The organism is Mesorhizobium sp. B3-1-6 (assembly GCF_006439555.1).
Taxonomy (GTDB): domain Bacteria; phylum Pseudomonadota; class Alphaproteobacteria; order Rhizobiales; family Rhizobiaceae; genus Mesorhizobium.
Genome location: NZ_VFTM01000033.1, coordinates 1 through 57,305, shown reverse-complemented (window position 1 = coordinate 57,305; position 57,305 = coordinate 1). Strand labels below are relative to the sequence as shown.

Annotated in this window: 52 protein-coding genes (1 of these 52 running past the window's edge); 33 read left to right on the top strand and 19 right to left on the bottom strand. The window is 64.7% G+C overall.

What is annotated here, in order from left to right; genetic code table 11:
- The 6 genes from FJ414_RS25315 to FJ414_RS25290 all read left to right on the top strand — a co-directional run.
- Positions 1–346 carry the 3' portion of a bifunctional salicylyl-CoA 5-hydroxylase/oxidoreductase gene (locus FJ414_RS25315; protein WP_140647104.1) on the top strand. Its footprint begins 1,949 nt before the window's first position, so only the last 346 of its 2,295 coding nucleotides appear in the window; its start codon lies beyond the left edge, outside the window; the stop codon is at positions 344–346.
- Positions 343–1,116, top strand: coding sequence for an SDR family NAD(P)-dependent oxidoreductase (locus tag FJ414_RS25310; protein WP_140647103.1), 774 nt, complete (start codon positions 343–345; stop codon positions 1,114–1,116). The genes FJ414_RS25315 and FJ414_RS25310 overlap by 4 nt, the downstream gene beginning before the upstream one ends.
- A complete protein-coding gene (locus FJ414_RS25305; protein WP_140647102.1) occupies positions 1,110–1,574 on the top strand; it encodes a MarR family transcriptional regulator in 465 nt (154 codons plus the stop codon). Before FJ414_RS25310 ends, FJ414_RS25305 begins: the two co-directional genes overlap by 7 nt.
- Positions 1,571–2,383 (top strand): enoyl-CoA hydratase family protein, encoded by an 813-nt coding sequence (locus FJ414_RS25300; RefSeq protein ID WP_140647101.1) that lies wholly within the window; start codon positions 1,571–1,573, stop codon positions 2,381–2,383. The genes FJ414_RS25305 and FJ414_RS25300 overlap by 4 nt, the downstream gene beginning before the upstream one ends.
- Positions 2,384–2,620: 237 nt before the next feature.
- Positions 2,621–3,769: an acyl-CoA dehydrogenase family protein gene (locus tag FJ414_RS25295; protein ID WP_140647100.1), complete on the top strand. Its 1,149-nt coding sequence runs from the start codon at positions 2,621–2,623 to the stop codon at positions 3,767–3,769.
- A 43-nt stretch (positions 3,770–3,812) separates the two neighbouring features.
- Positions 3,813–4,208 (top strand): RidA family protein, encoded by a 396-nt coding sequence (locus FJ414_RS25290; RefSeq protein WP_140647099.1) that lies wholly within the window; start codon positions 3,813–3,815, stop codon positions 4,206–4,208.
- Here the strand turns inward: FJ414_RS25290 and FJ414_RS25285 are convergent, their stop codons facing one another.
- Positions 4,209–5,300, bottom strand: a complete 1,092-nt coding sequence (locus FJ414_RS25285; RefSeq protein ID WP_140647098.1) for an LLM class flavin-dependent oxidoreductase — start codon at positions 5,298–5,300, stop codon at positions 4,209–4,211. It lies immediately after the preceding gene.
- Positions 5,301–5,422: 122 nt separating this feature from the next.
- Between FJ414_RS25285 and FJ414_RS25280 the strand changes: the two genes are divergently transcribed.
- From FJ414_RS25280 to FJ414_RS25260, 5 genes are all read left to right on the top strand, one after another.
- Positions 5,423–6,184: an HpcH/HpaI aldolase/citrate lyase family protein gene (locus FJ414_RS25280; RefSeq protein ID WP_140647097.1), complete on the top strand. Its 762-nt coding sequence runs from the start codon at positions 5,423–5,425 to the stop codon at positions 6,182–6,184.
- Positions 6,185–6,405: 221 nt separating this feature from the next.
- Entirely contained in the window at positions 6,406–7,605 is a 1,200-nt protein-coding gene (locus FJ414_RS25275) for a pyridoxal phosphate-dependent aminotransferase (RefSeq protein ID WP_140647096.1), read from the top strand.
- Between the two features lie 88 nt (positions 7,606–7,693).
- Positions 7,694–8,491, top strand: a complete 798-nt coding sequence (locus FJ414_RS25270; protein ID WP_140647095.1) for an ABC transporter substrate-binding protein — start codon at positions 7,694–7,696, stop codon at positions 8,489–8,491.
- Between the two features lie 186 nt (positions 8,492–8,677).
- Entirely contained in the window at positions 8,678–9,352 is a 675-nt protein-coding gene (locus FJ414_RS25265) for an amino acid ABC transporter permease (RefSeq protein WP_140647094.1), read from the top strand.
- 42 nt (positions 9,353–9,394) lie between these two features.
- Positions 9,395–10,684: a cysteine desulfurase-like protein gene (locus FJ414_RS25260; RefSeq protein WP_140647093.1), complete on the top strand. Its 1,290-nt coding sequence runs from the start codon at positions 9,395–9,397 to the stop codon at positions 10,682–10,684.
- Between the two features lie 265 nt (positions 10,685–10,949).
- Here FJ414_RS25260 and FJ414_RS25255 read toward each other — a convergent pair whose 3' ends face one another.
- From FJ414_RS25255 to FJ414_RS25235, 5 genes are read right to left on the bottom strand one after another with little or no spacing between them, the layout of a single operon-like run.
- Positions 10,950–11,777: a dipeptide ABC transporter ATP-binding protein gene (locus FJ414_RS25255; protein WP_140647092.1), complete on the bottom strand. Its 828-nt coding sequence runs from the start codon at positions 11,775–11,777 to the stop codon at positions 10,950–10,952.
- Positions 11,778–11,790: 13 nt separating this feature from the next.
- Complete coding sequence (locus FJ414_RS25250; RefSeq protein ID WP_140647091.1) at positions 11,791–12,642, bottom strand: ABC transporter ATP-binding protein; 852 nt, start codon at positions 12,640–12,642, stop codon at positions 11,791–11,793.
- The gene (locus FJ414_RS25245; protein ID WP_140647090.1) at positions 12,642–13,550 is read right to left on the bottom strand and encodes an ABC transporter permease subunit; all 909 of its coding nucleotides are present in this window, start codon (positions 13,548–13,550) and stop codon (positions 12,642–12,644) included. Before FJ414_RS25245 ends, FJ414_RS25250 begins: the two co-directional genes overlap by 1 nt.
- Entirely contained in the window at positions 13,551–14,558 is a 1,008-nt protein-coding gene (locus FJ414_RS25240) for an ABC transporter permease subunit (protein WP_140647089.1), read from the bottom strand. It lies immediately after the preceding gene.
- Between the two features lie 50 nt (positions 14,559–14,608).
- The gene (locus FJ414_RS25235; RefSeq protein WP_140647088.1) at positions 14,609–16,207 is read right to left on the bottom strand and encodes an ABC transporter substrate-binding protein; all 1,599 of its coding nucleotides are present in this window, start codon (positions 16,205–16,207) and stop codon (positions 14,609–14,611) included.
- Positions 16,208–16,667: 460 nt separating this feature from the next.
- On the opposite strand from FJ414_RS25235, the gene FJ414_RS25230 reads away from it, so the two are divergent.
- Together FJ414_RS25230 and FJ414_RS25225 are read left to right on the top strand one after the other, a co-directional pair.
- A complete protein-coding gene (locus FJ414_RS25230; protein WP_140647087.1) occupies positions 16,668–18,644 on the top strand; it encodes a long-chain fatty acid--CoA ligase in 1,977 nt (658 codons plus the stop codon).
- 71 nt (positions 18,645–18,715) lie between these two features.
- Positions 18,716–19,351 (top strand): 50S ribosomal protein L11 methyltransferase, encoded by a 636-nt coding sequence (locus FJ414_RS25225; RefSeq protein ID WP_140647117.1) that lies wholly within the window; start codon positions 18,716–18,718, stop codon positions 19,349–19,351.
- Here the strand turns inward: FJ414_RS25225 and FJ414_RS25220 are convergent.
- Together FJ414_RS25220 and pgi are read right to left on the bottom strand one after the other, a co-directional pair.
- Complete coding sequence (locus FJ414_RS25220) at positions 19,348–20,073, bottom strand: HAD family hydrolase (RefSeq protein ID WP_140647086.1); 726 nt, start codon at positions 20,071–20,073, stop codon at positions 19,348–19,350. The genes FJ414_RS25225 and FJ414_RS25220 overlap by 4 nt on opposite strands.
- Before the next feature lie 5 nt (positions 20,074–20,078).
- Positions 20,079–21,722 carry a glucose-6-phosphate isomerase gene (pgi, locus tag FJ414_RS25215; RefSeq protein WP_140647085.1) on the bottom strand — a complete coding sequence of 548 codons (1,644 nt, stop codon included), beginning with the start codon at positions 21,720–21,722 and terminating at the stop codon, positions 20,079–20,081.
- Between the two features lie 411 nt (positions 21,723–22,133).
- Between pgi and FJ414_RS25210 the strand changes: the two genes are divergently transcribed.
- Both FJ414_RS25210 and FJ414_RS25205 read left to right on the top strand, forming a co-directional pair.
- Entirely contained in the window at positions 22,134–23,627 is a 1,494-nt protein-coding gene (locus FJ414_RS25210) for a PLP-dependent aminotransferase family protein (protein WP_140647084.1), read from the top strand.
- Between the two features lie 218 nt (positions 23,628–23,845).
- On the top strand, positions 23,846–25,435 hold the full coding sequence (locus FJ414_RS25205; protein ID WP_140647083.1) for a trimethylamine methyltransferase family protein: 1,590 nt from the start codon (positions 23,846–23,848) through the stop codon (positions 25,433–25,435).
- 217 nt (positions 25,436–25,652) lie between these two features.
- On the opposite strand, the gene FJ414_RS25200 is transcribed toward FJ414_RS25205, so the two are convergent.
- Together FJ414_RS25200 and FJ414_RS25195 are read right to left on the bottom strand one after the other, a co-directional pair.
- Complete coding sequence (locus FJ414_RS25200) at positions 25,653–26,051, bottom strand: hypothetical protein (RefSeq protein ID WP_140647082.1); 399 nt, start codon at positions 26,049–26,051, stop codon at positions 25,653–25,655.
- 127 nt (positions 26,052–26,178) lie between these two features.
- Positions 26,179–27,984: an IlvD/Edd family dehydratase gene (locus FJ414_RS25195; protein ID WP_140647081.1), complete on the bottom strand. Its 1,806-nt coding sequence runs from the start codon at positions 27,982–27,984 to the stop codon at positions 26,179–26,181.
- 150 nt (positions 27,985–28,134) lie between these two features.
- Between FJ414_RS25195 and FJ414_RS25190 the strand changes: the two genes are divergently transcribed.
- Positions 28,135–28,584 (top strand): carbon monoxide dehydrogenase subunit G, encoded by a 450-nt coding sequence (locus FJ414_RS25190; RefSeq protein WP_140647080.1) that lies wholly within the window; start codon positions 28,135–28,137, stop codon positions 28,582–28,584.
- A 23-nt stretch (positions 28,585–28,607) separates the two neighbouring features.
- Here FJ414_RS25190 and FJ414_RS25185 read toward each other — a convergent pair whose 3' ends face one another.
- Positions 28,608–29,783 carry an Mrp/NBP35 family ATP-binding protein gene (locus tag FJ414_RS25185; protein WP_140647079.1) on the bottom strand — a complete coding sequence of 392 codons (1,176 nt, stop codon included), beginning with the start codon at positions 29,781–29,783 and terminating at the stop codon, positions 28,608–28,610.
- Positions 29,784–29,990: 207 nt separating this feature from the next.
- Between FJ414_RS25185 and FJ414_RS25180 the strand changes: the two genes are divergently transcribed.
- The 12 genes from FJ414_RS25180 to FJ414_RS25120 all read left to right on the top strand — a co-directional run bounded on the left by FJ414_RS25180 (position 29,991) and on the right by FJ414_RS25120 (position 42,706).
- Positions 29,991–30,365, top strand: coding sequence for a VOC family protein (locus FJ414_RS25180; protein WP_140647078.1), 375 nt, complete (start codon positions 29,991–29,993; stop codon positions 30,363–30,365).
- A 90-nt stretch (positions 30,366–30,455) separates the two neighbouring features.
- Complete coding sequence (locus FJ414_RS25175) at positions 30,456–31,355, top strand: LysR family transcriptional regulator (protein WP_140647077.1); 900 nt, start codon at positions 30,456–30,458, stop codon at positions 31,353–31,355.
- Positions 31,356–31,549: 194 nt separating this feature from the next.
- Positions 31,550–32,029, top strand: coding sequence for a formate dehydrogenase subunit gamma (locus tag FJ414_RS25170; protein ID WP_140647076.1), 480 nt, complete (start codon positions 31,550–31,552; stop codon positions 32,027–32,029).
- Positions 32,026–33,582, top strand: a complete 1,557-nt coding sequence (locus FJ414_RS25165; RefSeq protein ID WP_140647075.1) for an NADH-quinone oxidoreductase subunit NuoF — start codon at positions 32,026–32,028, stop codon at positions 33,580–33,582. The genes FJ414_RS25170 and FJ414_RS25165 overlap by 4 nt, the downstream gene beginning before the upstream one ends.
- Before the next feature lie 13 nt (positions 33,583–33,595).
- Positions 33,596–36,508: a formate dehydrogenase subunit alpha gene (gene fdhF, locus FJ414_RS25160; RefSeq protein WP_140647074.1), complete on the top strand. Its 2,913-nt coding sequence runs from the start codon at positions 33,596–33,598 to the stop codon at positions 36,506–36,508.
- Between the two features lie 269 nt (positions 36,509–36,777).
- A complete protein-coding gene (fdhD, locus tag FJ414_RS25150) occupies positions 36,778–37,602 on the top strand; it encodes a formate dehydrogenase accessory sulfurtransferase FdhD (RefSeq protein ID WP_140647073.1) in 825 nt (274 codons plus the stop codon).
- Complete coding sequence (locus FJ414_RS25145; protein ID WP_140647072.1) at positions 37,592–37,903, top strand: formate dehydrogenase subunit delta; 312 nt, start codon at positions 37,592–37,594, stop codon at positions 37,901–37,903. Before fdhD ends, FJ414_RS25145 begins: the two co-directional genes overlap by 11 nt.
- 112 nt (positions 37,904–38,015) lie before the next feature.
- The gene (locus FJ414_RS25140) at positions 38,016–39,569 is read left to right on the top strand and encodes an alpha/beta fold hydrolase (RefSeq protein ID WP_140647071.1); all 1,554 of its coding nucleotides are present in this window, start codon (positions 38,016–38,018) and stop codon (positions 39,567–39,569) included.
- A 108-nt stretch (positions 39,570–39,677) separates the two neighbouring features.
- Positions 39,678–40,151: a carboxymuconolactone decarboxylase family protein gene (locus FJ414_RS25135; RefSeq protein WP_112128489.1), complete on the top strand. Its 474-nt coding sequence runs from the start codon at positions 39,678–39,680 to the stop codon at positions 40,149–40,151.
- A gap of 80 nt (positions 40,152–40,231) precedes the next feature.
- Positions 40,232–40,594 (top strand): nuclear transport factor 2 family protein, encoded by a 363-nt coding sequence (locus FJ414_RS25130; RefSeq protein ID WP_140647070.1) that lies wholly within the window; start codon positions 40,232–40,234, stop codon positions 40,592–40,594.
- Positions 40,595–40,649: 55 nt separating this feature from the next.
- Positions 40,650–40,964, top strand: coding sequence for a hypothetical protein (locus FJ414_RS25125; RefSeq protein WP_140647069.1), 315 nt, complete (start codon positions 40,650–40,652; stop codon positions 40,962–40,964).
- A 332-nt stretch (positions 40,965–41,296) separates the two neighbouring features.
- Positions 41,297–42,706, top strand: coding sequence for an FAD-binding oxidoreductase (locus tag FJ414_RS25120; protein ID WP_140647068.1), 1,410 nt, complete (start codon positions 41,297–41,299; stop codon positions 42,704–42,706).
- A gap of 117 nt (positions 42,707–42,823) precedes the next feature.
- Here FJ414_RS25120 and FJ414_RS25115 read toward each other — a convergent pair whose 3' ends face one another.
- The 6 genes from FJ414_RS25115 to FJ414_RS25085 form a co-directional block, all read right to left on the bottom strand.
- The gene (locus FJ414_RS25115) at positions 42,824–44,251 is read right to left on the bottom strand and encodes a gamma-aminobutyraldehyde dehydrogenase (RefSeq protein ID WP_140647067.1); all 1,428 of its coding nucleotides are present in this window, start codon (positions 44,249–44,251) and stop codon (positions 42,824–42,826) included.
- A 25-nt stretch (positions 44,252–44,276) separates the two neighbouring features.
- The gene (locus FJ414_RS25110) at positions 44,277–45,092 is read right to left on the bottom strand and encodes an ABC transporter permease (protein WP_140647066.1); all 816 of its coding nucleotides are present in this window, start codon (positions 45,090–45,092) and stop codon (positions 44,277–44,279) included.
- A complete protein-coding gene (locus tag FJ414_RS25105) occupies positions 45,082–46,047 on the bottom strand; it encodes an ABC transporter permease (protein WP_140647065.1) in 966 nt (321 codons plus the stop codon). Before FJ414_RS25105 ends, FJ414_RS25110 begins: the two co-directional genes overlap by 11 nt.
- A gap of 253 nt (positions 46,048–46,300) precedes the next feature.
- Positions 46,301–47,299, bottom strand: coding sequence for an ABC transporter ATP-binding protein (locus FJ414_RS25095; RefSeq protein WP_140647064.1), 999 nt, complete (start codon positions 47,297–47,299; stop codon positions 46,301–46,303).
- 159 nt (positions 47,300–47,458) lie between these two features.
- Complete coding sequence (locus tag FJ414_RS25090; RefSeq protein ID WP_140647063.1) at positions 47,459–48,613, bottom strand: ABC transporter substrate-binding protein; 1,155 nt, start codon at positions 48,611–48,613, stop codon at positions 47,459–47,461.
- A 130-nt stretch (positions 48,614–48,743) separates the two neighbouring features.
- Complete coding sequence (locus FJ414_RS25085; protein WP_140647062.1) at positions 48,744–49,655, bottom strand: LysR substrate-binding domain-containing protein; 912 nt, start codon at positions 49,653–49,655, stop codon at positions 48,744–48,746.
- Positions 49,656–49,744: 89 nt separating this feature from the next.
- Here FJ414_RS25085 and FJ414_RS25080 point away from each other — a divergent pair, with 89 nt between their 5' ends.
- Positions 49,745–50,194, top strand: coding sequence for an Rrf2 family transcriptional regulator (locus tag FJ414_RS25080; RefSeq protein ID WP_140647061.1), 450 nt, complete (start codon positions 49,745–49,747; stop codon positions 50,192–50,194).
- Positions 50,184–51,080, top strand: coding sequence for an NAD(P)/FAD-dependent oxidoreductase (locus tag FJ414_RS25075; protein WP_140647060.1), 897 nt, complete (start codon positions 50,184–50,186; stop codon positions 51,078–51,080). The genes FJ414_RS25080 and FJ414_RS25075 overlap by 11 nt, the downstream gene beginning before the upstream one ends.
- Before the next feature lie 19 nt (positions 51,081–51,099).
- Here the strand turns inward: FJ414_RS25075 and FJ414_RS25070 are convergent, their stop codons facing one another.
- Positions 51,100–51,864: a DeoR/GlpR family DNA-binding transcription regulator gene (locus FJ414_RS25070; protein WP_140647059.1), complete on the bottom strand. Its 765-nt coding sequence runs from the start codon at positions 51,862–51,864 to the stop codon at positions 51,100–51,102.
- 386 nt (positions 51,865–52,250) lie between these two features.
- Here FJ414_RS25070 and FJ414_RS25065 point away from each other — a divergent pair, with 386 nt between their 5' ends.
- Positions 52,251–53,135: a phosphotransferase family protein gene (locus FJ414_RS25065; protein WP_140647058.1), complete on the top strand. Its 885-nt coding sequence runs from the start codon at positions 52,251–52,253 to the stop codon at positions 53,133–53,135.
- The gene (locus FJ414_RS25060; protein WP_140647057.1) at positions 53,132–55,585 is read left to right on the top strand and encodes an FAD-dependent oxidoreductase; all 2,454 of its coding nucleotides are present in this window, start codon (positions 53,132–53,134) and stop codon (positions 55,583–55,585) included. The genes FJ414_RS25065 and FJ414_RS25060 overlap by 4 nt, the downstream gene beginning before the upstream one ends.
- 15 nt (positions 55,586–55,600) lie before the next feature.
- On the opposite strand, the gene FJ414_RS25055 is transcribed toward FJ414_RS25060, so the two are convergent.
- On the bottom strand, positions 55,601–56,233 hold the full coding sequence (locus tag FJ414_RS25055) for a class I SAM-dependent methyltransferase (protein ID WP_140647056.1): 633 nt from the start codon (positions 56,231–56,233) through the stop codon (positions 55,601–55,603).
- A gap of 96 nt (positions 56,234–56,329) precedes the next feature.
- Between FJ414_RS25055 and FJ414_RS25050 the strand changes: the two genes are divergently transcribed.
- Entirely contained in the window at positions 56,330–57,232 is a 903-nt protein-coding gene (locus tag FJ414_RS25050) for a phosphotransferase family protein (RefSeq protein ID WP_140647055.1), read from the top strand.
- The last annotated feature ends 73 nt before the right edge of the window (positions 57,233–57,305 follow it).

The following is a 57,305-nucleotide window of genomic DNA, read 5'->3' as shown; positions in this document are numbered from 1 at the left end:
CGATCTTTGCGACGTATCGGCCGGGCAGACCTCGATCGCCGCCAAACCGGTCTATGGCCGCATGTTCCAGACGCCGTTTTCCGACCGCATCCGCAACGAGGTCGGCATGGCGACGATGGCGGTCGGCAACATCTATGAGCCGGACCATGCCAACTCCATCCTGATGGCTGGTCGCGCCGACCTCGTGGCGCTGGCCAGGCCGCATCTTGCCGATCCCTATTGGACGCTGCACGCGGCGGTGACGCTCGGCGATCGCGGCGTCAAATGGCCCGATCCCTATCTGCCCGGACGCGACCAGATCTACCGGCTGGCCGAGCGCGAAGCGGCTGCGGGGCTCAAAGTATGAGCGCCGCGCGCGAAACCGTCGGCAGGCACGCGCTGGTCACCGGCGGCGGTTCCGGCGTCGGCAAGGCCATCGCGCTGGCACTGGCGGCAGAAGGTTTGGCCGTCACCATCTGCGGGCGGCGCGAAGCTGCCCTTGCCGAGGTCGCAAAGGAAAGCGACCGCATCTTTGCTGCCGCCGCCGATGTCACGAACGAAGCCGACATGGCGGCTCTCCACGAGAAGGCGGAAGCCACGCGCGGACCATTCGACATCGTCGTCGCCAATGCCGGCATGGCGGGCAGTGCGCCGCTGCACAAGACTTCGCTGACCGACTGGCAGCGCACGCTGGACACCAACCTCACCGGCGCCTTCCTGACTGTGAAGCCGACGCTCGCCGGAATGCTGGGGCGCAAACAGGGCAGGATTGTCTTCATCGCCTCGACCGCGGGCCTCAAAGGCTATGCCTATGTCGCGCCTTACGTCGCCGCCAAGCACGGCGTGGTCGGGCTGATGCGGGCTTTGGCCGCCGAGACAGCCAAATCCGGCGTCACCGTCAACGCCATCTGCCCGGGCTTCGTCGAAACCGACATGCTTGAGGAATCCGTCCAGCGCATCGTTAAGAAAACGGGACGTTCCACCGATGAGGCGCGCGCGAGCCTCGCGGCGACGAACCCGCAAGGGCGTTTCATCCAGCCGGAGGAAGTCGCGACGGCGGTGCTTTGGCTGTGCAGCGACGCCGCGCGGTCGATCACTGGGCAGGCAATCTCGGTCTCGGGAGGTGAGACATGGTAGCGGGACCTACGTCCGCCGGACCGGGCAAGGACAGGCTGCGGCTGTGGATACGCCTGCTGCGCGCCTCGCGCACCATCGAGGCCGAGCTGCGCGAGCGGCTGAAGAAGGAGTTCGACACGACGCTGCCGCGCTTCGACGTGATGGCGGCGCTCTACCGCGTGCCGGAAGGCATGCTGATGAGCGATCTGTCGCGCTTTCTGCTGGTGTCGAACGGCAATGTCACCGGCATTGTCGACCGGCTGGTTTCCGAAGGGCTGGTGACGCGGGCGCGGCGCAATGGCGACCGGCGCACCTCCATGGTGCGACTGACCGAGGAAGGCACGAGATCTTTCGCCGCGATCGCCGCCGCACATGAGAGCTGGGTCGGCGAGCTGCTCGGCAATGTCAGCGAGGACGAGGCGCGGCGGCTGGCCGGCATGCTGAAATCGTTCCGCAGCAATTGGGAGGGACGCGAATGAGTGCCATGGCCAAACTCAAGCCGAAGCATTTCCTCTGGGAGGTCGAAGGTAAGGTCGCGAAGGTTCGGCTCGACCGTCCGGAGCGCAAGAACCCGCTCACCTTCGACAGCTATGCCGAGTTGCGCGACACGTTTCGCGACCTGGTCTATGCCGACGATGTCGATGCCGTGGTGTTCCTGCCCAATGGCGGCAATTTCTGCTCAGGCGGCGATGTCCATGACATCATCGGACCGCTGGTCAAGATGGACATGAAGGAACTGCTCGCCTTCACGCGCATGACCGGCGACTTCGTCAAGGCGATGCTGAACTGCGGCAAGCCGATCATTTCCGCGGTCGACGGCGTGGCCGTCGGCGCCGGCGCAATCATCGCCATGGCCTCCGACATCCGCATCGCCACGCCGGAGGCAAAGACCGCCTTCCTGTTCACCCGCGTCGGCCTCGCCGGCTGCGACATGGGCGCCTGCGCGATCCTGCCGCGCATCATCGGCCAGGGCCGCGCGGCCGAGTTGCTCTATACCGGCCGCACCATGAGCGCCACCGAGGGCGAGCGCTGGGGGTTCTACAACCGGCTGGTCGATGCGGCGGCACTCGAAGCCGACGCGCTCGATTTGGCGGCGCGCATCGTCGCCGGCCCGACCTTCGCGCATGGCATCACCAAGACGCAGCTCAACCAGGAATGGTCGATGGGTCTCGACCAGGCGATCGAGGCGGAAGCGCAGGCGCAGGCGATCTGCATGCAGACCGGCGATTTCGAGCGGGCGTATCAGGCGTTCGTGGCGAAGCAGAAGCCGGTGTTCGAGGGGAATTGAGGATGTTGTGTCCGCTTAACAAGGACATGCTGGCGGGACAGCGCCCCCCTCTGTCCTGCCGGACATCTCCCCCACGAGGGGGGAGATCAGATGTCGCGTCCGCTTTCGCCAATCTCCACCCTCGCAAGAATAGCGGCGGCGCCCAAGCTGCTAATCTCCCCCCTTGTGGGGGAGATGTCCGGCAGGACAGAGGGGGGCGCCGTAGAGTGCAAACCTCGCAGAACTGCGGAGGCGAGAATGCCTGACCGCTCCTTCCTCGACTGGCCCTTCTTCGAGGACCGCCACCGCGAGCTCGCCGAGCGTCTCGAAGCCTGGTGCCAACGAAATCTCCCTGTCGACCATCACGACGTCGACGCCGCCTGTCGCGAGCTCGTCGCTAGACTCGGCCGCGACGGCTGGCTGAAGCCGACGGCGCTCGACCCCGCCAACCCCGGACCGCTCGACGTGCGCACGCTCTGCATCACGCGCGAGACGCTGGCGCGCCACGATGGGCTCGCCGATTTCGCCTTCGCCATGCAGGGGCTGGGCACTGGCGCGATCTCGCTGTTCGGGACGCCGGAGCAGCAGCGCTGGCTGGAAAAGACTCGGGCCGGAAATGCCATCTCGGCTTTCGCGCTGTCGGAGCCGCGCTCGGGATCGGACGTCGCCAACATGGAGATGACCGCTGTCCGCGACGGCGGCGACTATGTGCTTAGCGGCGAAAAGACCTGGATCTCCAATGGCGGCATCGCAGACCTCTATGTCGTGTTCGCCCGCACCGGTGAGGCGCCCGGCGCGAAAGGGATTTCCGCTTTCGTCGTGCCAGGCGATGCGAAGGGGCTCAGCGTCGCAGAGCGGCTCGAGGTCATCGCGCCACACCCGCTGGCGCGGCTCTCCTTTGACAATGCCCGCGTCCCGGCTTCCGCGCTTGTCGGCAAGCCCGGCGATGGTTTCCGCATCGCCATGTCGGTGCTCGACGTCTTCCGCTCGACGGTGGGCGCGGCGGCACTCGGCTTCGCACGACGCGCGCTGGACGAGAGCGTCAAGCGGGCGAGCGAGCGCAAGCTGTTCGGCGCGCCGATGGCGGAATTGCAGATGGTGCAGGGCCACCTCGCCGACATGGCGCTGGATGTGGATGCCGCCGCGCTGCTCGTTTACCGCGCCGCCTGGACCAAGGACATGGGCGCCGCGCGGGTGACGCGCGAAGCGGCGATGGCCAAGCTGTTCGCCACCGACAAGGCGCAGGAGGTGATCGACAAGGCGGTGCAGCTGCATGGCGGCGACGGCGTGCGCAAGGGCCACATCGTCGAGAGCCTCTATCGCGAGATCCGGGCGCTGCGCATCTATGAAGGCGCTTCGGACGTGCAGAAGGTGGTGATCGCCAGGCAGGTGATAGGCGGGGCGTGACGCGATGCCTTGCGAACCAAATTTGAAATAGGGGAGGCCAGACATGCATACGATCCTGCAGCCCGAAGGCTGGGCCAAGCCGATCGGCTACGCCAATGGCGTTGCCGCACAAGGACGACTGGTGTTCGTCGGCGGCCAGGTCGGCTGGAACGCCGAGTGCAAATTCGAGACCGACGACTTCGTCGGCCAGGTGCGCCAGACGCTCGCCAATGTCGTCGCCGTGCTCGCCGAAGCCGGCGGCGAGCCGCGGCACATCACCTCGATGACCTGGTACTTCACCGACAAGGCCGAGTATGTCGGCAACCTCAAAGGCATCGGCGAAGCCTACCGCGACGTGATCGGCCGGCATTTCCCGGCGATGGCCGCCATGCAGGTGGTGGCGCTTGTCGAGGACCGAGCCAAGGTGGAGATTCAAGCGACGGCGGTGATACCCGAGTAGCTACTGGCGAAGGCCCGCCTGCCTTAGCAACGGCAGCACGTGGTCGCAGAAATAGGGCAGTTCCTGGGTGTAGTTGACGAAGGACAGCGCGATGCCCTGGTAGCCATGGACGGCGATCGCCGCCATGTCGGCGGCGATCGTTTCCGGCGTGCCGATCAGCGGATATGTGCCGGCGCCGCCGGCGAAACGCTGGCGGTAGCGGTCATAGGCATGCGGATCATGCGATTGCGAGAATTCCTTCTTGCCGGCCATATGGGCATCGACCGCTTCGTGATCGGCCATCGTGACGGCGTAGCGCGTGTAATAGGCTTGCGCCTCCTCCATGGTCGGGCGGCAGACCACATGCGCCACGGTGTAGACGCCTACGTCGCGGCCCGCTTTGGCGGCTCGCTCGCCGATATCGGCGACATGCTTGCCGGCATCGCTCATCTCCGAGAAGGTCGTGAAAAGATAGTCGCATCTGGCGGCGGCGAAATCCCGGCCCGGTCCGCCGAAAGCGGCGTTCATCGTCACCGGCCGCGGCGCCTGCAGGCTGGCCGGCCGGCTCACCGCCTCCTTCAGCCGATAGTAAGCGCCCTCATAGTCGAGCGGCTCGCTTGAAGCATAAAGCCGTTCGAGTATCTCGATCCACTCGGCTGCCTGGTCATAACCCTTCTCGACCAGCGGCGTGCCGAACATGCCGAATTCCTTCGGGTTCCAGCCGCAGACGATGTTGAGCCCCGCCCTGCCCTGGCTGATATGGTCGACCGTCGCCAGCGCCTTGGCGGCATAAAGCGGATGCACCAGCGGCACATGCACAGTCATGAACAAGCCGATCTGTTCGGTCACGGCGGCAAGCGCCGCCGCCCAGGTGAAGGTCTCGAAGGAGAATTCGCGCACCTTGTTGCGGCCGCCGAAGCCGCGCCAGCGGGCGATCGGCAGCATGAATTCGAGGCCCGCGCGATCGGCGATCTGCGCCGCCGTCAGATTATCCTGCCAGCTTGCCGTCCAGCGTTCCGGCACATCGGTGATGGCCAGCCCGCCATCGGCGTTGGTGGAAAAGACGCCGAGCTTCAGTCTGTTCGGGCCGTGCAGGGGGTGCGCTTTGGTCATGTCCGGAACTCGTGGCGGAAGACCCACACGCTAGGCCCGGAGAAAAATATTTCAAGCCTGAAACAGCTTCGCCTCACCGCAGTTTGCGGATATGCATTGGGCAACGCGAAAAGGGGATAGGCATGAGCGAATTCCGCCAGAAATGCATCGGCAAGGCGAACCTCATCGGGTCCTTCGCCGCCATCCCCCATCCGGTCGCCATCGAAGTGATGGCGTCGTCCGGCCTCGATTTCCTCTGCATCGACTGGGAGCACGCGCAGATTTCGCGCGAGACGATCGAGACCATGCTGCGCGCGGCCGACGTGCACCGTGTGCCGACCATGGTGCGCGTTCCCGGCCATGCGCCAGAAGCGATCCAGGCGGCGCTGGACAGCGGCGCGCAAGGCGTGCTGATCCCGCGCGTCTCGACAGCGGCCCAGGCGGCGATGGCGGTCAAGGCCTCGCGCTATCCGCCGCACGGCGAGCGCGGTGTCGGCCCCGGTCGGGCCGCCGGCTACGGCTATCGCATTCCCGAATATCTTGCCGCCGCCAATGAGCGGATTGTCGTTGCCATTCAGGTCGAGACCGCCGAGGGGCTGGCCAATATCGAGGCGATCACAGCCGTCGACGGCATCGATGTTGTCTTCGTCGGCCCAGGCGACCTCTCGGTGTCGATCGATGCCGTCGGACCGGCGGGCGCGGACAAGCTCTCCCAGGCGATCAGGACAATCATCGGCGCGGCGGCGGCACATGGCAGGACCGCCGGCATATTTTGCACCAGCCCGCAGAATGTCGGCCGATGGACAGCCATCGGCGCGAGCTTCTTCGTGCTGGCCAGCGACACGATGTTTCTTGGCGCCGGCGCCGCGGCCAACTGCACCGCCGCGCGCGCCGAACTGGGCTAAGGCATGTTGATATTCAGGTGATGCCGGTCTGGCCTCAACACGCCTAATGCCGATCGCGGTCAAAAGCGTATCGGCGAAGCGACAGGCCAGCCAACTTTTTAAGCTTAAAACTTTTGCCTTGAAAAGCGCCGCGCTTTGGATAGCATCCGAAGCTGATGCGACTGCCGTGGCGGAGGGGCTTTTCCGGTCGGTCCATCGTTGGTGGAAGGGGGTTTCAGTCCTTGTCGTTTGTGTTGCCCCAGTCGTCGTCCAGCGCGCGCTATGCTTTCGATGGCGTGCGGGCGCAAATTCGCGACCTGCACACGGAAAACATCGCAAACCTAGCGGTTCGCGCGCGAGAGCTCGGCGATGTCATCGCACTCTGGTACGGCGAGGGCGACATGGTGACGCCCGCCTTCATCCGCGACGCGGCGAAGGCCGCTTTCGACGAGGGCCTGACCTTCTATGTTCCCAACATGCGCGGGTACGGCCCGCTGAACGAGGCGCTGTCGGAGTACCAGACGCGCATCCATGGCCGCTCGATCCCGATCGCGCGGACCACGGTGATGCCGGGCGGCATGCAGGCGCTGTACCTTGCGCTCGAGCTGCTGGTCGATACCGGCACCAACGTCGTCTATGTCGCGCCGCAATGGCCGAACATCCACAACGCCATCCACCTGATCGGCGGCGAGCCGCGGCCGTTCTCGCTCGACTTCAAGGATGACTGGCGGCTCGACCTCGACCGGCTGTTCGCCACCTGCGACGCGCGCACCCGCGCCATCTTCCTGTCGACGCCCTCCAACCCGACCGGCTGGACGGCGACGCGCGAAGAGATGCAGGCGCTGCTCGACTTCAGCCGGCGCACCGGTATCTGGATCATCTCCGACGAGGTCTATGGCCGGCTCTATTTCGACGGCGACGTCGCGCCCTCGATCCTGCAGATCGCCGAGGACGGCGACCGGGTGCTGTCGGTCAACAGCTTCTCGAAAGCCTGGGCGATGACCGGCTGGCGCATCGGCTGGCTGACCCATCCTTCAGGCGTTGCCGACCAGCTCGGCGCGATGACGCAATATATCAACAGCGGCACCGCGGCCCCGATCCAGGCCGGCGCCGTGGCGGCGATCCGGCAGGGCGAGCCGCTGGTCGAGGAAATCAGACAGCGGATCAGGACCGGTCTCGACCTTGCCTATGACAGGCTGGCGCAAATCCCAGGCATCATCCTGCCGACCAAACCGCGCGGCGGCATGTATGCCTTCTTTGCGCTTGAGGGTGAGAGCGACGCCCGGCAAGCCTGCGCCAGGATCCTGGAGACGGCCCACGTCGGGCTGGCCCCCGGCCATCTCTTCGGAAGCTCGGCAACGGCATTCCTCAGAATGTGCGTCTGCCGCGACCGCGACCAGATAGCGACCGCGCTCACCCGCATGGTCGCCGCCATGAATTGACGCCCCGCTGGGAGGCGGGACGGCAAGAAACCGTGCGGGGTCAGCCCGCCCGATCAACAACCAGAGGGAAGACCCAGAGGGAAACCAAATGAGCTTTACGCGTCGCAACCTGCTTGTTCTGGCCGCCGCCATCGGCATCGCCGCCGGCCCCGCCACCGCTTATGCCGCCGATGTGCTCAATGTCGGCGCCTATCCGACCAATCCGCCCTTCGAATACAAGAACGAGAGCGGCACTTTCGAGGGTTTCGAGGTCGACATCGTCAACGAGGCGGCCAAACGCATCGGCATGACCACCGACATCGCCGATCTCGGCTTCCAGGCGCTGTTCGCGGCCACCACCTCAAAGCGCATCGACGTCGCCATCTCCTCGATCACCATCACGGCCGAGCGGCTGAAGTCGCAGTCCTTCACGCAGCCCTATTATGATTCCGACATGGGCATCGCCACCAAGACCGACAGCGCGATCAACGCCGAGGCAGATCTCAAGGGCAAGGTCGTCGGCGTGCTGTCCGGCTCGACCGGCGAGACCTGGGTCAAGGACCACCAGGCAGCCGACGGCTTCAGCGACGTGAAGGGCTACGACACGCAGCAGAACCTTCTGCTCGACCTCAGCGCCGGCCGCGTCGACGCCGCCGTCAGCGACGTCCCCGGCATGCAGTACTCCTTCCAGAAGATGAAGGACCTCGTCGTCAAGCAGCGCATCAAGACCGGCGAACAGTACGGGCTGATGATGACCAAGGACCATCCGCTGCTCGGCAAGCTGAACGACGCGCTGACGGCGATGAAGAAGGACGGCACGCTGGCCGCCATCCACAAGAAGTGGTTCGGCACCGACGCGCCGGCGGACTCCTCGACGGTCAAGGAAATGCCGCTGCCCAAGGCCTGAGCGGACTGACGAAAAACGAGCCGTGTCGGCTTTCGAGGCCCGCACGGCTCGTTTCCTTTCTCCCGGAACCGCAGGGCAGAGCTGATCTGATGTTTTGGGCCTCTACCCTCGTTTTTACGCACCTCCGGACGGAAAACCGTTTCACACTTTTCCTGGAATTGCTCTGACACGGTTCGGGAACACCCCATGTCGCTAATCGACACCTTCTTCAATCCCGACGTTATCGCGTCGAGCCTGCCGGCGCTGCTGCGCGGCTTCCTCAACACGCTGCTGCTCGGAATTATGAGCATCGTCATCGGCATCGTCATGGGGCTGGCGATCAGCCTTGTGCGGCTCTACGCGCCGAAACCGTTGCGCTGGCTCGCCATCGGCTACACCGACATCTTCCGCGCCTTGCCGGTGCTGGTCGTGCTGATCTTGATCTATTACGCGCTGCCTTTCCTCGGCATCCGCCTGTCGTCCTGGGCGTCCGCCGTGACGGCATTCGCCATCATCATGTCGGCTTATTCGGCCGAAGTGTTCCGCTCCGGCATCGAGAGCATTCCGAAGGGCCAGTTCGAGGCGGCGCAGGCGCTCGGCCTGCCGTTCATGCTCACTCTGCGCAAAGTGGTGCTGCCGCAAGCCATCCGCGTGGTCATCCCGCCAATGACCAGCAATTGCGTCTCGATGTTCAAGGACACTTCGCTCGCCTCGACCGTGGCGCTGCCGGAACTCTTGAAGGAAGCGACCAATGCACAGTCGCTCTACGCGAACCCGTCACCGCTGATCGGCGCGGCGCTGGTCTATCTGATCTTCCTCTGGCCGATGGTTCGCCTGGTCAGCCTGCTCGAGCGCCGCTTCCAGACAGAGAAGACGCGCTGACGCCAACCAGTCCCCATCCAAGTCCTTCGCAGGAGCTTACCCGTGAACAAGCATCAGACAGACAATGCGAACGCCGCCGCGTTCCCCGTCGAAAAGATTCGGGCGATGTTCCCGGCGCTGCAGCGTGCCGGCGACTTCATCTTCATGGACAATGCCGCCGGCGCGCAGATTCCGCAAAGCGTGCTCGACGCGGTGACCAACCATCTGGTGTCGCACAATGTGCAGCGCGGCGGCCGCTATGGCCGCAGCGTCACCGTCGACCAGTCGGTGGCCGAGGCGCGGACAAGCGTCGCGCTGCTGATCAATGCCTACAGCCCGTCCGAAATCTGCTTCGGCATGAACGCCACATCGTTCATCCGCCTGGTCAGCCTCGGCATCGGCCAGATGCTTTCCAATGACGCGGTTGGGGGACGCGACGAGATCGTCGTCACCGACATGGACCATGACGCCAACATCGCCACCTGGCTGGCACTGGAATCCGCCGGCGCCAAGTTCAAATGGTGGCGCATGCGCGAGGACGGCAATCTGCATGTCGACGATCTCAAGCCGCTGGTGTCGGAGCGCACGCGCCTCGTCGCCTGCACGGTGACGGCGCATTCGATCGGCTCGATCGTCGATGTCGCCTCGGTGGCCAGGATCGCGCATGCGGCCGGCGCCGAAGTGTTTCTGGATTGCGTGCATTACGGGCCGCACGGGCTGATGGACGTGCAGGCCTGGGGCTGCGACTATCTCGTCTGCTCCGGCTACAAGAATTTCTCGCCGCATATGGGCTTCCTGTGGGGCCGCTTCGAAACGCTGAAGCGGCTGCCGACCTTCCGCGAGGATTTCATCCCCGACGAGCCGCCCTACAAGGTCGAGGCCGGCACCTTCATCTACGAGAACGTGTCCGGCATGGACGCGGCGGTGCGCTATCTGGAATCGATCGGCCGCAATTTCCTGCCCGAAAACAACCGCTCGCGCCGCGACAACATCGTCGCCGGCATGAACGCCATTCGCGACTACGAGCTGATGCTGGCGCGCGAGATGATGGCTGTGTTGAAAAGCTGCAACGCCACCATCTACGGGGTTGCCGACGAAACCCGCCTCAATGAACGGGTGCCGACCTTCTGCTTCAACATCGGCACGCTGTCGCCGCAGCGGATCGTCGAGGAGATGGCGGCCATGCAGATCGGCATCCGCGACGGCCACATGTACGCGCCGCGGCTGATGAAGCGCCTCAACCTGTCGATGGACAGCGGCGCCATCCGCGCCTCGCTGGTGCACTACAACACGGTGGAGGAAGTGCACAAATTCGGCGAGGCGCTGCGGGCGATTATTGCGAAGTTGTCGTGATCTGATTTCGTGGCGAAATGTCGGCGGGACAGCACCCCCCTCTGTCCTGCCGGACATCTCCCCCGCAAGGGGGGAGATTGGCAGCTTCGTCGGCGGCGCTCTTCATCCGACGTAGGCGATTGGCGAAAAGCATAGTGACATCCGATCTCCCCCCTTGCGGGGGAGATGTCCGGCAGGACAGAGAGGGGTGTGAAGGAACGCGGCGCCACAGGCACCTTCTCAATCGTCCTATCCCAGAAGCTCCCGCGCCAGGACGAAGCAGAGGTCACGCCGCTTTCTTCTTTGCCAACCTCGCCTTGATGCTCGCGATGTCGGCGCGCGGCGTCGCGGCGAACAGCGTCTTGGTGTAGGCGTGCTTGGGGTCGGAAAAGACCTCGTCGCGCGGGCCGTATTCGACCGCTTCGCCGAAATACATCACCATCACGTCGTCGGCGATGTAGCGCACCACCGAGAGGTCGTGGCTGATGAAGACATAGGTGAGCTGGAACTCGTCCTGCAGATCGGCGAGCAGGTTGAGCACCTGCGCCTGCACGGAGAGGTCGAGCGCCGAGACCGGCTCGTCCAGCACCAGCAAGCTCGGATTCAGCATCAGCGCGCGGGCAATGGCGATGCGCTGGCGCTGGCCGCCCGAGAACATGTGCGGGTAGCGGTTGTAATGCTCCGGTCCGAGGCCGACCTTCTTCAGCATCTTCATCGCCAGGTCGCGGCGCTCTTCGGCCGGCTTGTCGGTGTTGATCAAGAGCGGCTCGCCGAGCACGTCGCCGATCTTCTGGCGCGGGTTGAGCGAACCATAAGGATTCTGGAAGACGATCTGCACCTTGCGGCGCATTTCCTTCGACAAGCCATCCCTGGCGATGTCGACCTTGTTGCCGTCGATGAAGAGTTCTCCGGAGGTGGCCGGATCGATCAGCGTGATGATGCGGGCAAGCGTGGACTTGCCGCAGCCGCTCTCGCCGACGATGGCCAGCGTCTTGCCCTTCTCGACGCTAAAGGACACGCCCTTCACCGCGTGCACGGTGCGCGCGCCGCGGAACAGGCCGCCGCCGACATGGTAGTCGCGCTTGATGTCCTTGCCTTCGACGACCTTGGTCATGCGCCGGCTCCGGTCATGTACCAGCTCCCTGGGGAGCCGGCTCGAACAGCATGTCGGAGACGGTCGGCAGCCGGTCGCCGACGGCGTTCTCCGGCAGCGCCGAGAGCAGCGCGCGGGTGTAGTTGCTCTTAGGCGATTCAAAGAGCGACAGCACGTCGGCCTCTTCCATCTTGCGGCCCTTGTACTGGACGATGACGCGGTCGGCGGTCTCGGCCACCACGCCCATATTGTGGGTGATCATGATCAGGCCCATGCCGTATTTGGCCTGCAGCGAGACCAACAGATCGAGGATCTGCTTCTGGATGGTGACGTCGAGCGCGGTGGTCGGCTCGTCGGCGATCAAAAGCTTCGGGTTGCAGGCGATCGCCATGGCGATCATGACGCGCTGGCACTGGCCGCCCGACATCTGGTGCGGGAAGGAATTGAGCCGCTCCTCCGGTTCCGGAATGCCGACCTGCTTGAAAAGCTCGATGGCGCGCGCCCGGCGCTGGGCCTTGTCCATGCCCATGTGGAAGCGCAGCACTTCCTCGATCTGGAAGCCGACGGTGAAGCAGGGATTGAGGCTGGCGATCGGCTCCTGGAAAATCATGGCAATATCCTTGCCGATGATCTTGCGGCGATCGGTCGGGCTCATCTTCAACATATCGCGGCCGTTGAAGGTCATACGGTCGGCGGTGACGGTGGCGGTCCAAGGCAACAGGCCCATGACGGCCAGCATCGACACCGACTTGCCGGAACCGGACTCGCCGACGATGGCGAGCACCTCGCGCTCGTCGACATGGAGCGAGACGCCGTCGACGGCGCGGAACGGGCCGGACGCGGTCTGGAATTCGACGACGAGGTTCTGGATGTCGAGCAGCGCCATCATGACCTCCTGAGCTTGGGATCGAGCGCATCGCGCAGGCCGTCGCCGACCAGGTTGATGGCAAGCACGGTGATGAGGATCGCGAGACCGGGGAAGGTCACCACCCACCAGGCGCGCAGGATGAATTCACGCGCCGAGGCAAGCATGGTTCCCCATTCCGGCGTCGGCGGCTGGGCGCCGAGGCCGAGGAAGCCGAGCGCTGCGGCTTCCAGGATGGCGTTGGAGAAGGACAGCGTGCCCTGGACGATCAACGGCGCCAGGCAGTTGGGCAGGATGGTGGCAAGCATCAGCCTGATATGTCCGGCGCCGGCGACCTTGGCCGCAACAACATATTCGCGGCTCTTCTCGGCCATCACGGCGGCGCGCACCAGGCGGGCGAAATGCGGCTGCAGGACGAGCGCGATCGCCAGCATGGCGTTGAACAGGCCGGGGCCGAGGATGGTGACCAGCACCAGCGCCAAGAGCAGCGACGGGAAGGCCAGGATCAGGTCCATGACGCGCATGATCGCGACGTCGACCCAGCCGCGGAAATAGCCCGCCAGCAGACCGAGCGTGATGCCGCCCGTGAGAGCCAGCGTGACCACCACCGCGCCGATCAGCAGCGAGAAGCGCGCGCCGTAAAGCAGGCGCGAGAGGATGTCGCGGCCGACCGGGTCGGTGCCGAGCAGATATTGCGTCGAGCCGCCATCCTGCCAGGCCGGAGGCCGCAGGAACGCGGTCTTGTCCTGCACGTCGGGCGCATAGGGCGCGAGCAGCGGCGCGAAGAGGGCAGCCAGCACCAACAGGATGAAGACGAACAGGCCGATGACGGCGCCGCGGTTGACCGAGAAATAGTGCCAGAAGGTCTTGAGGCCGGTGAGGCGATCCGGGCTGCCGGCGGCCATCGGGGCGATTTCGGTCTGGCTCATCTATGCCGCCCTGATGCGTGGGTTTATGACGGCGTAGAGCACATCGACGATGAGGTTCACCGCCATGACGATGAGGGCGATCAACAGCAGACCCGATTGCACGACGACATAGTCGCGCTTGAAGATGGAATCGACCATCCACTTGCCGATGCCCGGCCAGGCGAAGATGGTTTCGGTGAGGATGGCGCCGGCGAGCAGCGTGCCGACCTGCAGGCCGATGGTGGTGACGACCGGGATGAGCGCGTTGCGCAGCGCATGCACGCCGATGACGCGGCCCGCCGAAAGGCCCTTGGCGCGCGCGGTGCGGACATAGTCTTCGCCCAGCACTTCCAGCATGGCCGAGCGCGTCTGGCGCGCGATCACCGCCAGCGGAATGGTGCCGAGCACGATCGCCGGCAGGACGAGATGGCTGAGCGCCGAGCGGAAGGCGTCCCATTTGCCGTAGAGCAAGGTGTCGATCGTCATGAAGCCGGTGATCGGCTTGAAGAAGAACTGCAGGCCGATGCGGCCCGAGACCGGCGTCCAGCCGAGATAGCCGGAAAAGAAGATGATGAGCAGTAGGCCCCACCAGAAGATCGGCATGGAATAGCCGACAAGCGCCGTGCCCATCAGCGACTGGTCGAACCAGGAGCCGCGTTTGACGGCGGCAAAGATGCCGGCCGGGATGCCGAGGATCATGGCGAAGATCATGGCGAAGAAGGACAGCTCCAGCGTCGCCGGGAAGAGTGTCTTGAACTCCTCGAGCACCGGACGCTTGGACGAAATGGAGACGCCGAAATCGCCGGTGGCAACCTCACCGACATAGCGTGCGTATTGCTCCCAAATCGGCAGATTGTAGCCGAACTGTTGCTTCAGCTCTTCATAGCGGGCGGGCGCGACGCCATGCTCGCCGGCCATGGCAAGAATCGGGTCGCCGGGCAGCAGTCGCACGAACGCGAAGGCGCAGATGGTGATGCCGACAAGGGTCGGGATCAGGAGGGCGATTTTGTTGAGAAGATATCGGAGCATCTTGAATGGAATGGGGCGGCGCTAAAGTTTACGCCGCCCCGTTCGCAATCTTATTCGGCTTTGTCAACGCCGTCGAAGCGGTGAATGCCGAGCGGGTCCATCTTGTAGCCGGTGACGTTGTTGCGAACGACCGAATAGACCTGGCTGTGGGCCAGCAGGAAGGCGGGCGCTTCCTTGGCGAAGATCACCTGCGCCTGCTCATAGAGCTTGGTGCGCTCGGCCTGGTCGCTGGTCTTCTTGGCCTTCTGGATCAGGTCCTCGAAGTCCTTGTCGCACCAGCTGGAGTAGTTCGACACGCCGATGGCGGAGCAGGCGAAGAGAGTGGCGAAGAAGTTGTCCGGATCGCCATTGTCGCCGGTCCAGCCGATCTGGAAGGCGCCGGGACGGTCCTTCTTCTTGCCTTCCTCGCGATACTTCGTCCACTCGTAGTTGACGATGTTCGCCTTGACGCCGACCTTGGCCCAGTCGGCCTGAATCAGCTCAGCCGCGCGCTGGAAGTTCGGGTTGTAGGGACGAACGCGATCGGCAGCCCAGAGCTGGATTTCCTTCAGCCCGGCAGCCTCAAGCACCTTCTTGGCCTCATCCGGATTGTAGGCGTCGGTCTTCACGTCCTTGTCCCACGACCACATGGTCGGCGGGATGAGGTTCTCGGCCGGGATGGCGCCGGCGTCCTGGAACAGCGACTTGATCAGGGCTTCCCGATCGATCGCCTGGTTGAGCGCATGACGCACTTCCGGTTTGTCGAGCGGCGGGATCGTGGTGTTGTAGCTCATGTAGCCGATGTTCAGGCCGGCCTGATCCATCAGGGTCACGTCCTTGTTGGCCTTGATGGTGGCGATGTCGGCCGGGTTCGGATAGGGCGCGATGTCGCATTCGCCAGCCAGCACCTTCTGGATGCGGGCGGTCGCGTCAGGCGTGATGGCGAAGACGAGATCGTCGATCTTTTCCTTGCCCTTGAAGTAGTCGGGATTGGCCGCATAGCGGATGACCGAATCCAGCTGGTAGTCGACGAACTGGAACGGACCGGTGCCGATCGGCTTGGTCGAGAAGTCGGCCATCTTGCCGTCCTTCTGCAGCTGGTCGGCATATTCCTTCGACACGATCGAGGCGAAGTCCATGCCGAGATTGGCCAGCATCGGCGCGTTCGGCTCGGTCAGCGTCAGCTTGACGGTGAGGTCGTCGACCTTCTCCCACTTGGCGACGTATTTCGGCATGTCCATGCCGGTGTAATAGTCCCAGGTGAGGTTCGGCAGATACTTGTCGCCGTTCCACGGATTCTCCTTGTTGAACTGGCGATCGAAGGAGAAGACGACGTCGTCGGCGTTGAGGTCGCGCGTCGGCTTGAAATAGTCGGTTGTCTGGAACTTCACACCCGGATGCAGATGGAAAGTATAGACCAGGCCATCGTCGGAAATTTCCCACTTGTCGGCCAGACCGGGCTCGATCTCGGTGCCACCATGCTTGAATTCGACCAGTCGCGAATAGACGGTGCGCGAAGACGCGTCGAAGTCGTTACCGCCGGTCGTCGTACCCGGATCGAAATTGGCCGGCGACGCTTCCGAGCAATAAACGAGCGTCTTAGCACTGGCCATGCCGCTGAGGACGCTTGCAGCCAGCAACGCGGCTGCAAAAGTCATTGTCTTTTTCATTGAGCACTCCCTGATGTTCTCTCAAGCCCCTCTATCAGGCTCGCGAAGGGCGCATATAAGCACCGTTTCTTCGCCTTTGGAACACCTCGTTTGCGTACCCCATGGGAAGCGGGAAAAGAATCTAGCTTTTGCTCCAAATGCAGAAAAAGTTAGCAGTTTTTTCTGCTCACGACATTATTAACGATGGCGATTTTTTATTGATCGGCCGCCTTTCGAAATGGCGGCGTCAGGCATGGCTGCCCGGAATCGCCCTCCGTCCAAGCACGATGCGGAAGGCGATCGAAGCACAGCGTTTCGACGGCAAATCTTTCCCCGCATTGCCGCTGGGGCAAGGCTTGCACGGTCGCCGATAGAGGCAATACATAGACGATGGGCGGGATTTCCGGAAAATCCGCAACCGGCGAGGAGGACGCTTCGTTTGGAGGCGGGCGCCCGGATAGAAGGCGACAGGGAGAGACAGGTGGCAAGAGCAGCCAAGACGACAGCCGCGGCGAAAGCAAGGGCCAAGGCCGCCGCCGGAAGCGATGCGCCCAAGGCTATGAAGGCCGCAGCCACGCCGAAGACAAAGGCGGCAGCAAAGCCTGCGCCCGCCAAGTCCGCCGCGAAACCAGCCACCGCCAAACCCGCAGCGGCAAAGTCCAAGCCGGCAACCGCGAAAGTGGACAAGCCGGCAACCGCAAAAGCGGAGGCCGCCAAGCCGACCACCGCCAGACCTGCCTCGAAAGGCCTGCCGAAAGCGATCACCGAGCTCACTGTCGGCCTGCCGGAAAAGCCATGGCTGAAAAGCTATCCGAAGAACATGCCGGCCGAGATCGGCGCCCTGCCCTACAAGTCCATCGGCGACTTCCTGGTCGGCGCCTGCAAGCAATTCGGTGGGCAGCCGGCCTTCGTGTGCATGGGCAAGTCGATGACCTATGCCGAGCTCGAGCGGCTGTCGGCCGCGTTCGGCGCCTACCTGCAGGCGAGAGGCCTGGAGAAGGGCGCGCGCGTGGCGCTGATGATGCCGAACGTGCTGCAATATCCGGTGGCGATGATGGCCGTCCTGCGCGCCGGCTACACGGTGGTGAACGTCAATCCGCTCTACACGCCGCGCGAGTTGGAGCATCAGTTGAAGGATTCCGGCGCGCAGGCGATCGTCATCCTCGAAAACTTCGCCGGTACGCTGCAGGCGGTGATCGCCAGGACGCCGGTCAAGCATGTCATCGTCGCGGCGATGGGCGACATGCTGGGCGGCCTCAAGGGCGCCATCGTCAACCTCGTCGTGCGGCGGGTAAAGAAGATGGTTCCGGCATGGTCGCTGCCCGGCCATGTCAAATTCAACGCCGTGCTCAAGACCGGCGCGACCATCGCCTTCAAGCCGCCCACGGTCTCCGGCGACGACATCGCCTTCCTGCAATATACGGGCGGCACCACCGGCGTCTCGAAGGGCGCTGTGCTGCTGCATCGCAACGTGCTTTCGAACGTCGCGCAGAATTCGCTTTGGGTGGAGGACGCCTATACGGTGAAGCCCAAGCCGGCGCATCTCAACTTCATCTGCGCGCTGCCGCTCTATCACATCTTCGCGCTGACGGTGAACGCGCTGATGGGCATGCAGCAGGGCGCGCAAAACGTGCTGATCCCCAACCCGCGCGACATTCCGGGCTTCGTCAAGGAACTGGCGAAATACCCGATGCACATCTTTCCCGGCCTCAACACGCTGTTCAACGCGCTGCTCAACAATGAGGAGTTCCGCAAGCTCGACTTCAAGCCGCTGATCCTGACGCTGGGCGGCGGCATGGCGGTGCAGAAGGGCGTCGCCGAACGCTGGAAGGCGCTGACCGGCTGCCCGGTGAGCGAAGGCTACGGTCTGTCCGAAACCTCGCCGGTGGCGACCGCCAACAAGTTCAGCTCCAGCGACTTCACCGGCACGATCGGCCTGCCGCTGCCTTCGACGGAAATCGCCATCCGCGACGACGATGGCAACAACGTGCCGCTCGGCGAAGTGGGCGAGATCTGCATCCGCGGCCCGCAGGTAATGGCCAGCTACTGGAACCGGCCCGACGAGACCGCCAAGGTGATGACCAAGGACGGCTTCTTCAAATCCGGCGACATGGGCTTCATGGACGAGCGCGGCTACACCAAGATCGTCGACCGCAAGAAGGACATGATCCTGGTCTCCGGCTTCAACGTCTATCCCAACGAACTGGAAGAGGTGGTGGCGCATCACCCAGGCGTGCTCGAAGTGGCGGCGATCGGCGTGCCGGACGAGCATTCCGGCGAAGTGCCTAAATTGTTCGTGGTGAAGAAGGACCCGGCGCTCACCGTCGAGGCGCTAATGGCCTATTGCCGCGAGAACCTGACCGGCTACAAGCGGCCGAAATTCATCGAGTTCCGCACCGAGCTGCCGAAGACGCCAGTCGGCAAGATCCTGCGGCGGGCGTTGCGGGACCAGGCTTGAGCGATCACTCCGCCGGCAAGACACGTGAGCGAGGCGAGCGGCTCGATCCGGCGGAATTCATCAAGGCGAACATGCGGCTGGCGCCGGTGCCGTCAGTGCCGGAGATCCAGCTCCATCAGGCGCATCCCGGCAGCGGACTGCGGCGGCTGCTCGAACCGGACGACGACAGCGACGGAAACGCGACCGAGCCACAGCCACCCTATTGGGCCTATGCCTGGGCCGGTGGCGCGGTGCTGGCCCGCTATATCCTCGACCGTCCGTCGATCGTCGCCGGCAAACGGGTGCTCGACCTCGGCGCCGGCTCGGGGCTGGTCGGCATCGCGGCGGCAAAGGCCGGAGCGCGCGCGGTGATCGCGGCAGAGATAGACCGCAACGGCGCTGTGGCGCTCGGCCTCAACGCGCAAGCAAATGGCGTCGCCATCGAGATCGTCGGCAAGGACATTACCACCGGTCCGCCGCCGGCGGTCGAGCTGGTGCTGGCGGGCGACGTCTTCTACGCGCAGGACGTGGGGCAGCGGATGATGCCGTTCCTCGACCGCTGCCTCGCCGCCGGCATCGACGTGCTGGTCGGCGACCCCGGCCGCGCCTGGCTGCCCAGGCCACGGCTTTGCCTGCTCGGCGAATACCAGGTGCCGGATGTCGGCGGAAACGGCGGCAGCGAGCCCAGGCCCAGCGCCGTGTTCGCTTTCGTGGCGGAACGTGGTTAGCCCGCCGGAACGTTCACCCGCGCGGCCAGGAAATCAGGCAGGTCGGCAACCGAATCCAGAACGACGTCCGCCATCGGCGCCAGCGAGTCGCGCGTGCCGGTGCCGGAGAGAACGCCCACCGCCAGGCCGCAGCCGCCGGCGCGCGCCATTTCGAGGTCATGGCGGTTGTCGCCGACCATGGCGATCTCGCCCGGTTTTAGCCCGGTCAGGTCGCAGAAAGCGACGACCGTGTCGGGCGCCGGCTTGGAATTGGCAACGGCGTCGTAGCCGAAGGCAGCATCGAAGAGCTGCGCGATGCCCAGCGTAGCGAGCGTCCTTTCGGCGCCGCTGGTCGAATCGTTGGTGGCAACGCCCATCCGATAGGATCGTTTGTGCAGTGTCCGCAGCGAGTCGATGACGCCCGGCAGCGCGACCGCCATGGCCGACCCCTGCACCGAAGTGATCTCGTTGAAGCGGGAAACGGCGTGCATCTGGTCCTCCTCGGACAGACGCGGGAACCAGAGCTCGACGACGTCCATGTTCGAACCGGAAGCGAAGATCGAATCGGGCTTGAAGCGTTTCGTGACGAAGTCGAAGCCGGCGGCGGCAAGCAACCTATCCGCTTTCCAGCGGTCGCCCTCGGCGGCATCCATCGCCATGAAGTCGGCGACGCCGAGCCAGGTTGTGTTGAAGTCGACAAGCGTGCCGTCCTTGTCGAACAATATTCCCTTGATATCCGCCAATCCTTTTACTCCGCGCCACGCAATTGGTGGATATGTCCCACCAGTCCGGCAGTCGAGGCGTCGCGCTTTGCGGCAGTCTCCTTACCCTCCACGACAGGCAGCAGGCCGGTCGCCAATTCCTTGCCCAACTCAACACCCCATTGGTCGAAGGAATTGATGTTGAACAGCGTGCCCTCGACGAAGACGCGATGCTCGTAAAGCGCGATGACCCGACCCAGCGTGCGCGGATCGAGCTTTCTATAGAGAATGGTCAGCGAGGGGCGATTGCCCGAGAAGACGCGGTGCGGCGCAATGCGATCGACGTCGGCCGGCTTCATGCCCTTGGACAGCATCTGCGCGCGCGCCTCTTCCAGCGTTCGCCCCTTCATGAAGGCTTCCGACTGCGCCAGGCAGTTGGCGAGCAGCAGATCGTGCTGGTGCTTCAGTTCAGGCTCGTGACCGATGGCGGCGGCGAGGAACTCGACCGGGATGAAGTCGGTGCCCTGATGCAGGAGTTGGAAGAAGGCATGCTGGCCGTTGGTGCCGGGCTCGCCCCAGACAAGCGGACCGGTCGGCGTGGCGACCGCGGTGCCGTCCAGCGTGACGCTCTTGCCGTTCGATTCCATGTCGAGCTGCTGCAGATAGGCCGGCAGGCGCGACAGGCGCTGGTCGTAAGGAATGACGGCACGGGCCGGATATTTGCAGACGACGCGATGCCACCAGCCGATGAGCCCCAAAAGCACCGGCAGGTTCTTTTGCATCGGCGCGGTGCGGAAATGCTCGTCCATCTCATGCGCGCCATCGAGGAAAGCGCGGAAATTGCGCGGGCCGACGGAAATCATCACCGGCAGGCCGATGGCGCTCCAGACCGAGTAGCGGCCGCCGACCCAGTCCCAGAAGCCGAAGACGCGGTCTTGTTCGATGCCGAACTTCGCCACGAGGTCGAGGGCGGTCGAGACGGCGGCGAAATGCTTGCCGACCGCTTCCTTGCCAAGCGCCTTCTGCACCCAATCGCGCGCCGTCTGCGCATTCGTCATCGTCTCGACCGTGGTGAAGGTCTTGGAGGCGATGATGAACAAAGTCGTTTCGGGAGACAGGCCCTTCAGCGTGTCATGGATATGGGCGCCGTCGACATTGGAGACGTAATGCGCGCGCGGCCCATCATGGTAGGGCGCTAGCGCCAGCGTCACCATCGCCGGGCCGAGGTCCGAGCCGCCGATGCCAATGTTGACGATGTCGGTGATCTTCTTGCCGGTGGCGCCAGGCGCCTTGCCGGAGCGGATGGCGTCGGCAAAGGCGCCCATGGCGTCGAGCACGGCAATCACGTCGGCCTTGGTGTCCTGACCGTCGACGATCACGCTCTTGCCGGTCAGGTTGCGCAGCGCGGTGTGCAGCACGGCACGATTCTCGGTGATGTTGATCTTCTTGCCTTCGAACATCGCGGCGCGGCGTCCCGCGAGATCGGCCGCGCCCGCGAGCTTTTCCAGCATCGCCATCGTGCTTGCGTCGACGGCGCATTTCGACCAATCGAGCAGAAGATCGCCATCGGTGGCGGAGAATGTCTCGAAGCGTTTGGGATCGGCGGCGAAGGCCTCGCGCATGGTGCCCCTGGCCGCCGCGCGCTGCTCACGCAGAGCGGCGACCTGCTTGTCGAAGCTTGACTGATCCACTGGCGGGCTCCTGGCGGGTTTTTAAACCATTTTAACAGGCCGGATGTTTCCGGCGCGTGTCGGCGCGTCATTCTATCGAGCCGATTTCCATTTCGTTCAAGCGGTGGCGATGACGCACCTCGTCACGCTTTGATGAGAGGTGATATTGGACGGTGAGGAGGCGGGAATTTCGCCGCGACGATCCTGCGCATCGCGAGGCGACGATGCTGCGCATCGCGCTTGGGGTGATGCCACGACGACGCTGCGCGTCGCGCCTTAACGTGTGGCGACGATGCTCCGCGTCGCGCTTGATAGATCACTGGCATAAATCCCAGCGATCAGAAAAATTGATTGGCGCAACCCCTTATGCCACCCATACACTCCACTGGTCCAGCCAAGTGAAAACAGCTGGCCATCCGAGGAAGATTTCCCATGCCACAGCGCAATGACACGGCCATATGGTCCGGCCTGTTCCGGATTTCGGCTGAATCCGGCCAAACCCTTCAGGCGCAGATCCGCCAAGCGATCGTCGCGGCCATTCTCGACCGACAGATCGCCGCCTCGATGCCGCTGCCGTCCTGCCGCATTCTCGCGGAAAAACTTGGGGTTGCCCGCGGCACGGTGGTGCTCGCCTTCCAGCAGCTGGTCGACCAGGGCTTCCTGGTCGCGCGCGAACGGCGCGGCCATTTCGTCAATCCGGACGTGCTGGCCACTCCCGCCAAGCCGCACCAGAAGGCGCCGGACCAGCAGAACGAGATCGACTGGAAGGCGCGCCGGCAGATCGCCGCAAGCGACATGCCGCCGCCGGCCAAGCACGACAACTGGATCAAGTCCTCCTATCCGTTCGTCTACGGCCAGTTCGATCCGGCGCTGTTTCCGACCGCCGAATGGCGCGAGTGCAACCGCATGGCGCTGGCGGTGCTCGAGATCCGCAACTGGGCGTCCGACATGGTGGACCGCGACGATCCGCTGCTGATCGAGCAGATCCAGGCCAGGCTTTTGCCGCGGCGCGGCATCTTCGCCAATCCGGACGAGATCATCGTGACGCTGGGGGCGCAGAACGCGCTCTATATGTTGGCCACGCTCTTGATGACCAAGGGCTCGAAAGTGGCGATGGAAGACCCCGGCTACCCCGATGCCCGCTCGATCTTCCGGCTGGCCGGCGCCGATATCCAGCCGGTCCCGGTCGACCAGTCGGGCATTGTGACCTCGTCGATCCCCAGCGATTCCGGCTTCGTCTTCGTCACGCCCAGCCACCACTGCCCGACCATGGTGCCATTGTCGGCGGAGCGGCGGCAGGATCTTCTGGCGCGTGCCAACCGCAACAACCAGATCATCATCGAGGACGGCTATGACAGCCAACTGCTCGACGAGGCGCCGCAGCAGGCGCTGAAGAGCCTCGATCGCTCCGGCCGCGTCATCTATGTCGGCTCGATGTCGAAGACGCTGGCTCCGGGTCTCAGGCTTGGCTACATCGTGGCCTCGGCCGGGCTGATCGCCGAGCTTCGCGCGCTGCGCCGCTTCATGCTCAGACACCCGCCGGCGAACAACCAGCGCGCCGTTGCGCTGTTCCTGTCGCTCGGCCATCACGAGGCGCTGGTGCGCAGGCTTTCCACCGCCTTCGACGAACGGCGCAAGCGTCTGGTCCATGCGATTTCCGCTTTCCTGCCAGAATGGCGCTCGACCGACTCGGCGGGCGGCACATCGCTCTGGCTGGAAGGGCCGCGCGGTACCGATTCACGTGGCCTTGCCGAAGCCGCCGCTTCGCGCAGCGTCATCATCGAACCCGGCGACCGGTTCTTCGACCGCAGCGAAAAGCCCTCTCGTTTCATGCGCTTGGGCATCTCCTCGATCTCGCTGCAGCATATCGAGCCGGGCATCCGCGAACTCGCCACCGCCGCCGGCCGCAGGCCTGCGGCCGCCTGACCGCCACAGACTTCCAAAAAGGGCCGGCGCTGCGCCGGCCCTTTTTGTTTGGGCGCCCTTATCACTTTAGAAATCTGGCATATTCGACGGGATTGGCTGGCTCATAGGCTGCACCAATGCCGACGGCATAGTCGGGGCCAGAAGGGGACGAGGCAGGCCGATGGTGGACCAACCGCCGCGCCAGCTTCGCAGACAAAGACAAAAGGTGGAGTGCTTCCATGTCAGTGGCTTTCGAGAAGCAGGAAGCGTCGTCGGACCAGCGTTCGCGGCGTTCCGGCGGGCGCGAAGCGCGTCGTGCAATGCGGGCAGCGCCTTTAGCCGACGACATCCGGCCGGTCCGGGCAGGCCTCGAGGGCGGCAGCTACGGACCATTGAGCCAGAACGATCGCGAGCGCATCCACGAAGCGGTGCTGACGCTTCTGGAGACGGTCGGGTTCGCCAACGCCATCCCGTCCTGCATCGAGGCGCTGACCCGGGTCGGCGGCACCTATGGCGACGACGGCCGCATCCGGCTGCCGCGCGCGCTGGTGCTGGACACGATCAAGAAGGCCGCGCGCAACTTCACCCTCCACGGCCAGGATCCGAAGCACGACATGCTGATCCAGGGCAAACGCGTGCATTACGGCACGGCGGGCGCGGCGGTGCATCTGGTCGACGTCGAGAAGCGCGAATACCGCGAATCGCTGCTGCAGGATCTCTACGACGCGGCCCGTCTCGTCGACGGGCTCGACAACATCCATTTCTTCCAGCGCACCATGGTGCCGCGCGACATTCCCGATCCGCTCGATATGGATTTCAACACGCTCTATGCCTGCGTGATGGGGACATCCAAGCATGTCGGCACCTCGTTCACCGTGCGCGAGAACGTCAAGCCGGCGCTGGAAATGCTCTATGCGATCGCCGGCGGCGAGGAGAATTTCCGGGCGCGGCCGTTCGTGTCGAACTCGAACTGCTTCGTCGTGCCGCCGATGAAGTTCGCCGAGGACGCCTGCGGCGTGCTCGAGGCCTGCGTCGAAGGCGGCATTCCGATCCTGCTTCTGTCGGCCGGACAAGCCGGCGCCACCGCGCCGGCGGCGATTGCCGGAGCCGTCGTGCAGGCGGTGGCGGAAGTGCTGATGGGCCTGGTCTATGTCAATGCCATCAAGCCTGGACATCCGGCGATCTTCGGCACCTGGCCGTTCGTTTCCGACCTCCGCACCGGCGCCATGTCCGGCGGCTCGGCCGAACAGGCGGTGCTGACCGCGGCCTGCGCGCAGATGGCGCAATATTACGACCTGCCGGGTGGTTCGGCCGCCGGCATGACGGATTCGAAACTGCCCGACATCCAGTCTGGTTATGAAAAGGGCATCACCGACGTGATGGCCGGTCTTGCCGGCCTCAATCTCGTCTATGAGTCAGCTGGCATGCATGCCTCGCTGCTCGGCTTCTGCCTGGAAAGCCTGATCATCGACAACGACATGCTCGGTCATTGCCTGCGCTGCGTGCGCGGCATCGAGGTGACCGACGAGGCGCTGTCGATCGACACCATCGCCGATGTCTGCATGAAGGGTCCCGGGCACTATCTCGGCAATGATCAGACGTTGAAGCTGATGCAGACCGAGTATTTCTATCCCGCCGTCGGCGACCGTTTCTCGCCCAAGGAATGGAACGAAAAGGGCCGGCCCGACATCCTGTCGCGGGCGATCGCGGAGAAGAAGCGCGTGCTTGCCGAGCGCTTCCCGCGCCACGTCTCGCGACTGCTCGACGACAAATTGCGCGCCCGCTTCGGCGAGATGATCAAGTTGCCGCGCAACAAGATGGGCGGCTAGGACGCATTGATATTCCGGTGAGGCCGGCCTGCAAATGGCGGCTTCCTGTGCTTCCGGCCTTCGCCGGCCGAAGCACTCATGGGCGGCGGCGCGGAAGTTAAAGCTACGGCTGGCGTAGGCCGGTGCTCAGGTACGTAAGTACGCTCCGCTCCGGTTCTCGAAAAACACCTTTTTCGACTCGGCCTGACCTGAATCCAGACGCATCCCACCCAGCGGTTCACTCCACACTGAGCCCATAGCGCTCGACCACCTCGGCGTTGATCAGCTTGGCGTGCAGCGTCATGAGCACGATCTGCGCATCGAAACTGTCGCCGGCCTCCAGCGCCGCCTCGATGCGGCGCTCGACCGCCACTGTCGGCTCGCGGCCGTTGGCCTGCTCGAACACCTGCGGCCCGGCGACGCAATAGCCGCAGAGCTGTGCCACGGATTGATAGGCGCCTGCCGGCGGCTCATCGGGCCAGCGGTCGTTCATCAGATTGACGATGGTAAGCTTGACGCCTTCCGGCACCAAAGCCGGATGCAGGTCGGCCGCGCGCAACGCGTCGTCGAGCTGGCGCAAGTCGCCGGAGCGGCCGAACATGCCGAGAAAGCCGAGGGAAGAGCGCCGCCTGGCCATGATGATCCTGTGTCCTCAACCAGCTTGTACGACGCCTATCTGGATGCACCGGGCGGCTGAAACAAGGGCACAAGAAAGGGGCGGCTGCGCTTCGCAAGCCGCCCCTTGATTTCTCCAAGCCGGAAATTCAGTGATTGTCGCGCGGCACGCCGCTGGTATGGGCGACGTCCTGGTACTTCACCGCCGGCTTCAGCACCATGCCGGCCGAGAACTGGTCGACCATGCCGCGCTGGATCTCCTGCCAGGGCGTCTGGTGCTTGGGATAGTGATAGCCGCCGTTGGCCTGCAGCGCGGCGCGCCGCTTGGCGATCTCGTCGTCGCTGACGAGGATATTGGCCGTGCCCTTCTTCAGGTCGATGCGGACGCGGTCGCCGCTCTTGAGAAGCGCCAGCCCGCCGCCGATCGCGGCTTCAGGCGAGGCGTTGAGGATCGACGGAGAGCCCGACGTGCCGGACTGCCGGCCGTCACCGATGCAGGCAAGGGCGTGGATGCCCTTCTTGATGAGGTAGGCCGGCGGCTGCATGTTGACCACCTCGGCGCCGCCCGGATAGCCGACCGGACCGGCGCCGCGCATGAACAGGATCGTGTGCTCGTCGATGCCTTGCGCCGGATCGTCGATGCGGGCGTGATAGTCCTCCGGCCCGTCGAAGACCATGGCGTTGCCCTCGAAGGCTTCAGGGTCGTTCGGGTTGGACAGATAGCGCTCGCGGAATTCCGGCGAGATGCCGCTCATCTTCATGATCGCCGAATCGAACAGATTGCCCTTGAAGTTGATGAAGCCGGCATTGGCCTTCAACGGCTTGTCGACGCTGCGGATAACGTCGGAATTCTCGTTGACGGCGCTGCTGCAATTGTCGCCGATGGTCTTGCCGTTGGCGGTCATGGCATCGGGATGCGGCAGGCGCCCGGCCTTCATCAGCTCGGCCACCACCGCCGGCACGCCGCCGGCATGGTGATAGTCCTCGCCGAGATACTCGCCCGTCGGCTGCAGGTTGACCAGGAGCGGGATGTCGAGGCCGATCTTCTGCCAGTCGTCATTGTCGAGCGGCACGCCGAGATGGCGTGCGATGGCGTTGAGGTGGATCGGCGCGTTGGTAGAGCCGCCGATGGCCGAGTTGACGACGATGGCGTTCTCGAAGGCCTCGCGCGTCATGATTTCGGAGGGCTTCAGGTCCTCATGCACCATGTCGACGATGCGCTTGCCGGTCTCGTAGGCGATCTGGCCGCGCTCGCGATAGGGCGCGGGAATGGCAGCGGAGCCCGGCAGTTGCATGCCGAGCGCCTCGGCCAGCGAATTCATGGTGGTGGCGGTGCCCATGGTGTTGCAATAGCCGGTCGAGGGCGCCGAGGAGGCGACGATGTCCATGAACTCGTCATAGTCGATCTCGCCGGCTGATAGCCTTTGGCGCGATTCCCAGACGATGGTGCCGGAGCCGGTGCGCTTGCCCTTGTGCCAGCCGTTGAGCATCGGGCCGACCGACAGCGCGATCGCCGGAATATTGACGGTCGCAGCAGCCATCAGCAGCGCAGGCGTGGTCTTGTCGCAGCCGATGGTGAGCACGACGCCATCAAGCGGATAGCCGTAGAGCACCTCGACGAGGCTGAGATAGGCGAGGTTGCGGTCGAGCGCGGCGGTGGGGCGCTTGCCGGTCTCCTGGATTGGATGGCACGGGAACTCGAACGGGATGCCGCCCATCGAGACGATGCCTTCGCGCACGCGCTTGGCAAGCTCGATGTGATGCCGGTTGCAGGGCGAAAGGTCGGAACCGGTCTGCGCGATGCCGATCAGCGGCTTGCCCGACATCAGCTCGGCGCGCGTCAGGCCGTAATTGAGGTAACGCTCGAGATAGAGCGCCGTCATGCCTGGATTGTCGGGATTGTCGAACCACTCCTGCGAGCGAAATTTCTTCTTCCTGGTGGGGGCGCCTGCCATGGTGGTCTCCGTATTTGTATGACAAATCGATAGGACAATGCGTCCATGCAGGCAAGAGGCAGGCGCTGCCGGGACCCGGACTTTGGTGCGATAGACTTGTTTCGGGCCGCGCGCTACGACCGACCAGCATCAGCAATCCGGGAGGTCTTGATGGCTTTGGTGATCGAAGGCGAGGAGCGGATCGCCGCACCCATCGGGAAAGTGTGGGAAGCCCTCAACGACCCGGAAATCCTGAAGGAGGCGATTCCCGGCTGCCAGAGCCTGGAAAAGACCTCGAACACCGAGATGGCGGCGACCGTGGTGCTGAAGATCGGCCCGATCAAGGCGACCTTCAACGGCGAAGTCACGCTGAAGAACCTCAAGCCGCCGCATTCCTATACCATCCAGGGCGAAGGCAAGGGCGGCATTGCCGGCTTCGCCAAGGGCGGCGCCGACGTGACGCTGACCGCCGACGGGGCGGACTCGACAGTGCTCAAATACGCAGCCAAGGCCGAGGTCGGGGGCAAGATCGCGCAACTCGGCAGCCGGCTGATCGAGTCGACATCGAAGAAACTTGCGGGACAGTTCTTCTCGACGTTCGGCGGGAAGGTCGGCGCCTGACCCTTCCCTCAAGGGAAAGGGGGTTATTCGAACACGATGTTCGGCACGGCGGCTTCGGCAGCGCCGCGCTCTTCCTGGACCCTTTTCCAGACCTTTAATGCGATATCGCGATAGATCTTCGCCTCTGCGCCGTCCGGCTTGGAGGCGACGACCGGGGTGCCGGCGTCCGAGCTTTCGCGAATGCCCATTTCCAGCGGCACCTCGCCGAGGAAAGTGACGCCGAGGCGCTCAGCCTCGCGGCGCGCGCCGCCATGGCCGAAAATGTCGTAGCGCTTGCCCGTGTCCGGAGCGAGGAAGTAGCTCATGTTCTCGACGATGCCGAGCAGCGGCACGTCGACCTTCTTGAACATGTTGAGGCCCTTGCGGGCGTCGATCAGGGCGAGGTCCTGCGGCGTCGAGACGATGACGGCGCCGGCGAGCGGCACCTGCTGGGCCATGGTGAGTTGGGCGTCGCCGGTGCCGGGCGGCATGTCGACCACCAGCACGTCGAGCGGACCCCACTCGACCTCGCGCAGCATTTGCGTCAGCGCCGACATCACCATCGGGCCGCGCCAGATCATCGGCGTCTCCTCATCGACGAGGAAGCCCATCGACATCACCTTAAGGCCGTAATTCTGCATCGGCTTCAGCACCTTGCCGTCGACGGTCTGAGGCCGGCCGTGGATGTTGAGCAACCTGGGCATCGACGGGCCGTAGATGTCGGCATCGAGCACGCCGACCTTCAGCCCGTTGGCGGCAAGGCCGAGCGCCAGATTGACCGCGGTGGTCGATTTGCCGACGCCGCCCTTGCCGGAGGCGACCGCGATGATGGCGTCGATGCCGGGCACGCCGCGCTTGCCGTGGCTCTGCGATGCGGGCGCGTGCGGCGCGGGTCGCTGCGGCGCAGGCGGCGGGGTGGCTGGCCGAGGGGCGGCCGGGCGTGCCGGAACCGGCGCTTCCATGCCGCCGCCCTTCTTCTCCGCCGTCAGCGCGACGACGGCGCTGGCGACGCCGGGGATGGCCTTCACCGCGCGTTCGGCGGCGGCGCGCAGCGGCTCGAGCTCCTGGGCGCGGGCGGCGGGAACGGTGATCGAGAAGAAGACCTTGGAATCGGCGATGAAGATCTCCGAGACCATGCCGAGATCGACGATGTTGCCGGTGAAGTCCGGCCCGTTCACCGTCTTCAGGCGCTCGACGACGGATTCCTTGGTAACGGTCATGATCTTTCCTCGGGGCTTTGGCGTTCCAGATAGTGCAGTTTCCCGGCAGAACCAAGCCGTGGCGCAATGGCTCGCCCGGCGTGCCCGGAAAGCGACGGATGGTGTCGGATTTGCCAACCGGGGTCGAGGTCCGGGCCTCGGCCATGGTCAAACGACCTATCCGCGCTATCTCGATTGCCATCACGATAATCTGTGAAGGAGACCGTCATGCTCCAAAACAGCAATGCGACAGCCAATCTCGCAGTGAAGGACCTGGAAAGGGCCAAGGCTTTCTATGAAGGAACGCTAGGCCTCAGCCAAGTGGACGACATGGGCGGCGAACTGATCGTCTACAAAAGCGGCGACACGCTCATCAACGTCTATCATTCGCAGTTCGCCGGCACCAACAAGGCGACAGCGGTGACATGGACGGTCGGCGACCAGATCGAACCGATCGTCAAGTCGCTGAAATCGAAAGGCGTCAGCTTCGAGCACTATGAGATGCCGGGCCTGACGCTTGAAGGCGACATCCATGTCGGCGATGGCATGAAGGTCGCCTGGTTCAAGGACCCCGACGGCAATATCCTCAACCTGGTTGGATAAAAGCGCCGGGGTTGTCGGCCGACGTCAAGATTGTGCCCGATCGCAACAGCCTATCTGGCGCAGGCTTTCGGCGCTCGATAGTTTGCGTCGATGATCGACAAACTGGAATTCTTCATCGCTTTGGCCAAGGAGGAGCATTTCGGCCGGGCCGCGGAGGTGTGCGGCGTCACGCAGCCGACGCTATCGGCCGGCATCAAGCAGCTCGAGGGGCAACTCGGCGTCATGCTGGTGCTGCGCGGCTCCCGCTTCCAGGGCCTGACGCCGGAAGGCAAGCAGGTGCTGGGCTGGGCGCGCCGCATCGTCGGCGACTCGCGCACCATGCGCGAGGAGATGCGGGCGGCGCGCCACGGTCTGTCCGGGCGCATCCGGATCGCGGCGATCCCGACGGCGCTGGCCATGGTGGCGCGGCTGACGACACCATTCCGCGAAAAGCATCCGGGCGTCACCTTTTCGGTGCTGTCGCGCACATCCATCGAAGTGCTGTCGCTGCTCGGCAATTTCGATGTCGATGCCGGCATCACCTATCTCGACAACGAGCCGCTGGGGCGCGTCACCAGCGTGCCGCTCTATGACGAGCGCTACCAGCTGATCACGGCGGTCGGGAACCCTTATTCCGACCGCGACAAAGTGTCGTGGGCCGAGATCAGCCAGTTGCCGCTCTGCCTGCTGACGCCGGACATGCAGAACCGGCGCATCATCGACCAGCACCTGGCGGAAGCCGGCGTGCAGGTGCGGCCGACGCTGGAATCGAATTCGATGATCGTGCTCTTCTCGCATATCCGTACAGGCAAATGGTCATCGATCATGCCGCTCAACCTTGCGGAAACGTTCGGCTTTTCCGAGCCCATCCGAGCCATCCCCATCGTCGAACCGGATGCCAGCCACACGGTCGGGCTGGTGGCGGCGCCGCGCGAGCCGCACACGCCGCTGGTGCAGGCGCTGCTGGACGAGGCGATGGCGCTGGCGGACGATTTCCGCCGCCACCGCTAGGCTAGACAATGCGAGCTGCCCCGATCTTGATAGAAAATTTCTATCAAGCGACGGGAGCGCTTTATTGATTTCGGAGGTTTCCTCTGATTTCGTAAGGACTTAGCGATATTGCGCCCTATGCATGTCGTTGCCCCGAAACCGCTCTATATCATGGGGTGACATACATTGGCCGCCACGACCAGGGAGGGCGCTGCGTGACCATGCAGGCCGCAAGTACCGAGATCGCGTCGCGCACGGCGGCGATCATTGACGAGATGAAGGGCCTCGAAGGCCCGCTGCTGCCGATCCTGCACAGCATACAGGAAGAGTTCGGGCACGTTCCGAAGGACGCGCTGCCGGTGATCGCCGACGGGCTGAACCTCTCCCGGGCCGAGGTGCACGGCGTGGTCAGCTTCTATCACGATTTCCGCGCCAAGCCTGCCGGACGGCACGTGCTGAAGCTTTGCCAGGCGGAAGCCTGCCAGTCGATGGGCTCCGATGCCGTCGCGGCCAAGGTCAAGCAGTTGCTCGGCATCGATTTCCACGAGACCACGCGCGACGGATCGGTTACACTGGAGCCGGTCTACTGCCTCGGGCTTTGCGCCTGCTCGCCGTCGGCGATGCTCGACGGCGAAGTCATCGGCCGGCTCGATGACGAGAAGATCGAAGAGATCGTCGCGGAGGCACGTTCATGATCCCGCGCATCTATGTTCCGGCAGATTCCGGCGCGCTGGCGCTCGGCGCCGAAAAGGTCGCCAAAGCGATCGAGAAGGAACTCAAGGAGCGCGGCATCGAGGCCAAGATCGTGCGCAACGGCTCGCGCGGCGCCTATTTCCTGGAGCCGATGGTCGAGGTGGCCACGGCCGAGGGCCGCGTCGCCTACGGGCCGGTCAAGCCGTCCGACGTCAAGAGCCTGTTCGACAGCGGCTTCCTCAAGGGCGGCCACCACAAGCGCTGGCTGGGCTCGCCCGACAAGATCCCCTTCTTCGCCAAGCAGACGCGGCTGACCTTCGCACGCTGCGGCATCAACGACCCGCTGTCGCTTGACGCCTACAAGTCGCTGGGCGGCTTGCGCGGGCTGCAGAACGCGGTCGCCATGGCGCCGGCCGACGTCGTCAAGCAGGTTACCGAGTCCGGCCTGCGCGGCCGCGGCGGCGCGGGCTTCCCCACCGGCATCAAGTGGAAGACGGTGCTGGATACGGCGGGCGCGCAGAAATACATCGTCTGCAACGCCGACGAAGGCGACAGCGCCACTTTCGCCGACCGCATGATCATGGAAGGCGATCCCTTCGTGCTGATCGAAGGCATGGCGATCGCCGGCATCGCCACCGGCGCGACCAAGGGTTTCGTCTATATCCGCTCGGAGTATCCGCATGCGGTGGCGACGATGAACAAGGCCGTGGCGATCGCCCGCAAGGCCGGCGTGCTGGGCGTCAATGTGCTGGGTTCGCCCAACGCCTTCGACATGGAGATCCGCGTCGGCGCCGGCGCCTATGTCTGCGGCGAGGAAACCTCGCTCTTGAACAGCCTCGAGGGCAAGCGCGGCGTGGTGCGCGCCAAGCCGCCGCTGCCGGCGATCCAGGGCCTGTTCGGCAAGCCGACCGTGATCAACAATGTGATCAGCCTGGCCTCTGTGCCTGTCATCATGGACAAGGGCGCCGCCTACTACAAGGATTTCGGCATGGGCCGCTCGCGCGGCACGATCCCGATCCAGATCGCCGGCAACGTCAAGAATGGCGGCCTGTTCGAGACGGCCTTCGGCCTGACGCTGGGCGAGATCGTCGACGACATCGGCGGCGGCACGGCTTCGGGGCGTCCGGTCAAGGCGGTGCAGGTCGGCGGCCCGCTCGGCGCATATTTCCCGCGCGCCTTGTTCGACACGCCCTTCGACTACGAGGAATTCGCCAAGCGCGACGGGCTGATCGGCCATGCCGGCATCACCGTGTTCGACGACAGCGCCGACATGCTGAAGCAGGCGCGCTTCGCCATGGAATTCTGCGCCATCGAAAGCTGCGGCAAGTGCACGCCCTGCCGCATCGGCTCGACGCGCGGCGTGGAGGTTCTCGACAAGGTCGCCGCCGGCATCGAGGCGGAAAAGAACCTCGCTCTGGTCACCGACCTCTGCAACACGATGAAGTTCGGATCGCTCTGCGCGCTGGGCGGCTTCACGCCCTACCCGGTGATGAGCTCGATCACGCATTTCCCCGAGGATTTCAAACCCGCGCCTGCGCGCGTGGCGGCTGAATAGGAGCTGGCAGAAGATGAACATCAAGGCCGACTTCCCGACACTCATCGAAGAGATCGACTACGGAACGCCGGAGTCGAAAGCGACGAAGCAGATCACGCTGACCGTCGACGGGCAAAGCATCACCGTGCCGGAAGGCACGTCGATCATGCGCGCGGCGATGGAGGGCGGGGTCGAGATCCCGAAGCTCTGCGCCACCGACATGCTGGACTCCTTCGGCTCGTGCCGCGTCTGCCTGGTCGAGATCGAAGGACGCGGCGGCACGCCGGCCTCCTGCACGACGCCGGTCGGTGAAGGCATGGTGGTGCGCACGCAGTCGGACCGGCTCGACGCTATCCGCCGCGGCATCATGGAGCTCTATGTCTCCGACCATCCGACCGGCTGGAACGAGAAGGCCGGTACCGGCGCCAGCGAATTCGACGCGGTGGCGAAGTCGGTTGGGCTCTCCGAGAACCGCTACGGCGTCGAAGGCCGCAACCACGTCAAGGAAGAGAACGGCGTTGCGCCTGGCCATGGCTCGCTGGCGGTCGACTACATCGCCCGCGACGAATCCAATCCTTATTTCACCTATGATCCGGCGCAGTGCATCGTCTGCTCGCGCTGCGTGCGCGCCTGCGAAGAGGTGCAGGGCACCTTCGCGCTGACCATCGAGGGCCGCGGCTTCGAGTCGCGCATGGTCGCCGGCATGCATGAGGACTTCATCGCTTCCGAATGCGTCTCCTGCGGCGCCTGCGTGCAGGCCTGCCCGACGGACGCGCTGCGCGAGAAGACCGTGCTCGAAAAGGGCATGCCGGAGCGCTCGGCCGTCACCACCTGCGCCTATTGCGGCGTCGGCTGCTCGTTCAAGGCCGAGGTCAAGGATGACGAGGTCATCCGCATGATGCCTTACAAGGACGGCAAGGCCAACCACGGCCATTCCTGCGTCAAGGGCCGCTTCGCCTATGGCTACGCCACCCACAAGGACCGCATCCTGTCGCCGATGATCCGCGAGAAGATCTCCGATCCGTGGCGCGAAGTGAGCTGGGAAGAGGCGATCGCGCATACGGCGAAGGAATTCCGCCGCATCCAGTATCAGTACGGACGCACCGCGATCGGCGGCATCACCTCGTCGCGCTGCACCAACGAGGAGACCTATCTCGTCCAGAAGCTGGTGCGGCAGGGCTTCCGCAACAACAATGTCGACACCTGCGCCCGCGTCTGCCATTCGCCGACCGGCTACGGGCTCGGCCAGACATACGGCACCTCCGCCGGCACGCAGGATTTCGATTCGGTCGAATTCACCGACGTCGCCGTCATCATCGGCGCCAATCCGGCCTCCGCCCATCCCGTCTTTGCCTCGCGGCTGAAGAAGCGGCTGCGCCAGGGCGCCAAGCTGATCGTGCTCGATCCGCGCCGCACCGAGATGGTCAAGTCGGCGCATATCGAGGCCGACTACCACCTGCCTTTGAAGCCCGGCACCAACGTGGCGGTGCTGACGGCGCTGGCGCATGTCGTCGTCACCGAAGGCCTGTTCGACGAGGCCTTCATCCGCGAGCGCTGCGACTGGGCCGAGTTCCAGGACTGGGCATCCTTCGTCGCCCTGCCGGAGAACAGCCCCGAAACCGTCGGCAAGCTATCGGGCGTGGATCCGGAACTGATCCGCGGTGCCGCGCGCATGTATGCCAAGGGCGGCAATGGCGCGATCTATTACGGCCTCGGCGTGACGGAGCACAGCCAGGGCTCCACCACGGTGATCGCCATCGCCAACCTCGCCATGGCCACGGGCAATATCGGCCGGCAAGGCGTCGGCGTGAACCCGCTGCGCGGCCAGAACAACGTGCAGGGCTCCTGCGACATGGGCTCGTTCCCGCATGAACTGCCGGGCTACCGCCATATCTCCGGCGAGGCGGTGCGCGACATCTATGAGAGCCTGTGGGGCGTGAAGCTGGACGACGAGCCCGGCCTGCGCATCCCCAACATGCTGGACGCCGCCGTCGACGGTTCGTTCAAGGGTATCTACATCCAGGGCGAGGACATCCTGCAGTCCGATCCGGACACCAAGCATGTCGCCGGCGGCCTCGCCGCGATGGAATGCGTGGTCGTGCACGACCTCTTCCTGAACGAGACGGCGAACTACGCACATGTCTTCCTGCCGGGCTCGACCTTCCTCGAGAAGGACGGCACCTTCACCAATGCCGAGCGCCGCATCAACATGGTGCGCAAAGTCATCGAACCGAAGGCGCGCTATGCCGACTGGGAAGCGACGCAGGAGCTCGCCCGCGCCATCGGGCTCGACTGGAATTACACGCATCCGTCGCAGATCATGGACGAGATCGCCAAGACGACGCCGAGCTTTGCCGGCGTCTCCTTCGAGCTGCTCGACCGCGTCGGCTCGGTGCAGTGGCCCTGCAACGAGAAGGCGCCGCTCGGCACGCCGATCATGCATGTCGACGGCTTCGTGCGCGGCAAGGGCAAGTTCATCCGCACCGAATATGTGGCGACCGACGAGCGCACAGGTCCACGCTATCCGCTGCTGCTCACCACCGGCCGTATCCTGTCGCAGTACAATGTCGGCGCGCAGACCCGGCGCACCGAGAATTCGATGTGGCACGCCGAGGACCGGCTGGAGATCCATCCGCACGACGCCGAGGTCCGCGGCGTGCGCGAAGGCGACTGGGTGCGGCTGGCGAGCCGTTCGGGCGAAACCACGCTGCGCGCGTTGATCACCGACCGCGTCTCGCCCGGTGTCGTCTACACGACCTTCCACCACCCGGACACGCAGGCCAACGTGATCACCACCGACTTCTCGGACTGGGCGACCAATTGTCCGGAATACAAGGTCACCGCTGTGCAGGTGGCGCCGTCCAACGGTCCGAGCGACTGGCAGAAGGACTATAACGAGCAGGCCAAGCAGAGCCGGCGCATCGCCCCGCTGCAGGCGGCGGAGTAGGTGTGTCGAGGACAGAGCTCAATCTTGACGGCTGATCGACCCCCACTCCGTCGAGCTTCGCTCGACACCTCTCCCCCGATCGACGGGGGAGAGGAAAGGCGCGCGGCGATCCCAGTTGGCTCCTTTCCTCTCCCTCCGGAGGGGGGAGAGGTGGCGCTGCGAAGCAGCGACGGAGTGGGGGAAGGCGTTGGAGAGCAATTGCCGATTGACGTAAGAGGCCTTCGACATATCCTGAGCGAAATGGCCGGCAGGCCAGGGACTGGCGCCTCGTGAACCGCCCTCCTATCTCCCAAATCTCTCGCCTCGCGCATCGCGCCGGCGGCACCTCGGCCGCGAACCGCATGGTGCCGGAGGAGACGCCGGTGGCGTTCTCCTTTGCCGGCACCACGCATGCGGTGATGATGGCGAGCCCGGCCGATTTCGAGGATTTCGCGCTCGGCTTCTCGCTGACCGAAGGCATCATCGCCGACCCAAAGGAAATCGAAGCGATCGAGGTCGAGGATCTCGGCGCCGGCATCGATATCCAGATCCGGCTGAAGGACCAGGCCAACACGCGCTTCCAGGCGCGGCGGCGCAGGCTTGCCGGGCCGGTCGGCTGCGGCCTGTGCGGCATCGAATCGATCGAGGAGGCGATGCGTTCGGTCGATGCGGTCGGTGCGTCGAAGCTTACGCTCGATGCCGAAGACATCACCCGTTCGGTCAGGCTTTTGTCGAAGGTCCAGCCGCTGCACACCGAAACCGGCGCTGTGCATGCCGCCGGCTTCTACGTTCCCGGCAAGGGCATCGTGATGGCGCGTGAGGATGTCGGCCGCCACAACGCGCTGGACAAGCTCGCCGGTGCGCTGGCCAAGGCCGGCATCGACGGCGCGAGCGGCGCCGTCGTGGTGACCTCGCGCGTGTCGGTCGAGATGGTGCAAAAGACGGCAGCCATCGGCGCTTCGATCATCATGGCGGTCTCGGCGCCGACCGCCCTTGCCATTCGCACGGCCGAGGCCGCCGGCATGACGCTGGTGGCGCTGGTTCGGGGCGACGATTTCGATATTTTCACCCACCCCGAACGGGTGGCTTCCGGAGTTGCCAAGCATGTCGCATGACGAAGACCACATCGCCAGCACCAAGGAAAAGCTGGTGCGCATGGCCAACCAGATCGCCACCTTCTTCCATTCGAAGCCGCGCGAGGAAGGCATTACCGGCGTTGCCGAGCACATCAACAAGTTCTGGGAGCCTCGGATGCGGCGCCAATTCTTCGAGATGCTGGACGCCGGCACGGAGAATTTCGACGACCTTGTGATCGCCGCCTCGGCCAAGATCAAGCGGCCGATCAGCCCGGCGGAGGCCGACACGAAGCTTGGACTCAAGGCTTTCCCGGCCGACATCGCCGCTTCCCAGAAATAGTCGCAGCGACCGGCCGTCTTACATTTCTTTTTGCTAAAGTTTAAGCTGCCGCTACCTGGTCGGCTCTGCTATGTTTGACGATCGGAAATCGTCAGGCCAGGCGGAAGAACTCGTGAGGCCGATCGAGACCAGATACGCGAGCAGCGGAGAGGTGCGGATCGCCTATCAGGTGGTCGGCCAGGGCGCGTTCGATCTGGTCTTCGTGCCGGGCTTCATTTCCAATCTCGATCTGCATTGGGAAGACGAAGGCTACAGCCGCCTGTTGAAACGGCTCTCAGCCTTCTCGCGCCTGATCCTGTTCGACAAGCGCGGCACCGGGCTTTCCGACCGCGTCGACAACCACAATCTGCCCAGTCTCGAAACGCGCATGGACGATGTGCGCGCGGTGATGGACGCCGCCGGCAGCGGCCGGGCGGCGATCCTCGGCGCCTCGGAGGGCGCGCCGATGGCGATGCTGTTCGCCGCCACCTATCCGGAGCGGACGCGCGCGCTCGTCCTCTATGGCGCCTATGCGCATTTCCACAGATGGGTGATGCCGCCGGAACGGCTGGAAGCTTTCATCGACACGGCGGAGACATCGTGGGGCACCGGCGCCACCTTGCCGAATTTCGCGCCTGGCCGGGTGGACGATACCCACTTCACCCAGTGGTGGGCCCGGTTTGAGCGGCTGTCGGCCAGTCCGACGGCGGCCGCAGCGCTTGCCCGCATGAACGCCGATATCGACGTGCGCGATATACTCGGGATGATCAGGGTGCCGACATTCCTGATCCATCGCCGTAACGACGCCCGCGTCGACCCCGATGCCAGCCGCTTCCTGGCCAGGAAGATCCCCGGCGCTCGCCTGGTCGAGATCTCTGGGCGCGACCACCCGATCTGGACCGGCGACGTCGACCGAGTGGCCGATCTGATCGAGGAATTCCTGACCGGAGAACCGGCGGTGGCCGACACCGAGCGCGTGCTGGCGGCGCTGCTGGGGACGCGCATCTACGACACGGCCAAGCTCGGCGACCGCATGTGGAGCGAGCGCAGCCAGCGCTTCCAGGAAACCTGGCGGCTTCTGGTCGGCCGCCATGGCGGCCGCACGGCCGGCACGCATGGCGAATTGATGATGTCGCGCTTCGATGGGCCGGCGCGCGCCGTGCGCTGCGCCGCGGCGCTGCGCGAGGCGGCCCAGCAGATCGGCGTGGCCAGCGCGCAAGGCGTGCATGTTGGCGAGATCGAAATGCGCGGCCAGCCGGTCGGGCTGACGGCGCGGGTGACGATGCAGCTCGCCGCGCATGCCGGGCGCGGCGACATCCTCGCCTCGCGGCTAGTCGCCGATCTCGCAATAGGTTCCGGCCTGCATTTCGTCGATGCCGGCCGCGTCAGCCTCGATGAGGTGGACGAGCCCATGCCGGCAGTTCTGGCGACGTCGGAGCAGCATCTGGAGCCGGCCTGCCGGCCCAAGGCAAGGCCCGCCGAGCCGGCCGCGCTGACGGCGCGCGAGAGCGAGGTGGTGAACCTGATCGCCGACGGCAAGAGCAATGCCGCGATCGCCGCCGAACTCTGCCTCAGCGAGCACACGGTCAAGCGCCATGTCGCCAACATATTGCTCAAGCTCGACCTGCCGTCGCGGGCGGCGGCGGCGGCCTTCTCGGCCAGACATGCTGGCCCGGACGGGCCATGAGAGCCATGGCGCTTTCGGGCGAAGCGGTCGGGGCGCCCTAAGAGGTATCAATTCTCCCCATGCAGGCTAGGCGATGCAGCCACGAAGGCACTGCGAATGGAGGATGAAATGCTGAAATTGAATCGCAAGATCGGATTGCTGGCATTTGCCGCGGGCGCGTTGCTGGCCATCACTCCGGCGCGGGCCGAGGACGCCTCGGCAACCGCGGCCTACAAAGATATCCAGGCCACGCTCGGCACGGTGCCCGACATGTTCAAGACGCTGCCCGATGTCGCGGTGGCCGGCGCGTGGGCCGAGATCAAGGGCGTGCAGCTCAATCCGAACACCGCCCTCAATGGCAAGACCAAGGAGCTGATGGGCCTGGCGGTCGCTTCGCAGATCCCCTGCCAGTACTGCATCTATTTCCACACGCTGGCGGCCAAGGCGAACGGCGCGAGCGACGAGGAGATCAAGGAGGCCATCGCCATGGCGGCGATCGTGCGCCACTGGTCGACGATGCTCAACGGCAGCCAGGTCGACCTCGCCACATTCAAGAAGCAGACCGACGACCTGTTCGCCGCCGTCAAGGCGAAGTCGCAGTGAAAGACCCTCGGCCCGGCGGTCACGCCGGGCTGCGTCCCGAGCAACGGAACGCCCGATCAGACGGGCCATGGAGGCAAGAAATGTTGACCAAGACAAAGACAGTGGATGGCGCCGCGATCAAGAAGGCGATCGAGGGCCGTGACGGCAAGCTCTTGTCGAGCTTCTACAATGACGATGCGCTGGTGCGGGTGATCGACCGGAACAATCCGCCGAGCAAGCCGCGCGAGATCCGCGGCCGCGCGGCGATCAGCACCTTCTGGGACGATATCTGCAGCCGGGCGATGACCCACAAGGTGGATACCACCATCGCCGAGGGGGACAACCTCGCCTTCATGCAAGCCTGCGCCTATCCGGACGGCACAAAAGTGTACTGCGCGGCGATGGTGGAGCTGAAGAACGGCCTGATCGCGCGGCAGACCGTCGTGCAGGCCTGGGACGAATAACAAGTCGCGGACAAATCAAACAGCGGCCTGGCCGCAATCATGAGGGAGAGCAAACATGTTCAGCGCCAGATGGCAGATCGACGCGAAGTTCGGCCAGAAGCAGACCGCACTCGAGCTGATGCGGAAATGGGAGCGCGAGATCGGCTCGCAGGTCGGGCTCGCTGACTTGAATTTTCGCCTCATGACCGGCTCGATCGGCGCACGTGAAGCGACGATCGAGTCCCATCACGAGGTCGAAAGCCTGGCCCAGCTGGAAGCGTTCTTTGCCAAGATCGCCAAGATCGACGCGCACGCCAAATGGGGCAAGGAATTAGAGCCCTATGTGGTGTCGGGCACCAGCCAGTGGCAGATCTTCCGCATCGTGGAATAGCTGCACCGTCGAAGAGCCGGGGCTGAGAGGCCGCCGGCGAGCACGAAGGCGCGAGTGGCCGCGACGCGGGCGGCCGCTCGTCAGCATCAGATCGACAGGGCCAGGGACCGAGCATCCCGGCACGGCCGGCCCCGGCCGGGTTGGCTGCCATGTCATGGCTCTCCCGGGCCATGCCCCGCTGGCCCTTTCGGGCGAAGCGGCGCGCACCGGATTGGTGCAATGTGCTCTTCCTGCACCGTCGAACGCACCCGCCCGTCGAGGCGGCATAACGAAGCAACAAATGCGTCGCGCCGACGCCGCATGGCGGTGGGCGCAATCAAGGGAGCAAACCGATGACCGACGAAACCCATGCAAAACTGCGTGAAAGCCTGCGCGGGGAGGTGATCCTGCGTGACGATGCCGGCTACGACGAGGCCCGCAAGGTCTATAACGGCATGATCGAAAAGCGCCCGCTGCTGATCGCACGCTGCGCCGATGTCGCCGACGTGATCACCGCCGTGAAATACGCGCGCGACAACGACCTGCTGATCGCCGTGCGCGGCGGCGGGCACAACGGCGCCGGGCTGGGGATTTGCGACAACGGCCTCGTCATCGACCTGTCGATGATGAAAGGGGTCCATGTCGATCCGAAAACGCGCACCGTGAGGGTCGGGCCAGGCTGCACGTCGGGTGACGTGGACCATGCCACCCATCCTTTCGGGCTGGCTGTTCCGGCCGGCATCGTCTCGACCACGGGCGTTGCCGGTCTGACCCTCGGCGGAGGGACGGGCTATCTCACGCGCAGATACGGTCTCACCATCGACAATCTGGTCGAAGCCGATCTGGTGCTGGCCGACGGCAGCGTGGTGACAGCCAGCAAAGCCGAGAATCCCGACCTGTTCTGGGCGCTCCGGGGCGGCGGCGGCAATTTCGGCGTCGTGACCAGCTTCCTGTTCCAGGCCCATCCCGTGAACATGATCTTCGGCGGCCCGGTGTTCTGGGAGGCCAAGGATGCGTTGGCCGTCATGCAGACCTATCGCGACTACCTGCCGGAGGCGCCGGAAGATCTTGGCGCCTTTGTCGGCCTGAAAACCGTTCCCTCGACCGATCCCTTCCCGCGCGAATATTGGGGCAAGCGCGCCTGCGCCATCATCTCCTGCTACAACGGCACCGAGGAGGACGGGCGCAAGGCCATGGCGCCGCTGCTCGATAATCTGCCGCCGCCGATTTTCAACTGGATGGGCGTGATGCCATTCCCGGCCTTGCAGGCATTGTTCGATCCGCTGCTTCCGAAAGGCCTGCAATGGTATTGGAAGGGCGATTTCGTGAAGTCGCTTCCCGACGAAGCCATCGCCACCCATATCGCCCAGGCCGCCGCGGCGCCGAGCGAATTGTCGCTCATGCATCTTTACCCGATCGACGGCGCCGTTCGCCGCGTCGGCAAGAACGAAACCGCATGGAACGCGCGCGATGCAACCTGGTCGATGGTCATCGCCGCCATCGATCCCGATCCGGGCAAGGCCGCCGACCTCACCAGATGGGCCAAGACCTACTGGACGAGCATCCATCCCCATAACGGCGAAGGCGGTTACGTGAATTTCATGATGGACGACGAAGGAGAAGCGCGCGTGCAGGCGAGCTATGGCGCAAATTACGAGCGGCTGAGCCAGGTGAAGCGCACCTATGACCCCTTCAACGTCTTCCGGGTCAACCAGAACATCAAGCCCGCGACTTCGATGACGGAGGGCAGGACAGCCGCTTAATTCTTACGCTGATCCCGCCGACACAGGGGTCGTCGCGCCGAGGCCGGATTGCCTCCGAATTGCTCTTCGCAAATCGGTGCAATCCGACCTCTCCCACAAGGGAAGAGGCAGAAGGCGCTAGCCGTGCGCCACCATCACGTGGCGGACGGCGGTGTAGTCCTCCAGCGCGTAGAGCGACATGTCCTTGCCGTAGCCGGACTGCTTCAACCCGCCATGCGGCATCTCGTTGGTCAGCATGAAGTGCGTGTTGATCCAGGTGCAGCCATATTGCAGGCGGGCGGCCGTCGCCATGGCGCGCGAGACGTCTTTCGTCCATACCGACGAGGCCAGGCCGTAGTCGCTGTCGTTCGCCCAGTTCACCGCTTCATCGACGTCGGAGAAGCGAGTGACCGAGACGACCGGACCGAACACCTCGCGGCGCACGATCTCGTCTTCCTGCAGCGCGCCGCCGATGACGGTCGGCTGGTAGTAGAAGCCGGAGCCTTCGCCCGGCTTGCCGCCGGTGGTGATCTCGATGTGCTTCAGTTCCGAAGCGCGCTCGACGAAGCTCGACACGCGGTCGCGCTGGCGGCGCGAGATCAGCGGCCCGATTTCGTTCTCGGTGTCGTCCGGCTGGTTGTATTTGATGGTCGAGACGGCGGAAGAGAGGTCGGCGACGAGCTTGTCGTAGATCTTCTTGCCGGCATAGATGCGGCAAGCGGCGGTGCAGTCCTGGCCGGCATTGTAATAGCCGAAGGCGCGCAGGCCGTTGACCACCGCGCCGAGGTCGGCGTCGTCGAAGACGATGACCGGTGCCTTGCCACCAAGCTCCAGATGCGTGCGCTTGACCGACTTGGCGGCCGCCTGCAGCACCTTCTTGCCGGTGGCGACGTCACCGGTGATCGAGATCATGTTCACCTTGGGGTGGTTGATCAGCGTGTTGCCGACGCTGTCGCCGCGGCCGAGCACGACATTGACGACGCCCTCGGGCAGCACCTCGGCGAGGATCCTGGCCAGCTTCAGCGCCGTCAGCGGCGTCTGCTCCGACGGCTTGAAGACGACCGTGTTGCCGCCGCCGATCGCCGGCGCCAGCTTCCAGGCCATCATCATCAGCGGATAGTTCCAGGGCGCGATGGAAGCGACGATGCCGACCGGGTCACGCCGCACCATCGAGGTGTGGCCCGGAATATATTCGCCGGCAACCTGGCCGGGCATCGAACGCACCGCGCCGGCAAAGAAGCGGTAGCAGTCGACGATCGCCGGAATCTCGTCATTGAGCACGGCGTTGATCGGCTTGCCGCAATTCAGCGCTTCGAGCGCCGCGAAGTCCTTCGCCTCGGCCTCGATGCGGTCGGCGATCTTGAGCAGATAGCCCGAGCGCTGCGCCGGCGTGGTGCGCGACCAACTGACGAACGCTCGTTCGGCCGCAGCGACGGCAGCCTCGATCTGCGCCGGACTCGCTTCGGGCAGGTTGAGGATCGTCGCGCCGGTCTTCGGATTGAGGATCGGCTCCTCGGTCTCGGTGCCCTTCTCGAATTTCGAGCCGATCAGCATCTGGGTGTCCATGGACGTCACTCCCTAATCAATTCGGTTATTTGCCCGAACCGGCGATCTGGTCGCCGTCGCGGGTCAGGTAATAGGCAAAGAGGATCGGCAGCAGCGTCACCAGCACGACGACCATGGCCACGACATTGGTGACCGGGCGCTGGCGCGGGCGGATCAGTTCCTCCAGCATCCAGATCGGCACGGTCTGCTGCTGGCCGGCGGTGAAGGTGGTGACGATGACCTCGTCGAAGGAGAGCGCGAAGGCGAGCATGCCGCCGGCGAGCAATGCGGTTGCGATGTTGGGCAGCACGACATGCCGGAAGGTCTGAAAACCGTCGGCGCCGAGGTCCATCGACGCCTCGATCATCGAACCGGAGGTGCGGCGGAAGCGGGCGACGGCGTTGTTGTAGACGACGACCACGCAGAAGGTGGCGTGGCCGAGCACGATCGTCCAGAACGAGAACGGGATGTCGGCCAGCGCGAAGGCCGAACGCAGCGCAATGCCGGTGATGATGCCGGGCAGCGCGATCGGCAGGATGACCAGCAGCGAGATGGCCTCGCGGCCGAAGAAGCGCGTCCGCGAGACGGCGGCGGCGCAGAGCGTGCCGAGCACCAGCGCGATCGCCGTCGAGATGGCGGCGACGCGGACGGAGAGCGACAGCGCGTCCCAGACGTCCGGCCGGTTCCAGGTGACGGCGAACCATTGCGTGGTGAGCCCCGGCGGCGGCCAGACGAAGCTCTTCTCTTCCGTCGTGAAGGCATAGACGAAGATCAGGAGGATCGGCAGATGCAGGAAGAGCAGGCCGCAGGCGGCGGCGATCTTCAGGCCGAGCGGAGCGGATTGGCCACGGTCAGAGCGCATCGAAAGCCCCCATGCGCTTGGCGCCCCAGAGATAGAAGCCCATGATGACGATGGGCACCACGGTGAAGGCGGCGGCCAACGGAATGTTGCCGGCGGTGCCCTGCTGCGAATAAACGGCCTGGCCGATGAACAAGCGCGAGGTGCCGATGATCTGCGGGATGATGTAGTCGCCCAAGGTCAGCGAGAAGGTGAAGATCGAGCCGGCGACGATGCCGGGCAGCGCCAGCGGGAACAGCACGTTGCGGAAGGTCTGGCCGGGCGAGGCGCCGAGATCGGACGAGGCCTCGACCAGATTGCCGGGCACGCGTTCGAGCGCGGCCTGCACCGGCAGGATCATGAAGGGCAGCCAGACATAGACGAAGACGATGAAGGTGCCGGTGAAGGAGACCGACAGCGAGTTGCCGCCGACGATCGGCAGCGACAGCCAGGCATCGAGCAGCCAGAGCAGGTTCAGCTTGGCGAGCAGCCAGGTGAGGATGCCTTCCTTGGCCAGGATCAGCTTCCAGGCGTAGATCTTGACCAGATAGCTCGACCACAGCGGCAGCATGACGCCGAGATAGAACAGCGCCTTCCAGCGGCCGCGCGCATAGCGCGCCGCGTAATAGGCGATGGGGAAAGCAATGATCGCCGAGGCAAGCGTGACGAGCGCCGCCATCGTCACCGTGCGCAGGATGATGTCGAGATTGGCTGCCTGGAACAGGTCGCCATAGGTCTTCAGCGTGAACTCGCGGTTGATGAGGCCGGAAAACTCGTCGATCGAGAAGAAGCTCTGCGCCAGCAGCGCGAACAGCGAGCCGATATAGACGATGCCTAGCCATAGCACTGGTGGCAGGAGCATGAGCAGCAGCAGAAGCTTCGGCCGGCGCCAGAAGAGATCGGACAGCGCACCCCGCAGGCCGCCGCTGCCGGGCAGAATGGCGGGGGTGGGGTTGGATTGAACAGCGGCGACGGTCATGGGGACGCCGCGTGTTGAAGGGCATTGTGGGGGAAGCCGAGATCCTTCGCGCCCCCCTCTGTCCTGCCGGACATCTCCCCCACAAGGGGGGAGATCAGCCGTCGCCTGCGATTTCGCCAGTCACCAACGTCGGAAGGATGCGTGGGGCGCCGAGACAGCCAATCTCCCCCCTTGTGGGGGAGATGGCCGGCAGGCCAGAGGGGGGCGCCGTAGAGCGCCTCGCCTGCCTGACTGGCCACTATCCCGAGCACGGTCATGCCGGCTCGTCCATCAGATGCAGGCTGTCGCGGTTGAAGGTCAGCATCACCGCCTCGCCTTCCGGCGGCAGCGCCGTGCCCGCCGGCACGACCGCGTGCAGCCGCAACCCATCGGCGTCGAGCGCCAGCCTTGTCGTGGCGCCGAGGTAGTTGGCCCTGACCAGGCGCGCGGCGACGCCGTCGCCGCTGGCCGCGCTGGAGATGCGGATGGACTCCGGGCGCAGACTTCCCCAGCGATGCTGGCCGGAATAGCGCTGGACGAAATCCGGCGGCAGCACGTTGGACGAGCCGACGAAATCGGCGACGAAGCGTGTGTTCGGACGCTGGTAGATATCTTCCGGAGTGCCGACCTGCATGATCCTGCCATCGTTGAAGACGGCGACGCGGTCGGCCATGGAAAGCGCCTCGCCCTGGTCGTGGGTGACGAAGACGAAGGTGATGCCGAGCACCTTCTGCAGCGATTTCAATTCCTCCTGCATGTTCTCGCGCAGCTTGAGGTCGAGCGCGCCGAGCGGCTCGTCCAGCAGCAGCACCTTGGGCTGGTTGACCAGCGCGCGGGCAAGCGCGACACGCTGGCGCTGGCCGCCGGATAGCTGGCCGGGGCGGCGCGCGCCATAGCCCGGCAAACGCACCAGCGACAGCGTTTCCTCCGCCGCCTTCAGCCGCTCGGCCTTGCCGACGCCCTTGACCATCAGGCCGTAAGCGACGTTGTCGAGCACGTTGAGATGCGGGAACAGCGCATAGTCCTGGAAGACGGTGTTGACGTTGCGGCGATAGGGCGGAACGCCCTCGGCGCGGGCGCCGAAGATGGAGATCGAGCCGGCCGTCGGCTGCTCGAAGCCGGCGATGAGACGCAGGCAGGTCGTCTTGCCGGACCCTGACGGCCCCAGCATGGCGAAGAACTCGCCCGGTACGATGTCGAGATCGACGGCGTCGACGGCGCGCACGTTGCCAAAATGGCGCGAGACTTGTTTGAAGGAAACGGCAGAGGTCATGGGCCTGTCTGTCTATAGCCGGGCTGTCTATAGCCGGGTCTGGGAAATTCGCGCGGCGAACCACCTCCCCGCGAGAGGTCGCGGTTCAGCCTCGGGTGGGGATCGCCCCCACCCCGACACTGCATCTCGAACCTACCCCCGGAGGGGAGGACTAGGAGATCACCGGCCGCCGATGACGCCGATATAGTCCGACACCCAGCGGTAGTAAGGCACGCACTGGTCGTTCTGGCTGGCGCATTTCGACACCGGCGTCTTCCAGAACTTGATCTTGTCGAAATTCTCGTAGCCGTTGGTCTTGCAGCCTTCCTCGCCGAGCAGTTCGTTGCCCTTGCAGGCGGCGGGCACGACCGGCAGCGAGCCGAACCAGGCCGAGACGTCGCCCTGGACCTTCGGCGACAGGGAATGCTCGAGCCACATATAGGCGCAGTTCGGATGAGCGGCGTCGGCTTCCATCATGGTGGTGTCGGCCCAACCGGTGACACCCTCTTCCGGCACGGTCGAGGCGACCGGCTTCTTGGCGGCGACCAGCGTGTTGACCTGATAGGGCCATGAGCCTGAGGCGACCACGCCCTCGTTCTGGAAGTCGTCGACCTGGATCGCGGCATCGTGCCAGTAGCGGCCGACCAGCGTGCGTTGCGTGCGCAAAAGATCGAGCGCCGCCTTGTACTGATCCTCATTGAGCTCGTAAGGGTCCTTGATGCCGAGTTCCGGCTTGTGGAACATCAGATAATTGGCGGCATCGGCTATGTGGATCGGGCCGTCATAGGCCTGGACGCGGCCCTTGTTCGACTTGCCGTCGGGCAGCTTCATTTCCTCGAAGACGACATTCCAGCTCTTGGGCGCTTCCTTGAAGACGTCGGTGCTGTACATCAGGATGTTCGGGCCCCACTGATAGGGAACGCCGTAATGCACCTTGTCGACGGTGAACCAGGGCGCATCCTTCAGGCGGTCGTCGACGGTCTTCCAGCTTGGGATCAGATCGGTGTTGATCGGCTGGACACGCTTGCCGGCGACGAGGCGCAGCGAGGCATCGCCCGAAGCGGTGACGAGGTCGAAGCCGCCTTCGTTCATCAGCGAGACCATCTCGTCCGAGGTGTTGGCAGTCTTGACGTTGACCTTGCAGCCGCTTTCCTTCTCGAAAGCCGTCACCCAGTCATAGCCCTTGTCGGTCTCGCCACGCTCGATATAGCCCGGCCAGGCAACGATGTTGACCTCGCCCTCGCTCTTGCCGAGTTCCTTGACCTGGGCGATGGCCTGACTGGAAAAAGTCAGCGCGACTGTGAGCGCCGTGCACGACTTCAGGAATGCATTCATCATCGATCTCCCATTGCTAGGGGCAGCGCTCTCAGGGCGCGGCTTTGTTCCCTGAACGAAAGGTGCTGTGAAAAATCCGGTTTCGCAAATTCATTTATCAGAAAGCCGATATCGGTTTTACCGATAGGTATCACAGTCGCTGGCGCACCATCCGCTGCGACTGCGCGAGGCCGATGAAGTCGCGCGCGGCCTGCGGCAGGCCCGAGCCGCGGCGCCAGACGGTGCCGACTTGGACCACTGGCAGCGAACCGGAAACGTCGCGCGATTCGATGCGGTCGCCTTCCAGCGACCAGGGCCGGTAGACGAGGTCGGGCAGCAGCGCCACGCCGGCGCCGGTGGCGACAAGGCTGCGCACCGCCTCGACCGAGCGGGTGCGGAAGGCGACATGCGGCCGGGCGCCGATCGCCGACAGCAGCTTGCCGGTGTTCTCCTCGATCTCGTCGACGGTGAGCATGATCAGCGGCTCGGACGCGATATCGCCGATCGAGATGATGTCGGCGCTGGCGAGCCTGTGGCTGAGCGGAATCCACAGCCGGTAGGCCGAAACTTCCAGGATTTCCGACTGCAGCGCGGTGCGGTCGCGCAGGTTGGACGTCACCATGACGGCGATGTCGAGCTTGCCACCGACCAGAAGGTGCTCGAGATAGTCGCCATTGTCCTCGATGGCCGACACCTCGACACCGGGATAGGCGCGGCGGTAGCGGGCGAGCAGATCGGAGAGCACATAGCCGGCGACCAGCGAGGTGACGCCAAGCTGCAGGCGGCCGCCCCCGGCGGCCTGCTCGCTGGAGAAAGAGCGGCGCGCATCGGAGACATCGGCCAGGATCTTGGTCGCGTGGCGCAGGAACTGGTGACCCTTGTGGGTGATGTTGAGGCCGCGCGGATGGCGCTCGAACAGCTCGACGCCGAGATCGCTCTCCAATTCCTTGATCGCCTCGGTGACCGAGGACTGGGAAATCGACAGGTTCTGCGCGGCGCCCGAGACGGTGCCCTGCTCGGCGACGGCGACGAAGAACTGCAATTGGCGGATGGTGAAAGCCATGGCCGGACTAAACACCGGCCAATGCGGTGCTGGGAAGTGGGCAAGGTCCAAAACTTGACGGCCGCCCTATTCGTAACTATATAAGTTACATGAAACGCAACAGCCGACTGTCCTCGACCCTGCATATCCTCGTCCACATGGCCGACGCGCCCGACCGGGCGCTGACCTCGGAGCAACTGGCCGGCTTCATCCACACCAATCCGGTGGTCGTGCGCCGCACCATCGCCGGCTTGCGCGAGGCCGGCGTCGTCACCTCGTCGCGCGGCCATGGCGGCGGCTGGCAGCTCGGCCGCGCGCCGGACAAGATCTCGCTGGCCGAGATCAGCGCCGCGCTCGGCGAAACGCTGCTGCCGTTCAGCACCGAGCCGGAAAGTCCCGGGTGCCTGGTCGAGCAGGCGGTGATCGCCGTGCTCGACGATTTTCGCCTGGAGGCGGAAAGGCTGCTCACTGAGCGGCTCAGCCATATCACGCTGGCCGACCTGACGGCCGACTTCCGCCGCCGTTATGACCTGATTGGAGTATCCAGCCATGCAGTATGATGTGATCGTCGTCGGCGGCAGCTTTGCCGGCCTCTCCGCCGCCATGTATGCGGCGCGCGGGCGGCGCAAGGTGCTGGTGATCGATGCCGGGCAGCCGCGGAACCGCTTTGCCGAGCATTCGCATGGCTTCTTCGGCCAGGACGGGCGGGCGCCGTCGGACATCCTCGACGAGGCCAGGGCACAGTTGCTTGCCTATCCCACCGTCAAGATAATGGACGGCCGCGCCGAGCGGGCCGCCGCTGCCGGCACCGGCTTCGAGGTCCGGATGGACGATGGCGAAGGCTTCGGCGCGACACGGCTGGTGCTCGCCACCGGCGTCCGGGACATCCTGCCGGACGTTCCAGGACTTGCCGCGCAGTGGGGCAAGACGGTGCTGCATTGCCCCTATTGCCATGGCTACGAGGTGGCCGGCGGGTCGCTCGGCGTGCTGGCGACCGGACCGATGTCGCTGCACCAGGCCGAGCTGATTTCCGACTGGGGCGACGTCACGCTGTTCGCCGACGGCTTGTTCGAACCGGACACGGACCAGGCGCGGGCATTGGAGAAGCGCAACATCAGGTTCGAGCCGGCTAAAGTGGCGGAAGTGCACAACAACGGCGCCGACGGTCTGGTCGTCAGGCTGGATGGTAATCGCAGCGCAAGCGTGCGGGCGCTGTTCACCGCGCCGCGCAACGAAATGGCAAGTCCGCTCGCCGAGCAGCTGGGCTGCGCCTTCAACGAAGGCCCGCTTGGCCGGGCGATCGTCGTGGACGACAAGCAGCAGACATCGGTGCCCGGCGTCTTCGCGGCTGGAGACGCCGCGCGCCTGATGCACAACATCGCCTTCGCGGTGTCGGGCGGCGCGATGGCCGGGGTTGCGGCGCACCAGTCGCTGGTGTTCGGTTAGCCTCTCATTCCTGGGCGCGTCAGGCTGCGGCAATACTGAGCCGGGCGCCGGCCTGGCTCAGCGCGGCGGCTATGTCGCGTGGCGGCGGCTGGTCGGTGACGAGCTCGGAAAAGCCGTCGAAGCCGCAGACCCGGACCAGTCCTTGGCGGCCGAACTTGGTATGGTCGGTGATGACCAGCGAGCGCTGGCCGCGCGACAGCACCATGCGGGCGAATTCCGCCTCTTCCAGCTCGTAGTCGGTGAGGCCGGCGGCGGCGTCGACCGCGCCGATCGAAATCACCGCGTGATCGACCGAAAAGCGGCTGACGAACTCGATCGCCGAGATGCCGAAAGCCGCGCCTGAATCGCTGCGCAGCTCGCCGCCGGCCATATAGACCTTATTGCCGTTCACCGTCGCCAGCGTGCGGGCGATGTCGGAGGAATTGGTGACCACCGTCAGCCGGCGATGGCCGAGCAACTCTCGCGCGAGGAAGGATGTGGTCGTGCCGGTGTCGAGCATGATCGCCTCGCCATCGCGGATCGTGGCCGCGACCATCCTGGCGATCAGGCGCTTGGCTTCGGCATTTTCGCGCATGCGCCGCTCGAACGGCGCCTCGCCCACCATCGAGGCAAGGCCCACGGCGCCATGCATCTTCAGCACCGACCCGTCGTCGGCCAGCGGCTTGACGTCGCGCCGCACCGTTTCCAGCGAGACGCCCAGACGTTCGGCAAGGCTGGCTATGGTGATCGTGCCCTCCTCGTTAAGGAGCCGCAGGATTTCGCCATGCCGTTTCGAATGGATCATGTGGATGTCCCGGCACTTTGACCGAATTTAAGGCTTTGGCAACGCTTTGAAAGGAGTCGCTTATATTTTCGGGCAAAACACCCAAAAAAAGTCACAGCTTTTGATTGACAGCTCTGCCACCCTGGCATGACATTAACCTTGTGACAGGCTCGGAACTGCCGCGGGAGGGTGATGGCAGAGCCGCAGCCTAGTGACCAGATCGCCTGGAACCAGCCAGGCGCGAGTTTTTATCGAATCCGCGGGGGCGGATGCCGGGATATCATACCTGGCCAAGGGGCTCGTCGGTGCGGTGCGGGATACCGATCCTGGCGTCTCGCACCGACGAGGCTTTTTCATTTTTTGCCATCCTTATTTTGGGCGGGGCCGGCTGAGGCCGGAACGAAGCCGTGAACGCCGAAGACCGCATCCGCGCCCTGCCGTGCTGGAACGGCGGCATCGAGATCGAGCCGCTGCCGGGCGGGCTCAGCAACGCCAATTTTGTCGTCACGGATGCGGCCGGGCGGCATGTCGTGCGCTTCGGCCAGGACTTCCCGTTCCACCATGTCTTTCGCGAGCGCGAGGTGATGACGGCGCGGGCAGCGCATGCGGCGGGCTTCGCGCCGGCCGTGCATTATGCCGAGCCCGGCATATTGGTGACGGAATTTCTTGGCGCCAAGACTTTCCTCGGAGAGGATGTGCGCGCCAATCTCGGCAGCGTGGCGGCTCTGCTGCGTGGCTTCCATCGCGAGATGCCGAACCACGTCTCCGGCGCCGGCTTCATGTTCTGGGTGTTCCACGTCATCCGCGACTATGCGCGCACGCTGGACGAAGGCGGCAGCCGAAAGAAGGATCAGTTGCCGCGCTATCTTTCGCTCGCCGACGAGCTCGAGCGGGCGCAGAAGCTTTTGCCGATCGTCTTCGGCCACAACGATCTTTTGCCGGCCAATATTCTCGACGACGGCAAGCGGCTATGGTTGATCGACTTCGAGTATGCCGGCTTCAACACGGCGATGTTCGACCTCGCCGGCGTCGCGTCCAATGCCGGCATGAGCAACGACGAATCCTTCGCCTTCCTGACCGCCTATTTCATGAAGGAGCCGGACGGCGAAATCCGCCGTTCGCATGCCGCCATGCAATGCGCCTCGCTGCTGCGCGAGGCGATGTGGAGCATGGTCTCCGAGCTTTATCTCGACGCGCCCGGCATCGACTATGTCGCCTATACCGAGGAAAACCTCGTCCGGCTCGACGCGGCGCTTGAGAATTACTGGACGAAATACGGGACCAAGTCATGACTTTGCCCAGCCATGCCGAAATCGTTGTCATCGGCGGCGGCATCATCGGCTGCTCCACCGCCTATCATCTGGCACGCGACCACAAGGCCGATGTGGTGCTTCTCGAGCAGGGCAAGCTGACCTCGGGCTCGACCTGGCACGCCGCCGGACTGGTCGGGCAGTTGCGCTCCTCGGCCTCGATCACGCGCGTGCTCAAATATTCCGTCGATCTCTACAAGGGACTGGAGGCCGAGACGGGCCTAGCGACCGGCTGGAAGATGACCGGCTGTTTGCGGCTGGCGACGAACGCCGACCGTTGGACCGAATTCAAGCGGCTGGCGACCACGGCAAAAAGCTTCGGCATGGACATGCAGCTGCTGTCGCCTGCGGAAGTGAAGCGCATGTGGCCGCTGATGGAGACCGGCGATCTGGTCGGCGCCTCGTGGCTGCCGACCGACGGGCAGGCAAGCCCCTCCGACATCGCCCAGTCGCTCGCCAAGGGCGCGCGCATGCATGGCGCGAAACTGTTCGAGGACGTGCGCGTCACCGGCTTTGCGATGAAGGACGGCCGCATCACGGCGGTGAAGACTTCAAAAGGCGACATCGCCTGCGGCAAGGTGGTGAACTGCGCCGGGCAGTGGGCGAGGCAGGTCGGCGCGATGGCCGGCATCAACGTGCCGCTGCAGCCGGTCAAGCACCAGTACATCATCACCGAGAAGATCGAGGGACTGGCCAACGACGCGCCGACGATCCGCGACCCCGACCGCCGCACCTATTTCAAAGAAGAGGTCGGCGGGCTGGTGATGGGCGGCTATGAGCCCAACCCGCAGGCCTGGACAACCAATCTCCCAGGGGGTGACGTCCCCAACGACTGGGAATTCCGCCTGTTCGACGACGACTACGATCACTTCGAACAGCATATGACCCAGGCGATCGCGCGTGTTCCGGCTCTGCAAACCGCCGGCGTCAAGCAGATGATCAACGGGTCGGAGAGTTTCACGCCGGATGGCAATTTCATCCTGGGCGCCGCGCCCGAATGCGCCAACATGTTCGTCGGCGCCGGCTTCAACGCCTTCGGCATCGCATCGGGCGGCGGCGCCGGCTGGGTGCTGGCGCAATGGGTGGTCGACGGCGAGGCGCCGCTCGACCTCTGGGTGGTCGACATCAGACGCTTCTCCGGCCTGCACCGCGACCGCGACTGGGTCAGCGACCGCACGCTGGAAGCTTATGGCAAGCACTACACGATCGGCTTCCCGCACGAGGAGTATCTGACAGGACGGCCGCGCATCGTCTCGCCACTCTATGAGCGGCTGAAGACGCATCGCGCCGTGTTCGGCTCCAAGCTCGGCTGGGAGCGGCCGAACTGGTTCGCGCCGGACGGCGCGGCCGCCGAGGACGTCTATTCGATGGGCCGCCAGAACTGGTTCGGCCCGGTCGGCGACGAACACCGTCATGTGCGCGAGAAGGTCGGCATCTTCGACCAGTCCTCCTTCGCCAAATACGAGCTGACCGGCGCGGACGCGCTGAAGGCGCTCGATTGGATCTGCGCCAACGACGTCAACAAGCCGGTCGGACGGCTGACCTACACGCAGCTCCTCAACACGCGCGGCGGCATCGAGGCCGACCTCACCGTGTCGCGGCTCGGCGAGGACCGGTTCTACATCGTCACCGGCACCGGCTTCCGCACGCATGATCTGTCCTGGATAAGCGACCATATCGGCTCGGGCCTTGACGCCAGGTTGAAGGACGTCACGGAAGATTTCGGCACGCTGTCGCTGATGGGGCCGCGCGCCCGTGACGTGCTGTCGGCGGTGACGGAGGCCGATGTCTCGAACGCCGCCTTCCCCTTCGGCCATGCGCGCGAGATCGCAATAGCCGGCCATAGCGTGAAGGCGCTGCGCGTCACTTATGTCGGCGAGCTCGGCTGGGAGCTGCATGCGCCGATCGCCGCCACCGGTGAGGTTTTCGACGCGCTGATGGCGGCGGGCAAGGCGCATGGCATTCGCCCGGTCGGCTACCGCGCGCTGGAGTCGCTCAGACTGGAGAAAGGCTACCGCGCCTGGGGTTCCGACATCACGCCGAACGACACGCCGCTGGAGGCCGGGCTCGGCTGGGCGGTGAAGCTTCGCAAGAACACCGACTTCGTCGGACGCAGGGCGCTGGGGAAAGCAGCCGGCAAAGCGCCGACGAAACGTTTTGCCGGCTTCACCGTGGACGATCCCGAGATCGTGCTGGTCGGGCGCGAGACGATCCTGCGCAATGGCGAACCGGTGGGATACCTCACCAGCGGCGGCCACGGCTACACGGTGGGCAAGAACATCGGCTGCGGCTATGTGCGCAATGCCGACGGCGTCGGCGACGAGTTCCTTGCCTCTGGCGACTACGAGTTGGTGGTGGCGATGGAACGCACGCCGGCAAAAATCCATCTCGAGCCGATGTACGATCCGGCCGGAGCAAGGATAAGGGCCTGATCCACGCAGAGCGGGTCAGCTGACGCGCAGCACAAGCCCCCTGCTCGGCACGGGATCGGTTTCGCCCGGCATCGAGGCATAAGGCGCCGTTTCCTCGACGCGCTTCAACCTGCCTTGAGCCTCAAGCCCGGCGATGCGCTCGGCGAAGCCGGCCTGCCAAAGCGTGTTCTTGACGGTCAGCACGATGACGCCGCCTGGACGGCAGATGCGGATCAGCTCGTCCAGTCCCTCGACCCCGACATGGCCCGAGGTGAAGACGCCCGCCGAAATAATGCCGGCATAGGCGCCGCCGGCGAAGGGCAAAGCGTCGCCCATGGCCAGGCGATGCAGCGCAGTGTAGACGCCCTTCGCGCCTGCCTTGTCCAGCATGCCTTGCGAGATGTCGAGCGCCTCGACCCTGGGATAGCCGGTGATGGCCAGCCATTCGCCGATCAGGCCGGTGCCGGCGCCGGCGTCGAGCAAGGGTTCGGCGCCGCGCGGCAGGTGCCGGGCAAGCAGCGCAAGACATATCGTCGGGTGGCGGTAGCCGGCGGCCGACATGTCGGCGTCATAGGTCTCGGACCAGCTGTCATAGATCGCCGCCACTTCCTCAGGCCGCTTCGCGGCGTAGGCCGCGCTTAGCGAGCCGCTGTGCTTGCCGTCCGCCATTTCTGCTCCCGCCGCCGATTCGTATCCGCAATGGTAGCCAAGCGGCAAAAACTGTGGAACCGTTCCGCTATAAAACATCGTGTGATGGTAAAGGGGATGACGATGGACGAGGCGCGCGCCGCGTTGGCCGCCATTCCGGCGCTGGCAAGCTATGACGGACCGCTGCAGCGTTTGGGCGGACTGACCAACATGGTCTACAGGGCCGGCGAAGCGTGTCTGCGCATTCCCGGCAAGGGCACGCAAGAATATATCAACCGCGCCAATGAGGCGGTGGCGGCGCGCGAGGCGGCCAGGGCCGGCGTCAGTCCCGAAGTGCTCTATGCCGATCCGGCGTCCGGCCTGATGGCGACGCGTTTTATTGCTGGCGCCGAGACGATGTCGCCCGAAAAATTCAAGGCGCGGCCGGGCAGCCCGGCGCGGGCCGGCCAGGCCTTCCACAAGCTCCACTCTTCCGGCGCGGTCTTTCCCTTCCGCTTCGAATTGTTCGCGATGATCGACGACTATCTCAAGGTTTTGTCGACCAAGGACGTGGCGCTGCCCGCCGGCTATCACGACGTGGTGCGCGAGGCGGAAGCTGTGCGCGCGGCCCTTGCAGCGCACGCAATCCCGCTCGCCGCCTGCCATTGCGACCCGCTGTGCGAGAATTTCCTCGATACGGGCGATCGGATGTGGATCGTCGACTGGGAATATTCCGGCATGAACGATCCGCTGTGGGACCTCGGCGACCTTTCGGTCGAGGGCAAATTCGATGTCGGTCAGGACGAGGAACTGATGCACGCCTATTTCGGTGGCGAGGCGAGGCCGGCGGAGCGCGGACGTATCGTCATCTACAAGGCGATGTGCGATCTGCTCTGGACGCTCTGGGGACTGATCCAGCTCGCCAACGACAATCCGGCCGACGATTTCCGAGCCTATGCCGACGGCCGCTTCGCCCGCTGCAAGACGCTGATGGAGACAACGGAATTCTCCAGGCATCTGGCAGCGATACGCGCGGGCTAGGCCGTAGTGACGATTTAAGGAATTGGGATTCCCACAGGCCGGCAAATCAGATTCAACGCTGATTTTTGGGGAT

Excerpts from the sequence above, each read along its gene's own strand:
- FJ414_RS25270 (WP_140647095.1), top strand. The coding sequence starts at position 7,694 with ATGAGCTTTACGCGTCGCAACCTGCTTGTTCTGGCCGCCGCCATCGGC.
- FJ414_RS25245 (WP_140647090.1), bottom strand. The coding sequence starts at position 13,550 with ATGAGCCAGACCGAAATCGCCCCGATGGCCGCCGGCAGCCCGGATCGC.
- fdhF (WP_140647074.1), top strand. The coding sequence starts at position 33,596 with ATGAACATCAAGGCCGACTTCCCGACACTCATCGAAGAGATCGACTAC.
- FJ414_RS25050 (WP_140647055.1), top strand. The coding sequence starts at position 56,330 with ATGACGATGGACGAGGCGCGCGCCGCGTTGGCCGCCATTCCGGCGCTG.
- FJ414_RS25165 (WP_140647075.1), top strand. The coding sequence starts at position 32,026 with ATGATCCCGCGCATCTATGTTCCGGCAGATTCCGGCGCGCTGGCGCTC.
- FJ414_RS25125 (WP_140647069.1), top strand. The coding sequence starts at position 40,650 with ATGTTCAGCGCCAGATGGCAGATCGACGCGAAGTTCGGCCAGAAGCAG.
- FJ414_RS25205 (WP_140647083.1), top strand. The coding sequence starts at position 23,846 with ATGTCAGTGGCTTTCGAGAAGCAGGAAGCGTCGTCGGACCAGCGTTCG.
- FJ414_RS25060 (WP_140647057.1), top strand. The coding sequence starts at position 53,132 with ATGACTTTGCCCAGCCATGCCGAAATCGTTGTCATCGGCGGCGGCATC.
- FJ414_RS25175 (WP_140647077.1), top strand. The coding sequence starts at position 30,456 with ATGATCGACAAACTGGAATTCTTCATCGCTTTGGCCAAGGAGGAGCAT.
- FJ414_RS25055 (WP_140647056.1), bottom strand. The coding sequence starts at position 56,233 with ATGGCGGACGGCAAGCACAGCGGCTCGCTAAGCGCGGCCTACGCCGCG.
- FJ414_RS25090 (WP_140647063.1), bottom strand. The coding sequence starts at position 48,613 with ATGAATGCATTCCTGAAGTCGTGCACGGCGCTCACAGTCGCGCTGACT.
- FJ414_RS25115 (WP_140647067.1), bottom strand. The coding sequence starts at position 44,251 with ATGGACACCCAGATGCTGATCGGCTCGAAATTCGAGAAGGGCACCGAG.
- FJ414_RS25235 (WP_140647088.1), bottom strand. The coding sequence starts at position 16,207 with ATGAAAAAGACAATGACTTTTGCAGCCGCGTTGCTGGCTGCAAGCGTC.
- FJ414_RS25285 (WP_140647098.1), bottom strand. The coding sequence starts at position 5,300 with ATGACCAAAGCGCACCCCCTGCACGGCCCGAACAGACTGAAGCTCGGC.
- FJ414_RS25075 (WP_140647060.1), top strand. The coding sequence starts at position 50,184 with ATGCAGTATGATGTGATCGTCGTCGGCGGCAGCTTTGCCGGCCTCTCC.
- FJ414_RS25305 (WP_140647102.1), top strand. The coding sequence starts at position 1,110 with ATGGTAGCGGGACCTACGTCCGCCGGACCGGGCAAGGACAGGCTGCGG.
- FJ414_RS25295 (WP_140647100.1), top strand. The coding sequence starts at position 2,621 with ATGCCTGACCGCTCCTTCCTCGACTGGCCCTTCTTCGAGGACCGCCAC.
- FJ414_RS25280 (WP_140647097.1), top strand. The coding sequence starts at position 5,423 with ATGAGCGAATTCCGCCAGAAATGCATCGGCAAGGCGAACCTCATCGGG.
- FJ414_RS25190 (WP_140647080.1), top strand. The coding sequence starts at position 28,135 with ATGGCTTTGGTGATCGAAGGCGAGGAGCGGATCGCCGCACCCATCGGG.
- FJ414_RS25255 (WP_140647092.1), bottom strand. The coding sequence starts at position 11,777 with ATGACCAAGGTCGTCGAAGGCAAGGACATCAAGCGCGACTACCATGTC.
- FJ414_RS25225 (WP_140647117.1), top strand. The coding sequence starts at position 18,716 with ATGCGGCTGGCGCCGGTGCCGTCAGTGCCGGAGATCCAGCTCCATCAG.
- FJ414_RS25095 (WP_140647064.1), bottom strand. The coding sequence starts at position 47,299 with ATGACCTCTGCCGTTTCCTTCAAACAAGTCTCGCGCCATTTTGGCAAC.
- FJ414_RS25135 (WP_112128489.1), top strand. The coding sequence starts at position 39,678 with ATGCTGAAATTGAATCGCAAGATCGGATTGCTGGCATTTGCCGCGGGC.
- FJ414_RS25110 (WP_140647066.1), bottom strand. The coding sequence starts at position 45,092 with ATGCGCTCTGACCGTGGCCAATCCGCTCCGCTCGGCCTGAAGATCGCC.
- FJ414_RS25240 (WP_140647089.1), bottom strand. The coding sequence starts at position 14,558 with ATGCTCCGATATCTTCTCAACAAAATCGCCCTCCTGATCCCGACCCTT.
- FJ414_RS25250 (WP_140647091.1), bottom strand. The coding sequence starts at position 12,642 with ATGGCGCTGCTCGACATCCAGAACCTCGTCGTCGAATTCCAGACCGCG.
- FJ414_RS25210 (WP_140647084.1), top strand. The coding sequence starts at position 22,134 with ATGCCACAGCGCAATGACACGGCCATATGGTCCGGCCTGTTCCGGATT.
- FJ414_RS25085 (WP_140647062.1), bottom strand. The coding sequence starts at position 49,655 with ATGGCTTTCACCATCCGCCAATTGCAGTTCTTCGTCGCCGTCGCCGAG.
- FJ414_RS25290 (WP_140647099.1), top strand. The coding sequence starts at position 3,813 with ATGCATACGATCCTGCAGCCCGAAGGCTGGGCCAAGCCGATCGGCTAC.
- FJ414_RS25130 (WP_140647070.1), top strand. The coding sequence starts at position 40,232 with ATGTTGACCAAGACAAAGACAGTGGATGGCGCCGCGATCAAGAAGGCG.
- FJ414_RS25080 (WP_140647061.1), top strand. The coding sequence starts at position 49,745 with ATGAAACGCAACAGCCGACTGTCCTCGACCCTGCATATCCTCGTCCAC.
- FJ414_RS25310 (WP_140647103.1), top strand. The coding sequence starts at position 343 with ATGAGCGCCGCGCGCGAAACCGTCGGCAGGCACGCGCTGGTCACCGGC.
- FJ414_RS25300 (WP_140647101.1), top strand. The coding sequence starts at position 1,571 with ATGAGTGCCATGGCCAAACTCAAGCCGAAGCATTTCCTCTGGGAGGTC.
- FJ414_RS25185 (WP_140647079.1), bottom strand. The coding sequence starts at position 29,783 with ATGACCGTTACCAAGGAATCCGTCGTCGAGCGCCTGAAGACGGTGAAC.
- FJ414_RS25145 (WP_140647072.1), top strand. The coding sequence starts at position 37,592 with ATGTCGCATGACGAAGACCACATCGCCAGCACCAAGGAAAAGCTGGTG.
- FJ414_RS25200 (WP_140647082.1), bottom strand. The coding sequence starts at position 26,051 with ATGGCCAGGCGGCGCTCTTCCCTCGGCTTTCTCGGCATGTTCGGCCGC.
- FJ414_RS25105 (WP_140647065.1), bottom strand. The coding sequence starts at position 46,047 with ATGACCGTCGCCGCTGTTCAATCCAACCCCACCCCCGCCATTCTGCCC.
- FJ414_RS25070 (WP_140647059.1), bottom strand. The coding sequence starts at position 51,864 with ATGATCCATTCGAAACGGCATGGCGAAATCCTGCGGCTCCTTAACGAG.
- FJ414_RS25265 (WP_140647094.1), top strand. The coding sequence starts at position 8,678 with ATGTCGCTAATCGACACCTTCTTCAATCCCGACGTTATCGCGTCGAGC.
- FJ414_RS25180 (WP_140647078.1), top strand. The coding sequence starts at position 29,991 with ATGCTCCAAAACAGCAATGCGACAGCCAATCTCGCAGTGAAGGACCTG.
- FJ414_RS25120 (WP_140647068.1), top strand. The coding sequence starts at position 41,297 with ATGACCGACGAAACCCATGCAAAACTGCGTGAAAGCCTGCGCGGGGAG.
- FJ414_RS25195 (WP_140647081.1), bottom strand. The coding sequence starts at position 27,984 with ATGGCAGGCGCCCCCACCAGGAAGAAGAAATTTCGCTCGCAGGAGTGG.